Origin of the sequence: Nocardia rhizosphaerae, from assembly GCF_042650365.1 — a bacterium.
Lineage (GTDB): Bacteria > Actinomycetota > Actinomycetes > Mycobacteriales > Mycobacteriaceae > Nocardia > Nocardia rhizosphaerae.
In genome coordinates, this window is the sequence record NZ_JBHSBA010000014.1 from 55,415 (window position 1) to 113,085 (window position 57,671).

49 protein-coding genes, 1 tRNA gene and 2 pseudogenes (2 of these 52 running past the window's edge) are annotated in these 57,671 nt (G+C 69.2%); 15 read left to right on the top strand and 37 right to left on the bottom strand.

Annotated features, from left to right (window positions below):
* Positions 1–809 carry the 3' portion of a bifunctional 2-methylcitrate synthase/citrate synthase gene (locus ACFOW8_RS20435; RefSeq protein ID WP_378552606.1) on the top strand. 358 nt of this gene lie to the left of the window's left edge, so 809 of the gene's 1,167 nt are visible here — the last part of the coding sequence; the start codon falls outside the window, past its left edge; it ends in the stop codon at positions 807–809.
* Positions 810–824: 15 nt separating this feature from the next.
* Here the strand turns inward: ACFOW8_RS20435 and ACFOW8_RS20440 are convergent, their stop codons facing one another.
* The 8 genes from ACFOW8_RS20440 to ACFOW8_RS20475 all read right to left on the bottom strand — a co-directional run bounded on the left by ACFOW8_RS20440 (position 825) and on the right by ACFOW8_RS20475 (position 7,878).
* Entirely contained in the window at positions 825–1,793 is a 969-nt protein-coding gene (locus ACFOW8_RS20440; RefSeq protein WP_378552608.1) for an Rpn family recombination-promoting nuclease/putative transposase, read from the bottom strand.
* Positions 1,794–1,904: 111 nt separating this feature from the next.
* Positions 1,905–2,774 carry an alpha/beta fold hydrolase gene (locus tag ACFOW8_RS20445; RefSeq protein WP_378553167.1) on the bottom strand — a complete coding sequence of 290 codons (870 nt, stop codon included), beginning with the start codon at positions 2,772–2,774 and terminating at the stop codon, positions 1,905–1,907.
* A 76-nt stretch (positions 2,775–2,850) separates the two neighbouring features.
* Positions 2,851–3,243 carry a type II toxin-antitoxin system HicB family antitoxin gene (locus ACFOW8_RS20450; protein WP_378552611.1) on the bottom strand — a complete coding sequence of 131 codons (393 nt, stop codon included), beginning with the start codon at positions 3,241–3,243 and terminating at the stop codon, positions 2,851–2,853.
* The gene (locus tag ACFOW8_RS20455; RefSeq protein ID WP_378553170.1) at positions 3,227–3,916 is read right to left on the bottom strand and encodes an HAD family hydrolase; all 690 of its coding nucleotides are present in this window, start codon (positions 3,914–3,916) and stop codon (positions 3,227–3,229) included. Before ACFOW8_RS20455 ends, ACFOW8_RS20450 begins: the two co-directional genes overlap by 17 nt.
* Positions 3,913–4,956, bottom strand: coding sequence for an ABC transporter ATP-binding protein (locus ACFOW8_RS20460; RefSeq protein WP_378552612.1), 1,044 nt, complete (start codon positions 4,954–4,956; stop codon positions 3,913–3,915). The genes ACFOW8_RS20455 and ACFOW8_RS20460 overlap by 4 nt, the downstream gene beginning before the upstream one ends.
* Positions 4,953–5,852, bottom strand: coding sequence for an ABC transporter permease (locus ACFOW8_RS20465; RefSeq protein ID WP_378552614.1), 900 nt, complete (start codon positions 5,850–5,852; stop codon positions 4,953–4,955). Before ACFOW8_RS20465 ends, ACFOW8_RS20460 begins: the two co-directional genes overlap by 4 nt.
* Positions 5,840–6,733 carry an ABC transporter permease gene (locus ACFOW8_RS20470; protein WP_378552616.1) on the bottom strand — a complete coding sequence of 298 codons (894 nt, stop codon included), beginning with the start codon at positions 6,731–6,733 and terminating at the stop codon, positions 5,840–5,842. The genes ACFOW8_RS20465 and ACFOW8_RS20470 overlap by 13 nt, the downstream gene beginning before the upstream one ends.
* Entirely contained in the window at positions 6,733–7,878 is a 1,146-nt protein-coding gene (locus tag ACFOW8_RS20475) for an ABC transporter substrate-binding protein (protein ID WP_378552618.1), read from the bottom strand. The genes ACFOW8_RS20470 and ACFOW8_RS20475 overlap by 1 nt, the downstream gene beginning before the upstream one ends.
* A gap of 213 nt (positions 7,879–8,091) precedes the next feature.
* Here ACFOW8_RS20475 and ACFOW8_RS20480 point away from each other — a divergent pair, with 213 nt between their 5' ends.
* Positions 8,092–8,832 (top strand): GntR family transcriptional regulator, encoded by a 741-nt coding sequence (locus ACFOW8_RS20480; protein WP_378552619.1) that lies wholly within the window; start codon positions 8,092–8,094, stop codon positions 8,830–8,832.
* 64 nt (positions 8,833–8,896) lie between these two features.
* Here ACFOW8_RS20480 and ACFOW8_RS20485 read toward each other — a convergent pair whose 3' ends face one another.
* From ACFOW8_RS20485 to ACFOW8_RS20505, 5 genes are all read right to left on the bottom strand, one after another.
* A complete protein-coding gene (locus ACFOW8_RS20485) occupies positions 8,897–13,879 on the bottom strand; it encodes a DNA repair ATPase (RefSeq protein WP_378552621.1) in 4,983 nt (1,660 codons plus the stop codon).
* Positions 13,876–15,729: a flotillin family protein gene (locus tag ACFOW8_RS20490; RefSeq protein WP_378552623.1), complete on the bottom strand. Its 1,854-nt coding sequence runs from the start codon at positions 15,727–15,729 to the stop codon at positions 13,876–13,878. The genes ACFOW8_RS20485 and ACFOW8_RS20490 overlap by 4 nt, the downstream gene beginning before the upstream one ends.
* Positions 15,729–16,352, bottom strand: a complete 624-nt coding sequence (locus tag ACFOW8_RS20495) for a hypothetical protein (protein ID WP_378552624.1) — start codon at positions 16,350–16,352, stop codon at positions 15,729–15,731. The genes ACFOW8_RS20490 and ACFOW8_RS20495 overlap by 1 nt, the downstream gene beginning before the upstream one ends.
* A 193-nt stretch (positions 16,353–16,545) precedes the next feature.
* Entirely contained in the window at positions 16,546–16,752 is a 207-nt protein-coding gene (locus ACFOW8_RS20500; RefSeq protein ID WP_378552625.1) for a flavin reductase family protein, read from the bottom strand.
* A gap of 11 nt (positions 16,753–16,763) precedes the next feature.
* Positions 16,764–17,468 carry a flavodoxin family protein gene (locus ACFOW8_RS20505; protein ID WP_378552627.1) on the bottom strand — a complete coding sequence of 235 codons (705 nt, stop codon included), beginning with the start codon at positions 17,466–17,468 and terminating at the stop codon, positions 16,764–16,766.
* 515 nt (positions 17,469–17,983) lie between these two features.
* Between ACFOW8_RS20505 and ACFOW8_RS20510 the strand changes: the two genes are divergently transcribed.
* The 3 genes and pseudogenes from ACFOW8_RS20510 to ACFOW8_RS20520 all read left to right on the top strand — a co-directional run.
* A complete protein-coding gene (locus ACFOW8_RS20510; protein WP_378552629.1) occupies positions 17,984–18,433 on the top strand; it encodes a Fur family transcriptional regulator in 450 nt (149 codons plus the stop codon).
* A complete protein-coding gene (gene katG, locus ACFOW8_RS20515) occupies positions 18,391–20,616 on the top strand; it encodes a catalase/peroxidase HPI (protein WP_378552631.1) in 2,226 nt (741 codons plus the stop codon). The genes ACFOW8_RS20510 and katG overlap by 43 nt, the downstream gene beginning before the upstream one ends.
* A gap of 107 nt (positions 20,617–20,723) precedes the next feature.
* Positions 20,724–20,981 (top strand): annotated as a pseudogene (locus ACFOW8_RS20520) (dihydrofolate reductase family protein); the annotation flags it as partial.
* A gap of 9 nt (positions 20,982–20,990) precedes the next feature.
* Here the strand turns inward: ACFOW8_RS20520 and ACFOW8_RS20525 are convergent.
* From ACFOW8_RS20525 to ACFOW8_RS20550, 6 genes are all read right to left on the bottom strand, one after another.
* A complete protein-coding gene (locus ACFOW8_RS20525) occupies positions 20,991–21,746 on the bottom strand; it encodes a glutamine amidotransferase (protein ID WP_378552634.1) in 756 nt (251 codons plus the stop codon).
* Between the two features lie 244 nt (positions 21,747–21,990).
* On the bottom strand, positions 21,991–22,644 hold the full coding sequence (locus ACFOW8_RS20530) for a TetR/AcrR family transcriptional regulator (RefSeq protein ID WP_378552635.1): 654 nt from the start codon (positions 22,642–22,644) through the stop codon (positions 21,991–21,993).
* Positions 22,645–22,725: 81 nt separating this feature from the next.
* On the bottom strand, positions 22,726–23,133 hold the full coding sequence (locus ACFOW8_RS20535; protein ID WP_378552638.1) for an arsenate reductase ArsC: 408 nt from the start codon (positions 23,131–23,133) through the stop codon (positions 22,726–22,728).
* Between the two features lie 203 nt (positions 23,134–23,336).
* Entirely contained in the window at positions 23,337–24,092 is a 756-nt protein-coding gene (locus tag ACFOW8_RS20540) for an aquaporin (protein WP_378552640.1), read from the bottom strand.
* Positions 24,089–24,463: an ArsR/SmtB family transcription factor gene (locus tag ACFOW8_RS20545; RefSeq protein WP_378552642.1), complete on the bottom strand. Its 375-nt coding sequence runs from the start codon at positions 24,461–24,463 to the stop codon at positions 24,089–24,091. The genes ACFOW8_RS20540 and ACFOW8_RS20545 overlap by 4 nt, the downstream gene beginning before the upstream one ends.
* Before the next feature lie 63 nt (positions 24,464–24,526).
* A complete protein-coding gene (locus ACFOW8_RS20550) occupies positions 24,527–25,426 on the bottom strand; it encodes a helix-turn-helix domain-containing GNAT family N-acetyltransferase (RefSeq protein WP_378552644.1) in 900 nt (299 codons plus the stop codon).
* 101 nt (positions 25,427–25,527) lie between these two features.
* Between ACFOW8_RS20550 and ACFOW8_RS20555 the strand changes: the two genes are divergently transcribed.
* From ACFOW8_RS20555 to ACFOW8_RS20565, 3 genes are all read left to right on the top strand, one after another.
* Positions 25,528–26,850 (top strand): FAD-dependent oxidoreductase, encoded by a 1,323-nt coding sequence (locus ACFOW8_RS20555; protein WP_378552645.1) that lies wholly within the window; start codon positions 25,528–25,530, stop codon positions 26,848–26,850.
* Positions 26,851–26,857: 7 nt separating this feature from the next.
* The gene (locus tag ACFOW8_RS20560; RefSeq protein ID WP_378552646.1) at positions 26,858–28,102 is read left to right on the top strand and encodes an MFS transporter; all 1,245 of its coding nucleotides are present in this window, start codon (positions 26,858–26,860) and stop codon (positions 28,100–28,102) included.
* A gap of 111 nt (positions 28,103–28,213) precedes the next feature.
* Positions 28,214–29,065 carry a sigma 54 modulation/S30EA ribosomal C-terminal domain-containing protein gene (locus ACFOW8_RS20565; protein ID WP_378552647.1) on the top strand — a complete coding sequence of 284 codons (852 nt, stop codon included), beginning with the start codon at positions 28,214–28,216 and terminating at the stop codon, positions 29,063–29,065.
* Between the two features lie 33 nt (positions 29,066–29,098).
* Here ACFOW8_RS20565 and ACFOW8_RS20570 read toward each other — a convergent pair whose 3' ends face one another.
* Both ACFOW8_RS20570 and ACFOW8_RS20575 read right to left on the bottom strand, forming a co-directional pair.
* Positions 29,099–29,332, bottom strand: coding sequence for a hypothetical protein (locus ACFOW8_RS20570; protein ID WP_378552649.1), 234 nt, complete (start codon positions 29,330–29,332; stop codon positions 29,099–29,101).
* A gap of 128 nt (positions 29,333–29,460) precedes the next feature.
* The gene (locus ACFOW8_RS20575; protein ID WP_378552650.1) at positions 29,461–30,090 is read right to left on the bottom strand and encodes a hypothetical protein; all 630 of its coding nucleotides are present in this window, start codon (positions 30,088–30,090) and stop codon (positions 29,461–29,463) included.
* Positions 30,091–30,391: 301 nt separating this feature from the next.
* Here ACFOW8_RS20575 and ACFOW8_RS20580 point away from each other — a divergent pair, with 301 nt between their 5' ends.
* Positions 30,392–31,030, top strand: a complete 639-nt coding sequence (locus tag ACFOW8_RS20580; protein ID WP_378552652.1) for an LppU/SCO3897 family protein — start codon at positions 30,392–30,394, stop codon at positions 31,028–31,030.
* Between the two features lie 111 nt (positions 31,031–31,141).
* Positions 31,142–33,298 carry an elongation factor G-like protein EF-G2 gene (locus ACFOW8_RS20585; protein ID WP_378552654.1) on the top strand — a complete coding sequence of 719 codons (2,157 nt, stop codon included), beginning with the start codon at positions 31,142–31,144 and terminating at the stop codon, positions 33,296–33,298.
* A 36-nt stretch (positions 33,299–33,334) separates the two neighbouring features.
* On the opposite strand, the pseudogene ACFOW8_RS20590 reads toward ACFOW8_RS20585, so the two are convergent.
* From ACFOW8_RS20590 to ACFOW8_RS20600, 3 genes and pseudogenes are all read right to left on the bottom strand, one after another.
* A pseudogene (locus ACFOW8_RS20590) lies at positions 33,335–34,039 on the bottom strand (PP2C family protein-serine/threonine phosphatase); the annotation flags it as partial.
* A gap of 140 nt (positions 34,040–34,179) precedes the next feature.
* Positions 34,180–35,199, bottom strand: coding sequence for a hemolysin family protein (locus ACFOW8_RS20595; RefSeq protein ID WP_378552656.1), 1,020 nt, complete (start codon positions 35,197–35,199; stop codon positions 34,180–34,182).
* Positions 35,192–36,556 (bottom strand): hemolysin family protein, encoded by a 1,365-nt coding sequence (locus ACFOW8_RS20600; protein WP_378552659.1) that lies wholly within the window; start codon positions 36,554–36,556, stop codon positions 35,192–35,194. Before ACFOW8_RS20600 ends, ACFOW8_RS20595 begins: the two co-directional genes overlap by 8 nt.
* Before the next feature lie 304 nt (positions 36,557–36,860).
* Between ACFOW8_RS20600 and ACFOW8_RS20605 the strand changes: the two genes are divergently transcribed.
* Positions 36,861–37,259, top strand: a complete 399-nt coding sequence (locus ACFOW8_RS20605; protein WP_378552662.1) for a MerR family transcriptional regulator — start codon at positions 36,861–36,863, stop codon at positions 37,257–37,259.
* Between the two features lie 70 nt (positions 37,260–37,329).
* On the opposite strand, the gene ACFOW8_RS20610 is transcribed toward ACFOW8_RS20605, so the two are convergent.
* From ACFOW8_RS20610 to ACFOW8_RS20620, 3 genes are all read right to left on the bottom strand, one after another.
* Positions 37,330–37,905 carry a TerD family protein gene (locus ACFOW8_RS20610; RefSeq protein ID WP_378552664.1) on the bottom strand — a complete coding sequence of 192 codons (576 nt, stop codon included), beginning with the start codon at positions 37,903–37,905 and terminating at the stop codon, positions 37,330–37,332.
* 132 nt (positions 37,906–38,037) lie between these two features.
* Positions 38,038–38,502 carry a hypothetical protein gene (locus ACFOW8_RS20615; RefSeq protein WP_378552666.1) on the bottom strand — a complete coding sequence of 155 codons (465 nt, stop codon included), beginning with the start codon at positions 38,500–38,502 and terminating at the stop codon, positions 38,038–38,040.
* 206 nt (positions 38,503–38,708) lie between these two features.
* Complete coding sequence (locus ACFOW8_RS20620) at positions 38,709–39,005, bottom strand: hypothetical protein (RefSeq protein WP_378552668.1); 297 nt, start codon at positions 39,003–39,005, stop codon at positions 38,709–38,711.
* Positions 39,006–39,139: 134 nt separating this feature from the next.
* Between ACFOW8_RS20620 and ACFOW8_RS20625 the strand changes: the two genes are divergently transcribed.
* Together ACFOW8_RS20625 and ACFOW8_RS20630 are read left to right on the top strand one after the other, a co-directional pair.
* Positions 39,140–39,700: a hypothetical protein gene (locus ACFOW8_RS20625; RefSeq protein ID WP_378552670.1), complete on the top strand. Its 561-nt coding sequence runs from the start codon at positions 39,140–39,142 to the stop codon at positions 39,698–39,700.
* A gap of 108 nt (positions 39,701–39,808) precedes the next feature.
* On the top strand, positions 39,809–40,117 hold the full coding sequence (locus tag ACFOW8_RS20630; protein ID WP_378552671.1) for a hypothetical protein: 309 nt from the start codon (positions 39,809–39,811) through the stop codon (positions 40,115–40,117).
* A gap of 47 nt (positions 40,118–40,164) precedes the next feature.
* On the opposite strand, the gene ACFOW8_RS20635 is transcribed toward ACFOW8_RS20630, so the two are convergent.
* The 9 genes from ACFOW8_RS20635 to ACFOW8_RS20675 all read right to left on the bottom strand — a co-directional run bounded on the left by ACFOW8_RS20635 (position 40,165) and on the right by ACFOW8_RS20675 (position 47,329).
* Positions 40,165–40,578, bottom strand: coding sequence for a type II toxin-antitoxin system VapC family toxin (locus tag ACFOW8_RS20635; protein WP_378552673.1), 414 nt, complete (start codon positions 40,576–40,578; stop codon positions 40,165–40,167).
* Positions 40,575–40,868, bottom strand: coding sequence for a hypothetical protein (locus ACFOW8_RS20640; protein WP_378552674.1), 294 nt, complete (start codon positions 40,866–40,868; stop codon positions 40,575–40,577). The genes ACFOW8_RS20635 and ACFOW8_RS20640 overlap by 4 nt, the downstream gene beginning before the upstream one ends.
* Positions 40,859–41,149, bottom strand: a complete 291-nt coding sequence (locus ACFOW8_RS20645) for a hypothetical protein (protein ID WP_378552676.1) — start codon at positions 41,147–41,149, stop codon at positions 40,859–40,861. The genes ACFOW8_RS20640 and ACFOW8_RS20645 overlap by 10 nt, the downstream gene beginning before the upstream one ends.
* Before the next feature lie 200 nt (positions 41,150–41,349).
* Positions 41,350–42,471, bottom strand: coding sequence for an FUSC family protein (locus ACFOW8_RS20650; RefSeq protein WP_378552677.1), 1,122 nt, complete (start codon positions 42,469–42,471; stop codon positions 41,350–41,352).
* Between the two features lie 84 nt (positions 42,472–42,555).
* Positions 42,556–43,986 carry a glucose-6-phosphate dehydrogenase gene (gene zwf, locus ACFOW8_RS20655; protein WP_378552680.1) on the bottom strand — a complete coding sequence of 477 codons (1,431 nt, stop codon included), beginning with the start codon at positions 43,984–43,986 and terminating at the stop codon, positions 42,556–42,558.
* Between the two features lie 71 nt (positions 43,987–44,057).
* Positions 44,058–45,530, bottom strand: a complete 1,473-nt coding sequence (locus ACFOW8_RS20660) for a sugar porter family MFS transporter (RefSeq protein ID WP_378552682.1) — start codon at positions 45,528–45,530, stop codon at positions 44,058–44,060.
* A gap of 777 nt (positions 45,531–46,307) precedes the next feature.
* Positions 46,308–46,499: a helix-turn-helix domain-containing protein gene (locus tag ACFOW8_RS20665; protein WP_378553172.1), complete on the bottom strand. Its 192-nt coding sequence runs from the start codon at positions 46,497–46,499 to the stop codon at positions 46,308–46,310.
* Positions 46,496–46,936, bottom strand: a complete 441-nt coding sequence (locus ACFOW8_RS20670; RefSeq protein WP_378552683.1) for an AlbA family DNA-binding domain-containing protein — start codon at positions 46,934–46,936, stop codon at positions 46,496–46,498. The genes ACFOW8_RS20665 and ACFOW8_RS20670 overlap by 4 nt, the downstream gene beginning before the upstream one ends.
* Positions 46,937–47,247: 311 nt before the next feature.
* Positions 47,248–47,329, bottom strand: a tRNA-Leu gene (locus ACFOW8_RS20675).
* 372 nt (positions 47,330–47,701) lie between these two features.
* Between ACFOW8_RS20675 and ACFOW8_RS20680 the strand changes: the two genes are divergently transcribed.
* Positions 47,702–57,040 (top strand): fatty acid synthase subunit beta domain-containing protein, encoded by a 9,339-nt coding sequence (locus ACFOW8_RS20680; RefSeq protein WP_378552686.1) that lies wholly within the window; start codon positions 47,702–47,704, stop codon positions 57,038–57,040.
* An 11-nt stretch (positions 57,041–57,051) separates the two neighbouring features.
* Positions 57,052–57,489, top strand: coding sequence for a holo-ACP synthase AcpS (gene acpS, locus ACFOW8_RS20685; RefSeq protein WP_378552687.1), 438 nt, complete (start codon positions 57,052–57,054; stop codon positions 57,487–57,489).
* A 74-nt stretch (positions 57,490–57,563) separates the two neighbouring features.
* Here the strand turns inward: acpS and ACFOW8_RS20690 are convergent, their stop codons facing one another.
* A protein-coding gene (locus tag ACFOW8_RS20690; RefSeq protein ID WP_378553174.1) for a TetR family transcriptional regulator crosses the window boundary here: on the bottom strand, positions 57,564–57,671 show its final stretch. 534 nt of this gene lie beyond the right edge of the window; 108 of the gene's 642 nt are visible here — the last part of the coding sequence; its start codon lies beyond the right edge, outside the window; the stop codon is at positions 57,564–57,566.

Consider the following 57,671-nt stretch of genomic DNA (forward strand, 5'->3'; position numbering starts at 1 on the left):
GCTGGCTCGGCGCCGAGGACCCGGCCGAGGCCGACAACTCGCCGAAGGCCAACCGCGCCAAGGCACTTCGCATGATGGCCGTGCTGCCCACCATCGTGGCCGCCGATCACCGCAAGCGGCACGGGCTCGAACCGGTCGCGCCGCACTCGCACCTCGGCTTCGCCGAGAACTTCCTGAACATGTGCTTCGGGCGGGTGCCTGCGCCGGAACTGGTCAAGGCCTTCGAGGTCTCGCTGATCCTCTACGCCGAGCACAGCTTCAACGCCTCCACCTTCGCCGCCCGCGTGGTCGCCTCCACGCTGTCGGATATCTACAGTGCGGTGACCGCCGCCATCGGCGCCCTCAAGGGCCCGCTGCACGGTGGCGCGAACGAGGCGGTCATGCACGACATGCTCGACATCGGCGACCCCGCACTGGCCGAGCAGTGGCTGCGTACCAAGCTGGCACAGAAGCAAAAGGTCATGGGCTTCGGCCACCGGGTCTACAAGAACGGTGACTCCAGGGTGCCGACCATGAAGCAGGCCTTCCTCGATGTCGCGGCCGTCACCGACGGGGCCCGATGGGTCGAGATGTACGAGATCCTCGAGCGGACCATGAACGAGGCCACCGGGATCGAACCCAATCTGGACTTCCCGACCGGGCCCGCCTACTACCTGCTCGGATTCGATATCGAGGTGTTCACCCCGATCTTCGTGATGAGCCGGATCACCGGCTGGACCGCGCACATCATCGAGCAGGGCGAGTCCAACGCGCTGATCCGGCCCCTCAGCGAGTACGTCGGGGTGCCGCAGCGAAACGTCGTCGCCTGACTCCGTGCTCAGTCGTCACACGATGCCGAGATCGTCGAGTGTCTGCGCCGACAGCAACCGATCGGCCCACACATCGAGCTGATCGCGCCCCGCTCCCCGAACCGCATCGACAACCCGAGCCGGTATCGGTCCGAACTTCTTGGTCATCAACTCCACCAGCAGCTCGACCCGCCCCTCGGCGCGGCCCTTGGCTTGGAGTCGGCTTGCGGTTGTCATGAATGCCTCCCTCGCCTCGGAGCCGATCTCGGCGGCGAATGTCTCGAAGTCCTCATCGGCGGTGTCGCCTACCTCGATAATGTACGCCAAGAAGGCGACCAGGTCATCGTGGTCGACCTGCCGCAGGTCCTGCTCCAGCGGACGCAACTCGATGTGCAATCGGCGATTGCGCGGCGCGACTTTCAGCACCACCTGCAGGACCCTGGACGAGGGAGATCCGGGCCGGGCGAGCAACTCATCGAGCGGAGTAACGGTGAGGTCGTTGAGCAGATAGCCCAAACGAGGAAGAAATGCTTCCAGCTCCACCCGCAGTTCGTCATCGACATCGATGAGGTCGGCGAGTTGCGTCGCTGCCGTCCATGGACGGCCCCGGGGACTGGCATAGGTGACGATCGGAATCACCAACGGCAGTAGATCACCGGAATCGGGATAGACGGTGCGATGGTGTTTCCAGATCGAGACGACATACTCCAGCAACCGGAACGCCATGAGCTTGTCGGGGCTGGACTGATGCTCGTACAGCACGTAGATATAGACCGGTCGGCCGTCGTCCGTGCAACTGCGGTACAGCACATCACTTTCAACGTGCGCCAAGTGTCTCGACACGAACGTGACCGACTCGCGAGTGAACTGGTCCCACTTGATCCGCTTGGCCAGCAGCGGTGCAGCGGCTTCGACGATCGGATGTGCCAGCGCGGCAGCGGTGGCAGGGTTGCCGAGCGTGTGCTTGACAAGACCATCATGTGGATGGTGCAGCGAATCCCCCATAGCCACAAGCTATCTCTGAAGGGTGCTGATTGGCAACCGGGTAATCCTACGTGACTCGGTACCGGAACAGGTACTGAATTCGTCTGCCCGGCAAGATGCCTGACCTGCGTCCTAGTGGTCGATTCCGAGCAGGGTTCGGGCGCCCGCCGCGTAGGCCGCCGGATCCTCCAGTTGGGGATAGTGGCCGAGGCCGGGGAGTTCGACGACCTGTGCTGCGGGGCGCAGGTCCTGCAGCCCTCGCAGGACCGCTGTGGTCGCGACCGGGTCCGCGGTGCCCCAGAGGAAGCCGAGTGGTTTCGGCCAATCGCGTACGGCCCCGTGCCAGCGTGGCGCGTGCACGACCCGCTCGTCGAGATAGGCGGTGAGCAGGTGGGCGATGCGGTGTCCGTCGGCGTGCGACAACAGTGCCCACTGGGCGGCCAGTTCCGTGCGCGAGATCGGGTGCTCCGGCGAGAACAGTGCCGCGAACTCACGGGCGAACAGGGGACGATTGGCCAATCGGGCCGCGGCGAAACCGAAGGGGCCGCGCAGGATTCGCTGGATCGGGCGTAGCGAGGCGCGATCCAGGAGCACGCTGCCGTTGCTCAGTACCGCCCGCTCCACCGTGAACGGCAAGGTGCCGTCCAGGTCGCGGGCGAGCAGTTCGGTGGCGACGGAGGTGCCCATGTCGTGGGCGAGCAGGACCACCGAGTCCACCCCGGCCTCGGCCACGACCTCCGCGACGAGATCGGCCTGCTCGAACAGGCTGTAGCGGTGCGGCCGCGGCTTGTCCGACAGGCCGAACCCGAGAAAGTCCGGCGCGATCCACCCCCGCCCACCGAGCCGGTCCACGATGCCACGGAAATCGAAGGAACTCGACGGATACCCGTGCAGCAGCAGCACCGCCACCCCGTCCCCAGGCTCCGACCGCACGAACACCGACCCGGCCCGGCACGCAACCCGCCGCCCCCGCTCACTCCACGCACTCACTTCAGCAGGCATCACCAGCCCGACCCTACGGCCCCGACCAGCTTTCGGCGGGCCTTCCGAGCCGAGCACCCTGCGGACCGGAATCCGGCTACTGTGCGGACAGTCGCTGGTTGATCAGCTGATTCAGGGACACTTTGAGTTCCTTGGCCTCGCGGACCAAGCGGGCATGCAGCTCGGACGAGGTCCGCACCAGGAACCGGCCACTGTAGCTCTGCTCGGACAGCGGTGCTGGGACCTGCTCGCCATTGACCGCCATGTCCTTGACTGTCTCCGCGACCATTTCTCGCAGGCCCTCGATAGCCTGTTCCTGCGTCGGCGCGAGCCACGACATCGAGGGGAATTCAGCGCACAGCGCGACAAACTCTTCATCGGGCGCAGACCACAGAACGCGGTATGCGTAGTGGGTCGGGTCCGGCAGGTTGCTGAGATCGTTCGTTGGCGACTCCCGCAGCTTCGCGAGAGCTTTAGCGGACTTCGTCACCTTGCGATGGTATCGCATTCGATACTGTCTTTCGAGCAGCGAGTTTCGAAAGGACGGCGAGGTCTACGCCCTCGAGGGTCGGTGTGACCAGGCGGCCGGGGGAGCAGGGGATGGGCAGGACCGAGGGCACAACGAGGACGGGGCAGCCCGCGGCTTCGGCGGCGGCGACGCCGGTCGGTGAATCCTCCACGGCCACACAGGATTCAGCGCGTACACCCAATCGGGCCGCGGCCGTGAGATAAGGGTCGGGGTGGGGTTTGGTGCGGGTGACGTCCTCGGCGGCGACGATGGTGGTGAAGCGGTCGGCGCCGAGGTGGGGCAGGACGTGGTCGACGACCCGGCGGGGGGAGGCGGTGACCAGGGCCAGGGGGATGCCTGCGGCCCGCAGCGAATCGAGCAGGCGCATCGCGCCGGGGCGGGCGGTGACTCCGGCGGCGACGGCGGCGCAGAAGGCGTCGTCGAGGCGGCGGCTCAGTAGCTCGGGCGGCGCGGCGGTCCTCGGGGCGAGGAAACCGGCCGTGTCCTCGACGGACGCCCCGGTCACCGCGGCGATGTCGGTGTCGGTGAGCCGGTAGCCCAGCTCGGCCGACACCGCAGACACCACATCCGACCACAGCGATTCGGTGTCGACGAGGGTGCCGTCCATGTCGAACAGCACCGCGTGCGGTCTCATGCGCACGCGGCCACCAGCACCGGGCGCTCGCGCAGCCGCACCGAGGCACCGGCGCCGGAGACCAGCTCCGCCGCCTCGTGCGTGGCCACATCGGCCTTGACCGGGGTGCCGTCGGCCAGGGTCAGATCGACCCGCGTCACCGCGCCGAGGAACGAGGTGGCCACGACCTTCGCGGTGCCGTCGTTCGACACCAGGATCTCCTCGGGCCGCACCAGGACGTCCACCCGTGATCCAGCCGGCGCCGACCCGCGCACCGGCAGCCGCTGCCCGAGCACCTCCACCTCGTCGCCGTGCAGCTGACCTGGGATCCGGCTCATCGTCCCCACGAACTCGGCGACGAACGCGGTCGCGGGCGAGTGGTACAGCTCGGCCGGGGTGGCGCACTGTTCCACGCGCCCCGCGCGCAGCACCGCCACCCGGTCCGACATCGACAGCGCCTCCTCCTGATCGTGGGTGACGAAGATGGTGGTGATGCCGAGCGAGAGCTGCAGGCGCCGGATCTCCTCGCGCAGCGTGGTGCGGACCTTGGCGTCCAGGGCCGACAGCGGCTCGTCGAGCAGCAGCACGCGCGGACGCAAGGCCAGCGCCCTGGCCAGCGCCACCCGCTGCTGTTGCCCACCCGAGAGCTGATGCGGATACCGGTCACCGAGCTCGGCCAGCCCGACCAGCTCGAGCAGTTCGGCGGCCCGCGCGCGCCGCTGCGCCGCCTTGACCTTGCGGATCCGCAGGCCGAAGGCCACGTTCTCGCGCGCGGTCAGATTGGGGAACAGGCTGTAGGACTGGAACACCATGCCCGCGTCGCGCCGGTTGGCCGGGATCGCGGTGATATCGACGTCGTCGATGAGCACCGCACCCGAATCGGGCCGCTCGAAGCCCGCGACACAGCGCAGCGCGGTCGTCTTTCCGCAGCCGGACGGTCCGAGCAGGGCCATGAGCTCACCGGGCTCGATCTTCAGGTCGAGCCCGTCGAGGGCGACGGTGCCGCCGAAATCCCGGCGCAGGCCGGAGAATTCGACCTGAGCGGAGGTGGTGGTTGTCATCGTGATTCCTTCCGGCGTGCGCCCGCGGTCGACAGCGCGAGCAGCAGCACCCAGGTGAGCGCCAAACTGAAGAGCGAGACGGCCACCGACAGCTGCGGATCCACCCCGGAACTCCAGACGATCCAGACCGGATAGGTCTGATAGTTGAGCAGCGCGGCGACGGTGTACTCGCCGAGCACCAGCGCCAACGTGAGGAAGCAGGCACCGGCCAGCGCCGACCGCAGATTCGGCATCAGCACCCCGAACACCACCTGCGGCCAGCTCGCACCGAGATTACGGGCCGCCTCGACCAGCGTGCGCAGATCCAGCGAGCGCAGACCCGCGTCCAGCGCGCGGTACACGAACGGCAGCGCGAGCACCACGTACGCCAGCACGAGCACGAACGGGAAGGTGGGATTCTGCACCGCGATGAACGTGCTGTACAGCGGGGTCGCCGACAGCGGTTCCTGCCAGGTGAGCGTTCGCTTGATCCCGGCCACGAAGGTGATCGGCGGCACCACCAGCGGCAGCGTGCACAGCACCTCGAGCACCGGCCGCAGCCGTGGCGCGGTGAGCCGGATCGCGATCATGGCGGGCAGCGTGAGCGCCACCACGAGCACGATCGTCGCCGCGGCGAGGCCGAGCGAGAGCGCCAGGCTCGCACCGATTCCGTCGGCATCGAGAATGCGCCCGTAGGCACTGGGGTTCCAGCCGCTCTCGGGCCCGTCGCCGGGTACGAGCACCGTGAACAGGAACGCCGACAGCATCGGCACCCCGAAATACAGAGCGCCGGCGAGCAGGACGAACCAGCCTGCCCGCGGCCGACGGACGATCGCGCTGCGTCGTCGTCCGACCTCGAGCGCTTGCGTGGTGAGGCTTCGCTGCCGCCTCCGGGCTACCGTGGTCAGGCGAGCCATCGGCTGCTCCGGCGTTGCAGGGGCAGATAGATCGCCATCACCACGGCGACGACCACGATCATGTCCAGACTCATCGCGAAGGCCACGTTCTCCTGTCCGACCAGGACGTCTCCGCCGAGCGCGGCGGCGATCTTCAAGGTGATCAGCGGGACAGTGCTGCCGGTCCCGAGCATGGCCGCGGCGGTGGCGTGCGCGGCGAACGAGGCGCCGAACAGCAGCACACCGCCACCGAGCAGCGAGGGCGTGAGCACCGGGATGCCGACGTGCCGCCAGAACTGCCAGGTGGAGGCGCCGTTGTTCTGGGCGGCCTCGCGCCACTGCGGGCGCAGCCCGTCCAGCGCCGGGGTGATCGTCAGCACCATCAGCGGGATCGCGAAATACAGGTAGGCGGCGGTCAATCCGGTGAAACTGTAGAGACTCCAGCCGTATTCGGTGAGGTCGAACAGGTCGGTGAGCATGCCTGCGTTACCGAGCGTGGCGACCCAGGCGAAAGCCAGTGGCACACCGCCGAAGTTGGCGAGCACACCTGAGGCCGTGAGCACCGGCTCACGTAGCCAAGCCCAGCCGGAGGAGACAACGGCCTGGGCGAGCAGGGTTCCGCAGATCACGCCGAGCACCGCGACCGTCGCCGAGATCTCGACGCTGGATCGCAGCGCGTTCAGGTAGGCGTCCTGCAGAGACGCGGAGATGTTGCCGGTGCCGAACGAGACATCTTTGGTGGCAGGGTCTCTCACCTGGAACGCGGCGTAGGTGATCGCCGCGAGCGGCAGCCCGAAGGCGAAGGCGAGGAAGGCGAACAGGGGGACGATGGCGAGCCGACCCCGCCCGCGCCGCGCAGCGGTCGCGAGCGGGGTCGGGCGCCGGGGGACTACCGCGGTCATCAGGAGACGGCTTTGTCCCAGCCCTTGGTCAGCGCGTCCTTGGCCGCGGTGACCTGTGCGGGCGTCGGGAAGCTGGGGTCACCCTCCACTGCCGGGAGCTTGGCGGCCAGCGCCTTGTCGACGGTGCCGTCGGCGGTCATGGCGGGCAGCAGCACCGGGCGTGCGTACCCCTTCAGCCACAGGTTCTGGCCCTCGGCGCTGAAGAGGAACTCCTGCCACAGGCGCGCGGCGGCCGGATGCGGCGCGTCCTTGTTGATCGCCTGCGCGTAGTAGTTGGCGAACTTGCCGTCGGACGGGATGGCGACCTTGAAATCGACGCCCTTGTCCTTGAACTGCTCGGCGTAGCCGGCGTTGAGGTAGTCCCAGTCGATGGAGATCGGCGTCTCGCCCTTCTGGACGGTGGCCGGGGTGGACTCGACCGGGTTGTAGTTGCCCACCTCCTTCAGCTTGGCGAAGAAATCCATGCCGGGCGCGATGTTGTCGAACGAACCGCCGTTGGCCAGCGCGGCGGCGAACACGCCGGAGTACGCCGAACCCGACTTGGTCGGGTTGCCGTTGAGCGCGACCTTGCCCTTGTACTCGGGCTTCAGCAGATCGGCGAACGAGGTGGGGCACACCGCGATCCGCGCGGCATCGCAACCGATGGAGACGTAGCCGCCGTAGTCGTTGAACCAGTTGCCGTCGGGGTCCTTCATGGTCGCCGGGATGTCGTCCCAATTCTGCACCTTGTAGGGCGCGAACAGGCCTTCCTCGGTGCCGGAGAGGGCGTACTGCACACCGATGTCGAGCACGTCGGGCGCGCGATCCTGGCCCTTGCGGGTCTTGATGGCGTCGATCTCCTCCGAGGACGAGGCGTCGGGGTTCTCGCTCTCGATCTCGATGCCGTACTTGGCCTGGAACGTCGACAGCAGTTCGGCGTAGTTGGCCCAGTCCGGCGGCAACGCGATGACGTGGAGCTTGCCCTCCGCCTTCGCGGCCGCGATCAGCCCGTCCATGCCGCCGAAGTCGGCGACGGAGGTGGCGGCGGCGGCGTCGACACCGGAGGCGGTGCGGGCCTCGTCTTCGTTCTTCGCGCCACAGCCGGCGAGGGCCGCCGTGGCGATGATGAGGCCGGCGGTGAGACCGGCAATTCGCGTTGCGTTCACGCTGTCTCCCAGGTGGGGGTTCGGGTCGATCTGACACAACTTGTACAGACAAGCAGGGCGGAGCCTGACAGGCGTTCGGGACGTTTCGGTGAACTGGGCATGGCGGATTTTTGAACTCTGCGCGGCTCAATCCGGTGTTCTCGCACACCGTATGATGGCGGCCGGATTCGGCGCTGCTATTGAACTGCGCACAACTCACATCGAAGGAGAGCCATGCCGGTGCGGTACGAGCAGATCGCGGCCGCGATTCGCGACGGCATCGTCAGCGGTGCGTACCCGGTGGGTTCCCAGCTGCCGTCCGAGGCCCAACTGATGGCGACCTTCGAGGCCGCGCGCGGTACCGTCCGCAGGGCGGTGGAGCTGCTGGCCGCCGAGGGCCTGATCGGCTCGCGGCAGGGCGCGCGGCGGCTGGTGTTGCGCTGCGAACGGCACCAATCCTTCACCGAGCTGCACAGTTTCGCGCAGTGGGCGCAGCGGCACGGCTACGAGATCGCCAGCCGGGTGCAGTCCCAGCGTCGGCGACCGGCCACCGACGTCGACCGCCGGCTGCTGCACCTCGACGACGACGCCGAGGTGCTGCACGTGGTGCGCCTGCGCTATCTCGACGACGAACCGGTGCTGCTGGAACGGACCGTGTACGCGCCGTTCCTGGTCGCGGCGATCGAGCGGCTGCCCGCCGACTGTGTGTCGGTGACCGAGAGCCTGCGCGGCGAGTTCGGGACGGTGTTCGCCTACGGCAGGCACCAGATCGATGCCGTCGGAGCGGGTTCGGCGGATGCCCGCCTGCTCGGGGTCCGCCGGGGCTGCCCACTGCTCCGGCTGCGCCGGGTCACCACGACCGCCGACGGTACCCCCGCCGAATACTCGGAGGACCGCTACCGCTCCGACCGCATCACCTTCAGCATCAGCAATTCCGCCACGGCCAACCCGCTGCTGCGGCTGCCGCAGGCGTGATCGGCGCCCCCGCCCGGCGGACCGCTTCCTCCCCTCCGTGAAAGCGGTCCGCCGGACAGCTCATTCAGGACTTTCCGGCCGCGTGCTGGCCGGTGGGCCCGCCGGAATCGATGCCACGGATGGCCGCCTCCACCGCGCCGAGCCGGTCGGCGAGCAGGCCGAGGCCGCCGACCGCGCGGTCGAGGGGATCGTCCCCGCTGCCGAGTGCCTGTTCCCGGACGAAGGCGGCCTTGATCTCCGCCCAGCGGGCCAGCTCGGCCGGGGTGGCGCGACCGCGCAGCACGGCCAGCCTGAGCAGGTTGGCCTCGGCGCCCGCGGCGAGGGTCTGCGCCTCACCGCGATAGTGGTCGTCGATCAGCGCCTCCAGCTCGTTGTCGTCGAGGACCGCAACGATCCGGGCGGCCATCGCGTTCGTATTGCGATAGGACCCTTGCAGCTGGAACGGCGGTTCGGTGCGCGCGGAGTCGGCGGTGGCGGCCGAGGCGATATAGGCCTGGTTGACCGTGGTCACCACCCGCTGCACGTGCAGGAGTTTGCGCAGGACCGCGACGATATCGGCGAGTTCGGCCTCGGTGTAGGGGTGATCGAGCTGGTCGGTGCGCGCGGTGTCGTCGCCGCGGGCGAGCCGGACGAGGATGTCCAGGTCGGTACTCGCGCGCGCGGACAGCGGTGCCAGCACCGGATTGGTGATCAGCGCGTTCTCCAGGTAGCTCAGCGCGAACGCCTCGTCGCGACCGGACAGCACATCGCCGAGGTTCCACACGTCGGCGCGGTTGGCGAGCATGTCCGGCAGCCGGAACCGCTTGCCCTGCTCGGTGTACGGGTTGCCCGCCATGGCGACGGCGAAGCGTTTCCCGCGCAGCTCGTAGGTGCGGGTCTCGCCGTCGCGCACCCCTTCCATCCGCCGCTGGCCGTCGCAGAGCGCGATGAACTTCTGCAGCAGTTCGGGCGAGGTGTGCTGGATGTCGTCGAGATACAGCAGCACATTGTTGCCGAGTTCGAGCGCGAAGTTGATCCGCTCCACCTCCCTGCGCGCGGCCGCGTCCGGCGCCTCGGCCGGATCCAGCGAGTGCACGCGGTGCCCGAGTGAGGGGCCGTCGACCTTGACGAAGACCAGCCCGAGCCGGGCGGCGACGTACTCCATGAGTGTGGTCTTGCCGTAGCCGGGCGGCGAGATGAGCAGCAGCAGACCGGACTGATCGGTGCGCTTGCCCGCGCCGGTGGTGCCGAGCTGCTTGGCGAGATTGTCGCCGATCAGCGGCAGGTACACGGTGTCGAGCAGCTGATTGCGGACGAAACCGCTCATCACCTTCGGCTGGTACTCGTGCATCCGCAGGCGGGTGCGTTCGGCGGCGAGCAATTCGGTGCGCCTGCGCAGATGCGCGCGGAAGGCGGGCACCCGGTCGGCCCGGAAGCTGTGGGCACGGGCGGTGAGCTCGTCGAGCCGCACCGGGAGGCTGCCCGCGGCGATCCGCGGATGGGTGCCGAGCAGACCGGTGGCCGTCGTGGCGAATTCGGCGTCGGCTGGGTAGCGCGGAAAATCGCTGCCACACAACGTGATCGCCACCGCCTCGGCGAGATGCTGGTGATCGGCCGGTTCGCCACGCGCGGTGAGGTAGCCGGTGAGCCAGGCGGTGACCAGCTGCGTGCGCAGGGGGAGATCGTCGGCGAGGGCGGCCAGGTCGCGGTCGTAGTCGGCGCGCGCGGTGTGCAGCTGATGGCCGAAGGACTCGACCAGCCGCGCCGCGGCCCGCGCGGTGACGAAACCCGCCGGTTCGGCCGCGATCTCGTCGAACAGGTAGGCGGCGGCGAGCTCGGGCAGCAGCCCGTCGAAGCCGAGCGTCGGCGCGAATTCCGCGATGGCAGTGGCTAATTCGTGCCGCAACTGGTGGTGAGCCTGCTGCTCGGCGAACATCGCGGCCAGCCGGGCCAACGCACCGATGCGCGCCGACCAGCGGGTGCGGGCGTCCTCGGCCATTCCGAACCGCCACCACAGCTGGGCGGCGGCACGGTCGACGGGGCGATAGCGCAGCAGGCCGGCCGCCGCCCTCGCCCGCAGCAGTTCGGTGAGGATGACGGTGGCGTCGTGATCGTGCACGCCCGGCTGGTAGCCCTCGTCGTAGCGCCGCTCGGTCGCCGCCCGCACCACGGCGCCGAGCGACCCCGACTCCGCCGCCGCGTGCAGCTCGTCGAGCCCGCCGCAACGCTCGGCCTCGGCGAGCAGCGCCGTGGCGAGATACTCGCCGCGATAGAGCAGCGGTGACTCCGACACCACCTGCTGCGCCCACAGTTCCGCGTCCTCGCCGCTGAACGCGGACACCGGCGCCCGGTAGTCGGTTCCGGTGATCCGGAAGCAGGCGGCGCCGTCCTCGGGGACGAGAACCAGTTCGGGGACGGTGGTGTTCACCGCGAACCGGTGCCTGCCGAGCCGGATCGTCGCGCCGCCGTCGACATAGAGGTCGGTGCGATCGCGCAGGACCCGGCCCGCCTCTTGCCTGGCCGCGGCGATCCGGCCGTCGAGCTCCTCGGCCCGCACCGTCTCCCCGATCGCACGGAGCTCGGCGATGGTGGCTCGCAGGCGGGTCACCATGGCGTCGGCGGCGAAATACGTGTCGACCTCGGCCTGGGTGCGCAGCGCGGCGCTGCGGCGTTCGACGCCTGCGAGCACCCGCCGGGCCGCGGCGGCGAGCCGGTCCGCCCGCTGCGCGCGCTCGTCGAGCAGCGCCTGCCGCCGGGCCGCGAACGCCTCGTAGATGTCCTCGCGCCGGGCGGTGAGCTGGTCGGCGTGCTCGGCGAGATCGCCGAACCGGGTCTCCATCTCGTCGACGGTGCCGAGCAGCCGGGTGAGCTGGTCCTCGCAGGTCTCGGGCGAATCGGCCATGGTGAGCGCGCTGGTCACCGCCTGCCCGAGCAGGGCGTATTCGGCGGTGAACGCGGCGGCGCTCTCGGCGGCGGCCAGCTCGGCGCGGCGGCCGTCGAGCACCGCGATGGTGGCGTTGGCGGCCGCGAGCACGCTGCCGATGTGCTCGAGCACCCTGGTGCGCACCGTCGGATCGGTGGTGTCGAGTTCGGTGACCACCTCGGTCACCGCGTGCAGCCCGGTGATCCGCTCGGTCAGCCAGTCCCGGATCGGGGTGGCCTCGGCGACGGTGGCGATGCCGCGCGCCCGGTGCGCCGCGTCGTCGAGATCGCCGACGTAGTCATCGAAAGCGGTGGGGCTGTCGAGGAATTCGAGACAGCGTCGTCCGGTGTCGGCCAGCGCCGCGGTCACCTCGTCGGCCAGCTCCGCGACGCGGTCGGTGTCGATGTAGCGCAGTGCGCGCAGCTGCTCGAGCCGTCCGGCCGCGGCCCGCAGCGCGGCGAGGTCGTCGACCCAGCCGTGCGCGCTGCGATGAGTGGCGCTGCGGCCGAGCCGGATCAGCCCGGTGATGTCGGCGCCCGCAGCGTCGAGGTCGGCGGCCGCCGCCGCGGTGCGTTCGGCGACCTTCGCGAACTCGTCGAGCGCCTGCTCCGCGGTGGCGCGCACCGCGGCGATCGGCTCGCCGAGCTCGCCGAGCTCGGGGTCGGCGAGCCAGTGGTGATGGTCGGCGGTGCGCACACACGCGGCGATCAAGGCCTCGAACACCGCCGTCGTCGGGGTCATGTCCTCGACCATCCGCGCCACCGCCAGGCAGTCCGAGAGCCCGCGCACCAGTTCGGCGTTACCCACCCTGGCCAGCGCGCCGGAGCCGGCCGGCTGCCCGGCGGCATGGGTGTCGGCGACGAACGGGGTCTGCCACACCTGCATGGTGTGCACCCGGGTCGGCTCGTCCGACAGCGCGCGGAAGACCACCATGGTGCCGTCGTCGAACAGCGAGTACCCGTGGCAGGTGATCGGCGTGGCGACCCGCTCGCGGATCAGGTTGTAGGGCAGCAGCAGGGTGCGGCCCTCGGCCCGCGCGTGGAAGACGTACAGCACGTCCTCGCCGTTGGCGGCCCGCACGGTGCGCTCGTACTCGAGATCGTCGACCGCGCCGTCGAAGGTCTTGTGCACGCCGGTCTCGAGGTAGTACCCGCCGGGGAAGATGATGCCCTGATCCTCGGGCAGCAACCGGCACGCCTGCCCGATTCCGTCGAGCCGCACCACCGACTTGGTCCTGGTGTTGAAAACCAGGTGCCGCCAGCCGGATTCGTTGTACGGCCGGATCCGCAGCAGGATCAGCGCGCCCACCTCGGCGTAGTGCACGTCGGCATCGGCCAGGCTCTGCAGCGGTTCGGCCACCGGCTCGCTGTAGATCCCGGTTCCGGTCTCGGTGTTGTTCTCCACCTTCACCGTGAGGGTGCCGCCGATGGTCTCGACGAACACCCTGCCCAGAATCGACAGATGCGGATGGCGGCCGAGCACCTGGTCGGCGCGGGTGGTCTCGGTCCAGGCGAATTCGTGCGACGGCGGGAAGACGTGCTCGCGCTCGCCCCGGTTGTCCAGGTAGCGCACGCTGCCGTCCGAATCGACCTGCCAGCGCAGCACCTTGATGTCGTCGGTGCGCTGTCCGGTCTGGAACACCGCGAGTATCCGGCCGTCCAGCCGCCGCAACTGCAGCAGGTGGGTCTGGCTGTAGTACCGGTACAGCTCGGTGAAGTCCCGGCGCAAGCGCGGATCGTCGAGCAGGCCTGCCTGTTCGGCCGCCGCGAAACCGAAGTCGGTGCCGGTGCGGTCGAACCGGTGCGCGGCGAACACATCACCGATCTCGGTCTGCGGCTTCAAACCGAGGAAGACGTTGTACCCGAACAGCATCCGGCCGTCCGCGAGCCCCACGATGTCGCGGGGCACGCAGTTGTGCTCGGTCCGGATGTGTTCGGTTCCCAGCAGTGCGAGCTCGATACCGCCGAACCCCTCAACTCGGCGGTCGTTGAGCTCCTCACAGCGCTGGGCCAACTCGCCCGCCTGCTCGTGCAGCCGGGCGCGCAGCACCTCGTAGGTGCTGCCGTCCATGGCCGCCCCCGCCGCGGTGGCCTGCATTTCGGCCACCGCGCCGTTCTGATCGGGGAGCGACGTCGCGGTGCTCACTTCTCCAGCGACAGGCCGGATTCGGCCCCGCTGTCGCCGTTGCGGGTGAGCAGGGTGCCAAGCGCTGCGGTCGCGGCGGCGCCGGTGTCGGAGTGCAGCAGCCGGTCCAGGCCCTTCCCGAGCCCGATCGAGCCGACCAGCCGGTCGAGGAACATCGACTCACCGCCGACGATGTCGATCTTGGCGTTGGTCAGGCCCGCGGCCAGCACCTCGGCCTGCGACTGCGCGATGTCGCGCTGCGCCGACACCATCGCCAGCTCCACGTCCTTCTGCAGCTCGAGCTTCAGCCGGAATTCCTCGTGCTCGCGGGTCGCGGCGTCGAGGGTGGCCATCGCGGCGGCCTTCTCGTGCAGGCCCTCGGCCTCGCCCTTGAGCTTCTCGCGCACCCCCTCAGCGTCGGCCAGGTTCTTCTCCCGCAGCACCGCGGCCTCGGCGCGGCCCGCCTTCTCCATCGCCTCGGCCTCGCGTTCGAGCACCTGTGCCTGCCCGAGCCCGGCGGCCGCGGACTCGGCCTGGGTGGCCTCGGCGAGCCGGATCTTGGCCTTGGCCTGCAGGTCGGCGGCGGCGACCTCGGCCTCGGCCAGGGTCAGCGACTCCTTGGCGCGGAACTTCGCCGCGGCCTCGGCGGCCTCGGCGGCCTTGATGTCCTTGACCAGGTGCTCCTGGGCATCGGCCTCGGCCCTGATGATGATCGCCTGCCGTTCGCGCTCGGCGGCCTCGACCGCGCGCAGCCGGTTGATCTGTTCCTCCTGCTCGGCCACGGTCTTGTCGACCGCGACGCGCTCGCGCACCACCTCGGCCATCGTGCGGCGCTCGGTCTCGAGCTCGCGCTCATTGGCGATCCGGGCCATCGACACCGCCCGGTCCCGGTCGGTGACCTCGAGCTGACGGTCCTTCTCGATCCGCTCGGACTCGATGGCGATCACCCGCTCGCGGTTCTTCTCCGCGACCGCGATCTCCCTGTCCTTGTTCTGCGCCTGGATGCTGAGCGCTTCCTCGGTACGCATCGCCGCGGTCTGCGCCTTGAGCCGCTCCTCGGCCTGCACCCGCAGGATCTCGGCCTCTTCCCTGGCACGCAGCGTCTCCACCTCGCGGCGCTGGCGGTTCTCCGCGTCGGACTGCTGGCGTTCCAGTTCCAGCACCGCCTCGCGGGCCTCGACGTTCTGCCTGGTGATCTCCTTCTCCTCCTGGCGGCGGAACTCGTTGGTGCGCACATGCTCGATGGCGGTGAGCTCGGTGATCTTGCGGATGCCCTGGGCGTCGAGGATGTTCTGGCTGTCGAGCTGGATCAGCGGCGTCTGCTCGAGGTAGTCGATGGCGGCGTCCTCGAGGCTGTAGCCGTTGAGGTCGGTGCCGATCACCGCGATGATCCGGTCGCGGAACTCGTCGCGATGGGTGTAGAGGTCGGTGAAGTCCAGGTGCTTGCCGACGGTCTTGAGCGCCTCGGAGAACTTGGCGCTGAACAGTTCCTGCAGCGTGCCCTGGTCGCTGGCCCGGTCGGTGCCGATGGCCTGGGCCACCTTGATCACGTCCTCGACCGTCTTGTTCACCCGCACGAAGAAGGTGATGCGGATGTCGGCGCGGATATTGTCGCGGCAGATCAGCCCGTCGCGGCCGAGCCGGGCGATCTCGATCGTCTTCACCGAGATATCCATGATCTCGGCCTTGTGCAGCACCGGAAGCACGACCGCGCCGGTGAAGGTCACATCGACCTTGCGCATCTTGGAGATGATCAGCGCGCGCCCCTGGCTGACCTTCTTGAACAGCCTGCTGACCAGCAGCAACACGGCGAGCGTGACGAGCAGCAACAGCGCGATGAGCACGCCGAATCCGATGGCGATGGTAGACATCAGTAATTCCCCTCCAGTGCGGCCACCCAGTAGAGGTCGGCGGCCGGGTCGTAGTCGTAGACGACTGCTGAATCCCCCTGTCGCAGGGGGTCGGTCGCGGCATGCTGTGCGCTCTGCCTGACCTGGATCACGGCCGCGGAACCATCGGCCGAGGTGAGTTCGGCCTGACCGAACCCGGTGTCGACGCGGCCGGTGCGCACGACGCACACCCGGCCGACGAAATCGTGCTTGGACGGGGCCGGACCGTCGCGGAAGAACCGGCGCAACGGGAGAACGGCGAAACGCGTCAGCCACACCGCACCCGCGGCTGCAGCCACCAGAATCACGCCGCCGAGCAGCGCGGCGGCCACACCGCCGAGCCCGACCGCGCCGATGGCGACCGTGCCGATCAGGCTGAGGAACCACGACACCGACACCAGTCCGGTCACCGCCACGGTGGTGGGGACACCGCCGAGCCCGATGACATCGAATACTGGTGCGGCCACACCTGATTCGTCGTCGTCGAGCACATCGATGCCCGCGCCGCCGAGGGCGACGAGCAGCCAGTACCCGAGCACGACGAGCAGCGCGAAGCTGAACAGTGCGGTCGGAAAACTCAGTGTCGCGGCAAAGAACTCACTCACGCCGCGGTGGAATAGGCGCCGTCATCGGAAATCTCCCCTCGTCGACCGGACGCCGGACCACGAGGGTCCAACGTTGCCGACCAGACTTCCCGGCTCACCTACCCGTAAGGATGCCGTAAAGATCGCCCCGCCGCAACTGGAAAGGCCCTGCCCGCCACCGGATCCCGGTGTGGGCGCGGCCGGTCCCGGCGTGTCACAGTCGCGCGTCGATGAACTTGCGGTCGAAGTAGATCGCGGGCCGCGGGTCCACCGACCGCGACACCTCGTCGACCGCGCCGACCATGATGATGTGGTCACCCGCTTCGATGCGCGACCACATCGAACACTCGAGCCGCACCGGACTGTCCCCGTTCTGCATCGTGTGCGTGCCGCCCTGGTCGACCGTGCCGCACGCTGACACCTGCGAAAAGACTAACGGTATTCGGGGTTCTCGAAGTCGAAGCGGCAGCCGGCGTCCCATTCGGAACGCTGGTTGCCGTGCGCGGGGATGCCGCCGTTGTCCCTGAGCAGGCGGGCCAGGTGCATCAGGTTCCAGGTCATGAAGGTGGTGTTGCGGTTGGTGAAATCGTTGTCCGGCCCGCCGGAACCCGGGTCGAGATAGGACGGGCCGGGGCCCGCTTCGCCGATCCAGCCCGCGTCGGCCTGCGGCGGGACGGTGTAACCGAGGTGCTGGAGGCTGTAGAGGACGTTCATCGCGCAGTGCTTCACGCCGTCCTCGTTGCCGGTGATCAGGCACCCGCCGACCCGCCCGTAGTAGGCGTACTGGCCGTGCTTGTTGAGGATCGAGGAGTTCCCGTAGAGCCGTTCGATCACCCGTTTGGTCACCGAACTGTTGTCGCCGAGCCAGATCGGACCCGCGAGCACCAGGATGTCGGCCGCCATCACCTGCTCCTGCAGCGCGGGCCACTCGTCGGTCGCCCACCCGTGCTCGGTCATGTCCGGCCACACGCCCGTGGCGATGTCGTGGTCGACGGCGCGCAGGTGCGACACCCGCACCCCGTTCTTCGCCATGATCCCGGCACTCACCTCGATGAGCCCCTGGGTATTGCTCGGCTCGGGTGAGCGCTTGAGCGTGCAGTTGATGAACAGTGCTCGCAGATCGTCGAAGGAAGTCATGTTCCCCAGTGTCCGCCGGTCGGTGATCCATTACAGGCCACGACGCGGACGGTTCTCACCTGGAGCGAGTGGATGTCCCCCGAACAGAACAGTCCCCGGTAGTCTCCATCGAATCCGTGAGTCTCAGTCGTCGCTGACGGCTACGGTCTCCGACTGGCTTGCCGGGGGCTTAGCCGGATCCTGGGAAAACATCACTGCGATCAACGGACGTCTCCATCGGCCACATGGTCTCTTCCCGGTGCTCCGGTATCCCTCCAGTCTGCTCCGGTTTCCGCCGATGTCAATACCCATTTCGGCGTCGGATTCGGTGCCGGGGACAGCGAGCGGTGACGGCGGTGTCGCCGTGTCGACGGGTCGAGATCATCGGCGCTGGACGATGGCTCGCGGCGATGAAACGGGAGCCCCCGTATCACGTATCAGTCCTGGTGACAGCTGGTTTGTATCGATCAGGCGCAAACTCGCTCGGTACGCATCAAATGCTTGACTGACTCCAGAAAACGGAGAACACTGCGAGCGTGCCCACGGACACGGAATTCCAGCAGCTGCTGCGGGGAGTTTCCCTGCGCGTGACAGCGCCGCGGCTGGCCGTACTTCGCGCGGTGCACGAGCATCCGCACGCCGACACCGATTCGATCATCCGTGCCGTGCGCGCGCGCCTTTCGGTGGTCTCGCACCAGGCGGTCTACGACTCCCTGCGCGCGCTCACCACCGCCGGTCTGCTCCGGTGCATCCAGCCCAAGGGCCATGTGGCCCGCTACGAGTCCAGGGTCGGCGACAACCACCATCACGTCATCTGCCGGACGTGCGGATTGATCGCCGATGTCGACTGTCATTCCGGCGAGGCACCATGCCTGGCCGCTTCCGACGACCGTGGCTTCGTGATCGATGAAGCCGAGGTCATCTACTGGGGCCTGTGCCCCGCGTGTTCGCAGCCCGAACATCCCCTCCAGGAAGGAATATCGTGACCTCCGAGAGCGAGAACCCGGCGATCGATTCGCCCACCGCGGACCCGAGCAGGCGCCCGCGCGTGAACCAGGACTGGTGGCCCGAGCAGATCGACCTGTCGGTGTTGCACGCGCACTCGTCCAAGTCCAACCCGCTCGGCGCGGACTTCGACTACAAGACGGAATTCGCGAAGCTCGACGTCGAGGCACTGAAGGCCGACGTGGCCGCGGTCCTGACCGATTCGCAGGACTGGTGGCCCGCCGACTACGGCAACTACGGCGGCCTGTTCATCCGCATGAGCTGGCATGCCGCAGGCACCTACCGCATCGCCGACGGGCGAGGTGGCGGTGGCCAGGGGGCGCAGCGATTCGCCCCGCTCAACAGCTGGCCCGACAATGCCAACCTCGACAAGGCCCGCCGCCTGCTGTGGCCGGTGAAGCAGAAGTACGGCAACGCGATCTCCTGGGCCGACCTGCTGGTCTTCGCGGGCAACGTGGCCCTGGACTCGATGGGTTTCCAGACCTTCGGCTTCGGCTTCGGCAGGCCCGACATCTGGGAAGCCGAGGAGGTCTACTGGGGTCCGGAGGACACCTGGCTCGGCGACGAACGCTACAGCGGCGACCGCGAACTGCACGGCCCGCTCGGCGCGGTCCAGATGGGCCTGATCTACGTCAATCCGGAGGGCCCGAACGGTCAGCCCGACCCGGTCGCCGCGGCCCGCGATATCCGGGAGACGTTCGGCCGCATGGCGATGAACGACGAGGAGACCGCCGCGCTGATCGTCGGCGGTCACAGCTTCGGCAAGACCCACGGCGCGGGCAACGCCGACGCGGTCGGCCCCGAGCCCGAGGCGGCGCCGATCCAGCAGCAGGGCCTCGGCTGGCAGAGCACCTTCGGCGAGGGCAAGGGCAAGGACGCCATCACCAGCGGTCTGGAAGTGGTGTGGACCGCGACGCCGACCCAGTGGGGCAACGGGTTCCTGCAGAACCTGTACGGCTACGAGTGGGAGCTCACCAAGAGCCCCGCCGGCGCGTGGCAGTGGAAGCCGAAGGACGGTGCGGGCGAAGGGGTGATCCCCGATCCGTTCGGTGGACCCGGCCGGACCCCGACCATGCTCACCACCGACCTGTCGCTGCGCGAGGACCCGATCTACCGCGAGATCACCCGCCGCTGGCTCGACCATCCCGAGGAGCTGGCCGAGGCGTTCGCCAAGGCCTGGTACAAGCTCCTGCACCGCGACATGGGTCCGGTGAGCCGCTACCTCGGCCCGTGGGTGCCCGAGCCACAGCTGTGGCAGGATCCGGTGCCCGCCGTCGACCACCCGCTGATCGACGACGCCGACATCGCCGCGCTGAAGGCGACCGTGCTCGATTCCGGGCTCACCGTCGCGCAGCTGGTGAAGACCGCGTGGGCGTCGGCGGCGAGTTTCCGCAGCACCGACAAGCGCGGTGGCGCCAACGGCGCGCGGATCCGGCTGGAGCCGCAGCGCAACTGGGAGATCAACGAACCGGCCGAACTGGCGCAGGTGCTGCCCGTGCTGGAGCGGATCCAGCAGGACTTCGACGCCACGGCCGCGGGCGGCAAGCGGGTTTCGCTGGCCGACCTGATCGTCCTCGCCGGCGCCGCGGCCATCGAGAAGGCGGCGAAGGACGCCGGGTACGACGTCACCGTGCCGTTCTCGCCGGGCCGCACCGACGCCACCCAGGAGAACACCGACGTGGAGTCGTTCGCCGTGCTCGAACCGCGCGCCGACGGTTTCCGCAACTACGCCCGCCCAGGCGAGAAGGCCCCGCTGGAGCGGCTGCTGCTCGACCGCGCCTACATGCTCGACGTGACAGCGCCGCAGCTGACGGTGCTGGTCGGCGGCTTGCGCGCGCTCGGCGCCAACTACGGCGGCACCGAGCACGGCGTGTTCACCGACCGGCCCGGCGTGCTGAGCAACGACTTCTTCGTCAATCTGCTCGACCAGAACACCGAATGGACGGTGTCGGAGACGGCGGAGAACATCTTCGAAGGTGTCGACCGGCGCTCCGGCAAGAAGCGGTGGACGGCGACCGCCAACGACCTCGTCTTCGGCTCGCACTCGGTGCTGCGCGCCCTCGCCGAGGTGTACGCCCAGCAGGACGCGGGACGCAAGTTCGTCGACGACTTCGTCGCCGCGTGGGCGCAGGTGGTCGACAACGATCGGTTCGATCTGCGCTGATCGCGCACGGGTGGCCCGGCCGGTACTCCGGCCGGGCCTTCGCGTTCTCCGGGCCGGGGCACGCGGCACCGATGAGTTTCGGCGGCTCGCGTCGTCTACCCGGCACGCTGATCAGCGAGAACGCGGTAGAGGAGGTCCGCAGGCTCAAAGCGGGCGGCGACGGGATCATGGAGGTCGGTGGCGCCGAGCTGGCCGCCGCGTTGATGCCGCACGGGCTCATCGACGAATACCACCTGTACATCTCGCCGATCGTGCTCGGCGGTGGCACCCCGATGTTCCCGCCGCTGGACCGGCGCATCCCGCTCCGGCCGGCCGAGACGAGGCATTTCGAGACCGTGGTGTTGCAGCGCTATCTCGCGGTGTGAGGTCGCGGTTCAGTCCTCGTACAGCTGGACGAACCGGCGCACCAGCGCGCCGGGATGCACCACATTGCCCGACCTGGCGACCTGCTTGAGCGTCTCGGCTTCGCCCGGCTCGAAATAGCCGTGGTGCTTGTAGGCCTCGATGCGGATGCTCATCCCCTGCGCGTCCAGCTCGGGATGGAACTGGGTGGCGTACACGTTGGCGCCGACCCGGAACGCCTGTACCGGGCAGGTCTGCGAGGTGGCCAGCCGTTCGACGTCCGCGGGGAGTTCGGTGACCGACTCCTTGTGCCCGACGAACGCGTCGAACTCCGGCGGCAGCACACACAGCAGCGGATCGATCCGGCCCGCGTCGGTGAGGGTGACGGTGGTCGGGCCGACCGGTTCGGCGTGGGTGCTGTCGATCACCGCTCCGATGAGCGAACCGACCACGCCGATGCCGTAGCAGGCGCCGAGGAACGGGAAGTCCTGCCGCACCGCGGCGGCCACCAGGTCGTGCAGTTCGGCCTCCACCCGCTGCTGTACCGCCGTCTTCGAGCTCGGTGGATCGGAGACGGTGAACGGGCTGCCGCCGAGGATGATGCCCGCGTAGTCGTCGAGCTCGAGCTCGCCCAGCGGTGTCCGCTCCATGCGGTGCCGGTGCAGGCGGTGCGGGGTGAGCCCGCCGTAGCGCAGGAACGCGGCGTACTCCTGATCGGCGGCCTCGTCCTCGGCCCTGGTCGCCAGCAGCAGAAACGGCCTGCCCCCGCGCTCGCTACGCTCGCTCATGCCAGCCACGGTAGCGGCGCGGACCGCCGGCCGAACTCGAACGGCACGGCGCGTCACCCGTGGTGTTCGCGTGCCGCGCTCACGAATTCGCGTCGTCGCCGGGTGCGGGCTCGATGCGCGCGGGCATGTGCTTGTGCCACGGCGTCCCGGCGAAGCGATCGCGCGCTGCGGTCGGTGAGCTGGTTTGCGGGTCGACCCGGGCAACCTCGCCACAGTCTCTATGTCATACGCCGAAATGACGACGTCAAGGGTTGCGCGACCCTGATCTGCTTCCGGTCGACCGGACCGGCGAGGTTCGCGCGCCGGTGGTCAGCGGTCGGGGTAGCAGGCTTTTGAGTTCGGCGACGGTGTCGTCGAGCGGAACGAGGGTGCGCTGAGCCCGGCACAGGGCGATCGCGCCTTCGACGGCACTGATGGTGAGGGCGGCGAGGCGGTCGGCGCGGTCGGTGGGTACGCCGTCGCGGCGAAACAGCTCGACCAGTGCGGTGTGCCAGCGGGCGAACACCGCGGCGGCGGCCGTCGCGAATTCCGGTGCGTCGTCGTTCGTCTCCACCGCGACCGCGAAGATCGGGCATCCTGCGCGGAAGTCGCTGTCCCGCAGCGTCTTGCGCCACATGTCGGCGAACCGGTCGAGGGCTTGGGCCGGATCGCTCGTCCGGGTGATGTGCTCGATATAGCTCGACATCACCTCGCCCGCGGTACCGACGGCATCGGTGATGAGCTGGCCACGCCCGCCGGGGAAGTGGTGATAGACCGAACCGCGCGGCGCGCCGGTATCGGCGAGGACGCGGTCGACGGTGGTCGCGCTGGCGCCGTGCACGCGCAGCGACTCGATCGCGCCCGCGATCATGCGTTCGCGCGTGCTCGGGGTGCTGGTGGTATTTCGGGTCGCGGCCACCCGTCCATTCTATGGGGTAGACCATAGTGTCTGGTGTCCGTGGTGCGGCTCGGCCACCGCGGTGGGTGGCCGAGCCGCGGCCTAGCGTGCCGGGACGAGCTCGGCGATGAGGTCCTCGATGCGGGCCCTGATCTCGTCGCGGATCGGCCGGACCGCCGCGACACCCTTGCCCGCCGGATCGTCGAGCTGCCAGTCGCGGTAGTCGACACCGGGGAAGTAGGGGCAGGCGTCGCCGCAGCCCATGGTGATGACCACGGTGGAGGTCTCCACCGCGTCCGGGGTGAGGATCTTGGGCGACTGGTCGGTGATATCGATGCCGACCTCGGCCATGGCCTCGACGGCGGCCGGATTGAGCGCGTCGCCGGGCGCGCTCCCCGCCGACCGCACCTCGATGGCGTCGCCGGCGAGGTGGGTCAGGAAGCCTTGTGCCATCTGGGATCGTCCGGCGTTGTGCACGCAGACGAACAGCACGCTGGGCTTGGTCGACACGATGGGTCCTTTCAGGAAGTGGGGATGTCGAGCGAGGCGAGCAGATCGCGCACGCGGTCACCGATCTCGTCGCGGATGCCGCGCACGACCTCGATGGTTTCGCGGCCGTAGGTGTCGGCGGAGGTCTCGTGCAGCCGGGTCGCTGCGGTGGCGCTCGGCGTGGGTGCCGGGGCTGTCGGGCATGGATGCTCCCGGAAGTGGGCTCAGTGGGTTGTGGGATCGGAGGTGTTCGGTGCCGCGGGTTCGGTGGGATGCGGGACGACGGCGTTGCCCGCGGCTGCCGCCGTCGACCGCGGGTACAGCACCACGATCAACGTCAGCCCCAGCGCGCCGCCGAGCAGCTGGGCGACGAGGAATCCCGGTGCGGAGGCCGGGGCGATCCCGGCGAAGGTGTCGGAGAAGACGCGGCCGATGGTGACGGCCGGATTGGCGAAGCTGGTGGAGCTGGTGAACCAGTACGCGGCGCCGATATAGGACGCCACCGCGGCCGCCGACAGCGCCGCGCGGCCGCTGCGAGCCAGTGCGAAGATCACCGCGATCAGCCCCGCGGTCGCGACGATCTCACCGATCAGGTGTCCGGTGGTGATGCGGTCCCGATCGGAGATCTGCCAGGCGTCGAGATCGAACATCAGATTGGCCAGCACCGCGCCGCAGACGCCGCCCGCGATCTGCGCGATCGGGTAGGAGCAGACCTCGACCAGGTCGAGCCCGGTGCGGTGGCGCCGCCCGAGCAGCCAATCCGCCAGTGACACCACGGGATTGAAGTGCGCGCCGGAGACCGGGCCGAACACCAGGATCAGCACGCCGAGCCCGAAGACGGTCGTGGTGGAGTTGGCGAGCAACTGCAGGGCGACATCGTCGGTGAGCTGTTGAGCGGCGATCCCCGACCCGACGACGACCGTGACGAGTGCGGCGGTGCCGACGAATTCGGCGAGGAGCCTGCGCTGGAGGTCGGTCATCGCGCGCCCGCCTCGACGGCCTGGACGTCGAGTAGCTGCGCCAGCGGCGCCAGGGCGCGCGGCTCGATCCGGTAATACACCCAGGATCCGCGGCGTTGGCTCGACAGCAGTCCGGCTTCGCGCAGCACCTTGAGGTGATGGGAGATCGTCGGCTGGCTCAGGTCGAATCCCGCCGAGATATCGCAGACGCACGCTTCGCCGCCGCGGCGGCTGGCGACCAGGCTCAGCAGGCGCAGTCTGGCGGGATCCGCGAGTGCCTTGAAGGTGGCGGCCAGTTCGGCGGCGGATTCGGCGGACAGCGGTTCCCGCGTGAGCGGGGTGACCTCACACGAGGTCGCGTCCGGCGGCGGACAGGATGACTGATTCGACACGCATCGATATTGACGGTCGTCGAATCATGGAGCAAGCAAACAGTGGGTGAACACCGTTGGTGGCTATCGGCAGGCGCCGGGATCGCAGCTGCCGACCGCGTCGGCGGCGGCCCGCCGCTCGAGCAGTACGGTGTCGCGCCAGACGCCGTCGAGTTCGGCGATGCGCTCCCGGACGCCGACCGTGCGGAATCCGGCGGAGTGGTGCAGGGCGATGCTCGCCCGGTTCTCCGGGAAGATCGAGGTCTGCAGCATCCACAGGCCGTCGGCGTCGGCGGCGATGACCTGGCGGTGCAGCAGGGACTTGCCGACGCCACGGCCACGGGCGGTCGCCGCCACGTAGACCGAGTTCTCCGCGACCCCGGCGTAGCACTTGCGACCCGACGCCGGCGTCAGTGCGGCCCAGCCCACCACCTCGCCCGCGATCTCGGCGACCCAGCGATGGTCCCGCAGCCAGGTGTCGTCGAGCTCCCGCCGGGTCGGTACCTCGGTGGCGAACGTGGCGTCGCGGGTGGCGATGCCCTCGCCGTAGATGCGGCGTACCGCGTCCCAATCGGTGTCGGTCAGCGCGCGCACGGTGACGTCGGCGGGTAGGTCGGTGGGGCAGCAGGGACGCGGGGTGAGCACGCCCATGACGGCGTCGGCGGCGTGCGGAAGCCCGGTGCAGCATGCCGGATTCACGGTGACGACGGTGGAGGTGCCGTTCTTGTCGGCGTGCACGAATCCGACATCGGCGAGCTTGCGCACATGGTGGGACACCGTCGGCTGACCGATGCCGAGCGATTCGGCGAGCTCGCCGACGGTGATCCCGCCGGATCTGGTCGCGACCAGGTGCAGCAGCCGCACTCTGGTGGGTTCGGCCAGGCAGGAGAACCAGGCGGCATAGGTGGTCGCGTCGTCGACCGACAGGGCGTCGACGCGCGGCGTGGCGGTGTCGCGCACGACGGGTAGGTCAAGGGACGTCATGCCGCCGATTATATCGACGCCAATCGATGGTTGCTTTGATCGATGTTGGTCGATAGAGTTCGTGGCATTAGATCGATGTGTGTCGATGAATGGAGTCTGTGATGACCGATCTTCCTGTTGTCGTCGTCGGGGCCGGCCCGATCGGCCTGGCCGCGGCCGCCGAGCTTCGCGAACGTGGTCTGCCGGTGGTCGTATTCGAGCGGGGGTCGCGAGCCGGTGCCGCGGTCGCGGAGTGGAACCATGTGCGGCTGTTCTCCCGCTGGGCCGAACTCATCGCCCCGGCGGGCCGCCGTCTGCTGGCGGGTACCGGATGGGTAGCCCCGGCGGACGCGGACTACCCGACCGGTCAGGACTGGGTTCGCGACTACCTCGAACCCCTGGCTGCCGCCCTCGGCGATACGGTGCGATTCGGCACCGAGGTCGTCGGCGTCGCCCGTCGCGGCCGGGACCGCGTGGTCGACGCGGGTCGTGACACCGAACCCCTGTCGGTGCACCTGCGCCGGGCCGACGGGTCGGCGGACCGGATCACCGCGCGCGCGGTGATCGACGCCTCCGGTACCTGGACCGCGCCGAATCCGCTCGGCGGCGACGGCCTGCCCGCCCTCGGCGAGCGTGACCGGGCGGCCATCACCTACCGGGTGCCCGATGTGGAAGCCGACCTGGCCCGCTACCGTGGCGCGCACACCGTGGTCGCGGGCAGCGGGCATTCGGCGCTGACCGCGATCGTCGCGCTGTCGCAGCTGGCAGGCGAGCCGGGCACCCGCCTTACCTGGGTGCTGCGCCGCGGCGGTGCCGACGCCGCGTTCGGTGGCGGCGAGGCCGACGAGCTGCCCGCGCGTGGCGCGCTCGGCCTGCGGGCGAAGCAGGCCGTCGAGGACGGGCTGCTCACCGTGGTGACCGGCTTCCGCACGGCCGCGGCGGAGACCGGCGACGACGGGCGGACCGTCCTGATCGCCGACGACGGTCGCCGCATCGACGGCGTCGACACGGTGATCGCGCTGACCGGATTCCGGCCCGACCTGTCCTGGCTTTCCGAGGTCCGCCTCGAGCTGGACCCGGTCCTGCAGGCCCCGGTCCGGTTGGCTCCGCTGATCGATCCGAACGTGCACTCCTGCGGCACCGTCTACCCGCACGGTGCGGCCGAACTGTCCCATCCCGAGCCGGGCGTCTACCTGGTCGGGATGAAGAGCTACGGCCGTGCCCCCACCTTCCTGGCGATGACCGGCTACGAGCAGGTCCGGTCCGTTGTCGCCGAACTGGCCGGTGACCACGAGTCGGCGGCCAGGGTGGAACTGACCCTGCCCGAGACCGGCGTCTGTGGCGGCGGCGGTGTGTTCGACGACGCCGACAGCGCGAACGCCGGTGGCTGCTGCGCCCCCGCCCCCGCGGTGCTGACCCTGACCGCCCCCTCGAGCCAGCGCTGACCCACCCGTGTCGGCCCTCGCGACGGCCGCGCAGACCGGATCGGCCGCCGCCGGTCCGGCACTGCGGCGGCGGGTCCTGATCACCCTGTGCCTCACCGAGATCACCAGCTGGGGGATCCTCTACTACGCCTTCCCCGTGCTGTCGCTGTCGATCTCGGCCGACACCGGATGGTCGCTGCCCACGATCACCGCGGCGTTCTCCCTCGGTCAGCTCGCGGCCGCCCTCACCGGTATCCCGGTGGGACGCGTCCTCGACCGGATCGGGCCGCGCACGGTGATGACCGCCGGCTCGGTGCTCGCGGTGCCCGCCCTCGGAACGGTCGCCCTCGCGCCGAACCCGGCCGTCTTCTTCGCGGGCTGGCTGGTGGCCGGGGTCGCCATGGGGGCGGTGCTGTATCCGCCCGCCTTCGCGGCGCTGACCAGGTGGTTCGGTGCCGATCATGTCCGGGCCCTGATGATCCTGACGTTGGCTGGCGGCCTGGCCAGCACGGTGTTCGCGCCGTTGACCGCCGAACTCGTGCGGCACACGGAGTGGCGGGCCACCTATCTCGTTCTCGCCGCGGTGCTCGCCGTCGTCACCGTGCCGGGGCACCTGTTCGGCCTGGCCGGACCGTGGCCCGCCGCGCCCGAACCCGCGACACCGCTCGACGACGATCACCGTGGCATCGCGCGAAGTCCGGCCTTTCTCGCCCTGGTGGTGGCGTTGAGCGTTGGCGCGTTCTCGGCCTTCGCCGCCGTGTTCAACCTGGTTCCGCTGGCGATCGAGCGCGGCTTCTCGCCGTCGTTCGCGGCGGTGGTGCTCGGTCTGGGCGGGGTGGGGCAGGTCCTCGGCCGGATCGGCTACCCGGCGCTGGTCGCGCGTACCGGTGCGCGTACCCGCATCGTCGCCACCTTCGTGGCGACCGCGCTGATGACCGCGCTGCTCGGCGGGGTGACAACGGCGTTCGCGCTGATCGCGGTGTCGATCGGGGCCGGGCTGGTCCGCGGAATCATGACCCTGGTGAAGGCGACCGCCGTCACCGATCGCTGGGGCGCCACCCATTACGGCAGGCTCACCGGGCTGATGTGGGCCCCGATCGTGGTCGTGACGGCGCTCGCGCCCTGGGCCGGAACCGCGCTGGCGACCTGGACCGGCAGCTATGCCCGCGCGTACTTCGTCCTCGGCGCGCTCGGTGTGCTGGCCGCGCTCGCGGCCGTCGCCACGGTGCCGCGCCCTCCGAAACCTTCTGAAACGTCAACGTCGAGCAGGTGAGGGACCAAGTCCTCCCGGCGTAGGACCTTCGGCCCTGGTCGCCTCGTTGGCCGAAGCGAGACAGTTGCCAACGGCGCGATGCGCGCGGAGACGAACAGGTGGGAGGCGGTCATGTCGGGATCGGTGCGAACGTGGGCCTCTGCGGTGTTCCCCGGCGTGGTGGTGTATCCGTCGGGGGAGATCCCCGAGTTGGAGATCCGGCGGATCGCGGAGGCGGTCGGGCGGCTGCTGCAGCGCCACGGTGCGGAACCGGCCGCGCGACTACGGATCGCCGGGCCTCCGTGTATGGCGGGTCCGGTGTTGATTCAAGCCAATCTGATGCTGAACGGGCACGCGGTCCGGGTCCAGGCAGTGACCAGCGGGCCGGGTGACGCGTTGCCACTGGTGGTGCGGCTCGAGCAGCGCATCGTGGCCTTGCGGCGGCCGTGGACACCGCGGCCGTGGCCGGAAACCGGTGGGACGCAGGTGCTCGCGCAGATCCATCCTGGTGCGCTGACCCGCCGGAAAGACGTTCCCCTTGTCCGCAGTTCACCCACGGCGGCAGCCGCGGTCCTGGACCGGATGGACTACGAGGCCCACCTGTTCGTCGACGCCGAGACAGGCGAGGACGCCGTTGTCCATCGGGCCGGGCCGACGGGTGTGCGGATCGCGCGGCAGCTCAGCGTCCGCCCTCCGGTCGACACCGCGCACGGGCTGTTCACCGTCTGTCCGCGGGTGGCTCCCACCCTGAGCGAGGTCGACGCGGTGCGCAGGCTGTGTGAACACGGTCTGCCGCACCTGTTCCATATCGACCCGGATTCCGGTCGCGGCAGATTGCTGTACCGGCGCTACGACGGCGATCTGGGCTCGGTCGTGCCGGTATCGCAGACCCCGTACTCGTCGCGGCACCGCGTGCGACCGGCGTCAGATGCCACCGCGGCGCCGCTCCTGTTCGGTACGTGCCGGGGCGGATCAGGGTGGTGACTGCGGGGCCGGTGCCACACCCCCCCCGCCGGATCAGGCGCTGTCGACCAGTGTTCGATGACCGGCAAGCCGGGCGCAGTGGGCGCAGCAGTACACCGCCCCGCCCGTTTCCACGCCGTGGCCGAGTACCCGGCAGTCGCAGTGGGCGCAGCTCGGCGCGATCTTCGACGCGGCGCATTCGATGCTGTCGAAGGTCCAGCTGTCACCGTTTCTGTTCACGGTGAACGCGCGGGCGTAGTCGTTGCCGCAGGTATCGCAGACAGCCATGGGTGATCCTCCTCGACCGGTCGGTGCATGGGACACCACGCGCGTACCCGGCGTGACGGGGACGAATCGCCGCGCCGGGCCTCGGCTGGTCAGGGGTGCGGCGAGGGCGCGCGCCGGGCGGATCCGGCTCAGGGCTGACCGCTGACCGCGGCGGTGACCGCGTCGAGGAACGGCTGGCCGCCCATCGCGTAGCCACCTGCGATGGCGCCGAGGACCAGGCCGATCGGGCCGGTGATGATGCTGAGGAAGCCGAAGCCGAGGACCGTGCCGATGAGGCCGCCGAGCACGCCGCCCACCACGACACCGACCACATTGCGGTTGATCTCGTTGGTCAGCTGCGACATGGGGCTGATGGTCTGCAGTTCGCCGATCTCCGAGGCGATCTCGTCGATCTCGGCGGTGCTCGCCTCCGGGGTGAGGACCAGGTGGTGGCCGTCGTCGGAGATGGTCTGCGTGACCCGAAGGGTGGTGCCGGAGATCTCGTAGGCGAGCGGGATGCGGGTGACGACGGCACCGGAATCGGAGGTCAGCGTCACCTCGGTGTTGTCCGCGGTGGTGGTGAACGTGCCGCCGGTGACGGTGGTGGTCAGGACCCGGGAGAACTCGCCGAGGGTGGCCTCATAGCGCACGGACTGGTCGATTCCCGTCGCGGTGGTCTCCGGAGCCGGGGTGGTCGGCTCCGCGGCGGCGGTACCTGCGGTGATCCAGACGGTGGCGCCGACGAGAAGTGCGGCGGCAGGGAAGTGACCGAGCTTCATCAGGGAATTCCTTTACGCATCACGAAAACTGTCGGGTCGAAATGGTGCGCCGATATCGGGCACGAACCATGTTGTCCGCCAGTGAGATCGGCCAGACCCTAGCACCCCTTTCTCGGCGGTGGGGAATCGTGCCCAGCTGGGCGGCGGACCAGTTTCGCCGATGTTAAACCGGACCGAATTTCGTTTTAAAGAGTGCGCGTTCACAATTCGACATTCTCGTATCCGGCCGTGTAAGAACGGTCACGCGAGTGGGACGTCGGTCGGGGACGTCCACCGGAAGAGCAGGGTAGGAACAACACTGATGGCGCGGCGACAGAACTTGGCCTTGGCTGGCGTGTCGATGGGGGCGGTGTTCGCCCTCGCGGGGGTGTTCTACCTGGCCTTATCCGTTATCGTCGGATTCGCGCCGGACGAGCCGGACACGCCCGAGAACACCTCTGCCGCAGAAAATTTGCCCACCGAGGTTTCATCGACCCAGCCACTGGGAACCACTACCGACGTTTACGGTGGCGTCGCGTCGACATTGAGCAAAACCGCGACGGAGATTCCCTGGGTCGAACTGAGCGTCGGTGATTGCGTGGATTCGAGTGCGGGCCCAGCTGCTATTCAGCAAGCCGCATGCGGCAGCATCAATTCCCACTACAAGGTGGCGGAATTGGCGTCGGCGGGCGGTCACTGCCCCGGCGATGTCGACCACCAGCATCCCCGCACGCTCCCCGGCGGTGTGCACGAAACTCTCTGCCTCGACATCGACTGGACCGTCGGCGACTGCATCGACCTGTCCGGCGGCAGGCATGTCGACTGCGCCGCCGACGTGCCCGGCCGCGTCCGCGTGCTCGAGATCCGGCACCACACCACCGACGTCAACGCCTGCACGGCGGGCGACCGCGGCGTCGTCTACGACCAGCGCCGCTACCTCGTCTGCGTCAGCACGCGCTGACCCGGCGCACCGGTGGCGTTGTCACATCGATCGGTGAGAAACCGTGGACGTGCCCCTACCTGCGGTGGGAAGCTCGAAGGAGCCGGACCCTGACCAGAGGGAGCGTGCGACATGGTGGACCGGACGAACGGTGCGCAGCGGCCGGAGAGTATCCGGAACGTGGCGCTGGTCGGCAGCAGCGGGGCGGGGAAGACGACGCTGGTCGAGGCGCTGGCCCTGGTGACCGGGACGGTGAACCGTGCCGGTCGGGTCGAGGACGGGACCTCGCTGTCGGACTACGACGAGGTCGAACGGCGTCAGCACAGGTCGGTACAGGTGTCGGTGGTCCCGGTGCTGTGGGGCGGGGTCAAGATCAATCTGATCGATACGCCGGGATGCCCCGATTTCGTCGGCGAGCTGCGGGCCGGGTTGCGCGCGGCGGACGCGGCGCTGTTCGTGATATCGGCGGCCGACGGAGTGGCGGGCGTGGCGGGGGCGACACGGGACCTGTGGGCCGAATGCGCGCGGGTCGGTATGCCCCGCGCGATCGTGCTGACCCATCTCGACACCGCGCGAGCGGAGTACGCCGACCTGGTGCAGACCTGCCAGGCGCTGCTGACCGGGGCCGCGAGCGACACCGTGCTGCCGCTGCACCTTCCGGTCTACGGCTCCAAGAGCCCCGACGGGCACCGGCCCGCGATCGGACTGCTCGAACTGCTCGAGCGCCGGGTCGCCGACTACCGCAGCGGGAAACGGGAACGCGTCGAACCGTCCGCGGACCAGCTCACCGAGATCGACCCGGCCCGCGACCGGTTGATCGAGGCGATCATCGCCGAGTCCGAGGACGAAATGCTGATGGACCGCTACCTCGACGGTGACCCCGTCGAACTCGCCACCCTGGTCGACGACCTGGAACGCGCCGTAGCCCGCGGCAGCTTCCATCCGGTGCTGTTCGCCGCTCCGGCGGCCGGGGACGCGGAGCAGGGTCTCGGCACGCTGGAACTGCTGGAACTGGTGACGGCCGGGTTCCCGACACCGGTCGAGCACCCGCTGTCGGCGGTGCCGCTCGGCGACAGCGCGACGCCAACCGCGCTGCGCTGCGATCCGGCGGCGGACCTGGCCGCGGAGGTCATCCGGACCTCGTCGGATCCGTATGTGGGACGGGTGTCGCTGGTGCGGGTGTTCTCCGGCACCTTGCACAGCGAGGACACCGTGCACGTCCACGGACCCGAACACGATGCCGACGACCGGGTCGGCGGGATCAGCGCGCCGCTCGGAAAACAGCAGCGGACACTGACCGAAGCCGTCGCGGGCGATCTCGCGTTCGTGAGCAAACTCGGCCACGCGGAGACCGGCGACACCCTGTCCGGCACCGGCAACCCCCTGCTCATCGAGCCGTGGCAGCTGCCGGAACCCCTGCTGCCCGTAGCGATCCGGGCGCAGGGCAAGGCCGACGAGGACAAGCTCTCGCAGAGTCTGACCAGGCTCGTCGCCGAGGACCCGACCCTGCGGCTGGAGAACAACGAACACACCCACCAACTGGTGCTGTGGTGTCTGGGGGAGGCCCACCGGGATGTCGCGCTGGAACGGTTACGCGGGCGGTTCGGGGTGCGGGTGGACGAGCAACCGTATCGGGTGGCGTTGCGGGAGACACTCGCCGCGGCGGCCGAGGGGCGCGGCAGGCAGGTGAAGCAGTCCGGCGGGCACGGTCAGTACGCGGTGTGCCAGATCCAGGTGGAACCGCTGCCGGAGGGGGCGGGCGTCGAGTTCGTCGACCGGGTGGTCGGCGGTGCGGTGCCGCGGCAGTTCATCGGATCGGTCGAGAAGGGCGCGCTGGCGCAGGCCGGGCGTGGAGTGACGCCCGGATATCCGCTGGTGGACGTGCGGGTGACGCTGGTGGACGGGAAGGCGCATTCGGTGGACTCCTCCGATGCCGCTTTCCAGACCGCGGGCGCGCTCGCCCTCCGTGACGCGGCCGGATCGGCGGGCACCCGGCTGCTCGAACCGGTTGCCGCAGTGCTGGTCACGGTCCCCGACGACCAGCTGGGCGCGGTCCTCGGCGACCTGTCCACCCGGCGCGGCCGCATCCTCGGCACCGAACCGGCCGACACCGGCCGCACGCACATCCGGGCCGAGGTCCCCGAACTCGAACTGAGCCGGTATGTCATCGACCTGCGATCGCTCACCCACGGGTCGGGATCGTTCACCCGAACCTATCTGCGGCACGAACCGATGCCCGCTGCCGTCGCCGACCGGGCCCGCAGGGAAACCGCCGAGGCGCCCACCTGATCCCGCCCGCGCCGCGTGCGTTACCGCCGATCAGCGGATATCGGCAACGATGACCGTGACGTTGTCGGGTCCGCCGCCGAGCAGGGCCGATTCGATGAGCTGGTCGGCGCACTCCTCGACCGAGGCTGCGCCGCGCAGGAATTCCGCGATCCGCTCTTCGGTGACGACGTCGGAGAGCCCGTCGGAGCACAGCAGGAACCGGTCGCCGGGTTCGGCGTCGCCGGTGATCAAGGTCGGCTTCACCGGCTGACCGGTGAGCGCCTGCATGATCAGCGACCGCCGCGGGTGGGTTCGTGCCTGCTCGGCGGTGATGTGCCCGGCGTCGACGAGTGCCTGGACGAAAGTGTCGTCGCGGGTGATCTGGACCAGCTCGCCGCCGCGCAGGCGATACGCCCTCGAGTCCCCGACGTGGGCGAGACCGTAGCGGGGGCCGTCGAACAGCATCGCGGTCAAGGTGGTGCCCATGCCCTCGCGCTCGGCCGACTCCGCGGCCTTGCGCGCGATCGCGTCGTTGCCGGTGAGCAGTGCCTTCCCCAGGCGGCCGAGCAGGTCGCCGTCGGGCTCGTCGTCGAGTGGTGCGAGCGCGGCGATCATCACGGCGGAGGCCACTTCTCCGGCCGCGTGACCGCCCATGCCGTCGGCCAGCGCCAGCAATCGCGGACCGGCGTGCACGCTGTCCTCGTTGCCGTCGCGGACCAGACCGCGGTGCGTGCGGGTAGCGCAAATCAACTGAGTACTCACACCGGCACCTTCTCTCCAGCCGAATGGATCGCCAGGATCCCCGTACCCGGATTTCGATGTGCGCTCACTCGCCGCCCACCGCGCTCACTGTTCGCCGCCGAGATCGCGCGGCCCTCCCCAGCCGATGTCATGGCCCAAGCCTACGTGCCCGAGGTCGTGGTCGACGGCAGCAGCCGTTCGAGCAGATCGGTGATGGTCAGCAGACCGAGCAGTTCGCGGCTGTCCGGCGCGGTGACAAGGGCGAGATGGTTGCGGGTTTCGCGCATGGTGCGCAGCGCCTCGTAGACCGGCACCGTGGTCGTCAGCTCCAGGACCGGCCGCATCAATTCGCGCGCGGCGGTGCCGGGGGCCGCGGCCAGACTGTCGCGGACGTGGACGACACCGCGGATGTCGTCGTCGCGCACCAGCAGCCGTAGATGTCCGGTCGCCCGCGAGGTCGTCTGGATCGCCTCGGTCGTCGCCTCCGGTGGCACCGCGCTCGGGGTGGCGTCGCGGTGGACGATGTCGCCGACGGTCAGCTGTTCCAGTTCCAGTGCGCTGGTCAGGTTGCCGCGGTACCGCTCGTCGAGGGTGCCGACGGTGGCGGAGTGTTCGACCAGGTGGCGCAGCGCGGCGGGGTTCTGGCCGGCGTCGACTTCGTCGACCGGATCGACTCCGACCTTGCGCAGGCACCAGTTCGCCGCGTTGTTGAGCGCGGTCAGGATCGGCCGGGTGAGGGTCATGAACAATTGCATCGGCAGCGCCAGCAGGATCGCCGACCGCTCCGGATGCGCGATCGCCCACGACTTGGGCGCCATCTCACCGACCACCAGGTGCAGGAACGTGACGATGATCAGCGCCAGCACGAAACCCGCCACGTCGGCGATCCACAGCGGTGCGCCGAGATGCTCGATGATCGGGGTGAGCCAATGGTGGACAGCGGGTTTGGTGACCGCGCCCAGCGCCAGCGTGCACACCGTGATACCGAGCTGGGAGCCGGCGAGCAGTACCGGCAGCTCGGCCGCGCTGCGCAGGGCGGCGCGGGCCGACCTGCTGTGCGGTGCGGCGTCCTCGAGCCGGTGTTTGCGGGCCGCGATCAGGGCGAACTCGACCGCGACGAAGAACGCGCTCGCCGCGATCAGCAGGATCGTCACGGCGACGACAACCCAGGGATTACTCATCGGTGTCACCACCTCGCTCGGATCCGACGGTCAACAGGACCGAAGACGGCACGTGCTTACCGATCGCTCGCACTTCGGCGACCACCGCGCGGGGCGCGGGTTCTCGATCGGTGGCGAAGTCCGCGCCGTGCGGCGGCACCGCGATCTCGACGCGGTCCCCGACCTTCGGCAAGCCGCCGGCGAGGTTGATGATCAGGCCGGCGATGGTCTCGTAGTCGCCGCGGGGTAGGTCGAGCTCCAGCAGCCGTTCGGCCTCGTCCAGATGCAGATCGCCCGCGACCAGCCAGCCTTCCCCCTCGGTGATCGCCTCGAAGCCCGATTCGGTGTCGTGCTCGTCGGCGATCTCCCCGACCAGTTCCTCGGCGATGTCCTCGACGGTGACGATGCCGGCGAAACCACCGTATTCGTCGACCACCAGCGCCATCTCCTCCTTCGCCGCCGCGAGCCGGGTGACCACCTCTGGCAACGGCAGCGACTCCGGCACGAGTACCGCGGGGCGCATCCACTGTTGCGCGGTGCCGGTCGGCTCGACGCCGAGCAGGTCGTGCAGATGGATGACGCCGCGCAGATCGTCGCTGCTCGAGCCGGTCACCGGGTACCTGGTGTGGCCGGTCGCCATGCGCGCGAGCACCTGGGTGACGGGCTCGTCGATGCCGACGGTGTCCGCCTGGGCGCGCGGGATCATCGCGTGCTCGGCGGTTTCGGACGGAAAGTCGAGGATGCGATCGAGCAGGGTCGACAGCTCGCGCGGCAGCTCGCCGGTGTCGCGGGAGGCCGCGACGATGTGCTCGAGATCGCGCGGGGTCGCCGAGTGTTCCACGTCGTGCACCGGCTCGATCCGCAGCGCCCGCAGCAGCACGTTCGCGGACTGGTCGAACAGCCAGATCAGCCAGCCGAATACGCGCAGATACACGGTCGTCGACCTGGCCAGCCACCGGGCCACCGGCTCGGGCCTGGCGATGGCCAGGTTCTTCGGGAACAGCTCGCCGAACAACATCTGGACCACGGTCGAGAACGCGATCGCGCCGATGGTGCCGATGGCGACGCCGACCGCGGTGGGGATACCGACGCCGCCGAGCAGCTCGCCGAGGCCGCGTCCGATCAGTGGCTCGGCGACATAGCCGACGAGAAGTCCGGTGACGGTGATGCCGAGCTGCGCTCCGGACAACATGAAGGAGGTCCGTCGGGTGACGGTCAGCGCTCGTGCGGACGCGGCGTCACCGGATTCGGCACGCGCTTTGAGGCGCGACCGGTCCACGGCCATGTACGCGAATTCCTGGGCGACGAAGTATCCCGTCAACGCGGTGATCAGCAGCACGACCGCGACGCCCGCGAGGATACTCAGTACGGTCAGCACCGGGTGCTCTCGCCTCCGACGTCGGTGTTCGGTCTATCGATCGGTCGTTTCGCACGGGCCGAGCGAGAGCTCTCCTCGTCTGGTGCACCATCCGGCATGCGCGCCAGACTAGCACGTGGCACTGTAGGGTTCTGTGCTCGCCGACTCTGTCTACGGCCCAGACGAACTCATCCGCGGAGCTGGGCGTCGGTGGTCGCGCGTGCCATGGTCGGTGGTGGACGCGCGGTCCGTCGCCGCGCCGGTCAACCGTTAGGCTGACGTGTCCCGAACAGGTGTCGCGCGGGGAGAGAAGGAGGGCGCCGACATGACCGAAGCGCCGATCCGGATCGGTGAGCTGGCCGTGCGCGCCGAGGTCTCCACGCGAACCGTCGACTACTACACCAGCCTCGGTCTCCTCACCCCGGCCGATCGCACCACGGGCAACTTCCGGCTGTACGACCCGGCCGACGCCGCCCGCATCCAGCTCGTCAAGAGCCTGGAGGCGCAAGGGATCCCGCTGGAGGAGATCGCGCGCGGCCTCGCCGGTCACGGCGGTGAAGTCGGGCCGATCCTGGAGCGGATCGACGACGACATGAAAAGCCTGCACACCGCCGCCGAAGCGGCCCCCGAAGCCATGCAGGGGCTGCTCGCGGTCGTCGCGACCCGCGTACACACCCTCATCTCCATCGCCTTGCAGATCCCGCCCGACATTCCCGTGCTGTGATCGGGCGGGTGGGCCACCGCGCCGCGGCGGGTCCTGTCCGCGCCGCGGGCAGCGCGGACAGGACAGTCGATCAGAGGTTCACGCCGAAATCGCGTGCGATACCTTCCAAGCCGGTGGCGTAGCCCTGCCCGATGGCACGGAACTTCCACTCCGCGCCGTTGCGGTACAGCTCGCCGAAGACCATCGCGGTCTCGGTGGACGCGTCCTCGGAGAGGTCGTAGCGCGCCAGTTCCTCGCCGTTGCTGCGGTCCACCACGCGGATGTAGGCGTTGCGGACCTGGCCGAAGGACTGGCTGCGGCTCACCGCGTCGTAGATCGACACCGGGAACACGATGGAGTCGATGGTTTCCGGGGTCGCGGCGAGGTCGACATTGATCGCCTCGTCGTCACCCTCGCCCTCGCCGGTCCGGTTGTCACCGGCGTGCTCGATCGCGCCCTCGGGCGACTTCAGGTTGTTGAAGAACACGAAGTGTCCGCTCGACACCACCTTCTTGTCCGCGCCGAGCGCGATCGCGCTGGCGTCGAGATCGAAGTCCGTCCCCGTGGTGGTCCGCAGGTCCCAGCCGAGTCCGACCGCGACGGCGGTCAGATTCGGCGCCGCCTTGGTCAGGGAAACGTTGCCGCCTTTGGACAAACTGACACCCATACCGATAACTCCCATCTGTCTGTGCGGCACGCAAACCGTGCCGACGGCCCGCACACTAGCACGTAGCACTGTAGGGATCGGCGCGTCGCTTCGTTGAAAGTGTTTGAAGCAGAGAGTTTTTCGTCCCGTCTGTCACGGCGTGCGTCGGGCCTCGATTCCGCGCAGCACACTCGGGCCGACGGCGGCGAAGACCGCGGCACCACCGGCCATCGCCACCCCGATGCGCGCCGCGCGGCGCGGCAGGCCCTGCCTGGCGGCCAAGACCACGACCCCCGCGTCGAACAGATCCATCGCGATCCCCGCCTTCCTGGTCGCGCGCCGCACCGCGTCGTCGGAATGCAGCGCGGCCGCACCGAGCACGACGTCGCGCACCCCGAAGGCCTTGACCCACATACCACCGTCGGGGCCTGGGTATCCGATACCGCCGAGGCGATGTACCGGCGCCGAGCCCAACGCGGTGATGGTGCCCCAGCCGATCCGGACGACCCCCAGCGCCGCGATGACCCGCCGCCCAGCGGAATCGAGCCCGGAACCGGTGGCGTGCAGCTCGTCGGCGGAGATCTGACCCTGTCGAAGGTGCTGTTCGGTGTTGCGCATGCCTCCATGATTCTGGCCGGATCGGTCATTGACTACTCGCGTTCTGAGCCGGTACCGACACCGCGAAAATACCCTGTCAGCTGCGCTGTAGTGCACCGTCGACGCGATACCCGACGCGGCTGCTCGACTTCCTCCGGCGGTTTTCGTCCACGCGCACGGCGCCATTCGGCCGAACCGCAGCTGCTCTTACGGGCGCTGTACCGGGACTACGGTGCTTGGCGGTCACTCCACATCTCCTGGCCGCGCGGCTCGGAGGAAGGGCCGGACCCGTCGATGCGTTCGTCCTGGTCGGCCCTGAAACGATCGAGATCCATCGGTGGTAGGTCACCGAACGTGGTGAACAGCTCGTCGACCGGCACTGCGCGCCGCCGACCGGGTTCCGCCGGCTGGTTGACGTAGTTCGGAAATGAGTATTCGAATGCGATCGAATACATACCGCGAAACTGGTTCTCGGTCGGCACGATACCGCCGGCGGAATAGTCATCAACTCTTTGCGAAGACATCACTCGGATTGGTCTCAAACTGTCAATGTGAAATAGATCACAAAAGTTGCCTCGATATCGAGAAGTCATTACTAATATCCCCGTCGACATTCGATTGGTCCGGGTTGGGGGGCAAATAGTCGAGAGGGAACTCAATGTTCATGCGTTCAGCTCGCAATATGCTTCTCGGTGCGCTGCCGGTAATTGTGGCGGTCACCTTCGCTGGTAGTGGTCTCGCGTCGGCGGATTCCTCTGTCGATCGGCAGGCGCCGCCGGCCACCGTGTCGGCCGTCCAGGGCGAGGGCTACGGAACCGCCATCGCCGAGTTTTCGTTCGGAGCCCCCACGTCGGCGGCGGCGACGATTTCGCACGACTCCGAGGTTTCGGTTTCGCCGGTCGCCGAGATTTCGAACGAAGGCGCTGTCTCGGAGCCTGCCGCTCCCGTGGTCTCGAATGTGATCGAGAACCAGCTGCACGAGGTCGCGACCGATCCGAAAGCGGAGAACTCCGACCCCGTTGTCAACGGTGCTCTCGCAGGCGCTGGCATCGGCGCCCTTGCCACCCTGGTCAACTGCCTGCCCTCCGTGATCGTGCTCGGCATCGGCTACCCGATCTGCCTCCTCCTCGGTGTACTTCCCCACGCGGCCGTCGGCGCCGTCATCGGCGGCATCGTCGGCCACGCGAATCCAGAGGTCATTCCGCAAGTCCTGCCCTGAGCGGGCGGGTCGGCAGGCAACTGCCCAGCTCGGGACTCCCGGTGCGACTTCGACGAAAATCGCAGTCGCGCTGGGAGTCTTGCTATCAGGTTGGCAGATCGTCATCAGGTGCGTCGTCGGCTGGCGACCATCCTCGACGCGGTTATCACTCAACTCGACCTCGAGATACAGGACGAGGATCCGATGTATCCCGGAGGCTGGCTCGGACCGGGCGAGCTACGCCGAGACCTCCGCAAGCTCGGGGCAGGCAACGACATCATCATGGAGGCGCTGCGTTTGCCGGCATCGCCGTTCGTTGGTGCGGTCGAGGAAAGCAAAGGACGTTACCGGCTCGCCGGCAGCCGCGTGCTCGCTGTCGAACGTATGCGAGCGCTCGCGATGCAACTCGAGGTGCCGGTCGCTGGGCTGGAAGGATGATCTGAGCTGCTGCGAGCGTGCTCACCGAGCGGCGGTAGCGCGATCCCTCAGGGCCGTTGTATCGGTACTACGGTGACGACACCTTCGGTGCCCTTGAAATCATCGGGATTGGTCGTGAACAACGGAAGCCGTCGGGCCGCGGCCACTGCCGCGATCATCAGGTCTGCTTCGCGTCGTTGAGGTTTGCGACCGAAAGCAACGACACCCGCGGCGATCAGGCCGTACTGACGCGCCGCCTCCGCGTCGAACGGCAAGGGGTCGAATACGGCCTCGGTCCGCTGCAGGCGAGCGATCCGCCGCGCCCGTTCCACCGCATCGTCGGTCTGGTGCACACCAGCGGACAGCTCGGCCAAGGTGACGGTACTGGTCAGTAGCTCGCCGGGAAGTTCGTTCTTGGGTAGCCGCTCCAGATGGATCAGAATGTTGGTATCGGCGAGACCACGCAGATGCTTGGCGGTCACTCCGTTTCTCCGGGCTGTGCGGCTCGGAGGTAGGCATCGAAGTGGGCGGACCCATCGATGTGCTCGTCCTGGTCTGCTCTGAATCGATCGAGATCCATCGGTGGCAGCTCGCTGAACATTGCGAACAACTCGTCGACCGGCACAGCGCGCCGTCGGCTCGGCTCCGCGGGCTGGTTGATGTAGTTGTCGATGGCGGCCAGGGCGATCTGCTGCATCGACGTGTGCTCGGCCTCTGCGCGGCGCCGCAGGGCGTCTGTTTGCTCTTCGGACAACCGCAGTGTCATGGCCATGGATCCATGATACCGCCAGGTATCACACCTGTCGATGGAATATCGTGGCCGAACGCTTGTGGACGGAGGCACTGCCGGTGGTTGTGGCGGTCACCTTCGCTGGTGGCGGTGTCGCGTCGGCGGATGCCGCCGGCCGGCAGCTTCAGCCGGCCGCCACGGTGGCTGTCCAGACCGACACCTACGGCGCCGCCATCGCCGAGTTTTGTTCGGATCCACCCGTGGTCTACCCGATCTGCCTTGTCCTCGGCGTACTTCCCCATGCGGCCGTCGGTGCCTGTCATCGGTGGCATCGTCGGCCACGTGAACCCCGAAGTCATTCCGCAGGTCCTGCCCCTGAGCGGGCGGGTCCGCGGATAGCTGCCTCCTCGGGACTCCCGATGCTGCTGTGCGGAAAACACGGTCGCGCCGATAGTCTCGCTATGCCGGGAGGACCCGAGTGCCTGGGGGGGGGTGATCGGTGCCTGCATTCAGGAGTTTCCGCCTATCGACTAGGCGAGCCGTTCTTCTTGCGGTTCGGTGGAAAGATGCCGGGGATTCGCGGCACCGGCGCGACCCGCACCGCAGTGGTTTCCTTCCGCAGGATCGCTTCCGCGTCTTCGCTGCTGACTCCGGCGAAGACGAGGATGTCGAAGAGCACCATGGCTATCGCCGACCAGCCGGCACCGGTATCAGCGCGTCGGGCGAGGCCGATCGCTGTGTCGGCGACTCGCTGGCGGGCTCGGTTGCTGCCGGGTGCGGCGGCGAGTGTGCCCAGGAGTATTGCCAGCCTGCGGACTTCGGGTGCGAGCTGGCGTTGCTCGGTGGGTGTGAGGAAGGCGGTGGTCCGGGTGAGTGACAGGCAACTGTTGCCGAGCACGTCGAGATGACGCGCGGCAAGGCCTTCTCGTTCCACCGCCCGCCGTCCGCTCCACCACCACGGCGTGCGGGTGACGGCCGCCGCGACGCTGTCACGCGCGTCGCCCAGCCGTGCGAGTTCGGTATACACCGCGCGCAGCGCCCCGTCGTTCGAGGCGAGCGGCTCGCTGCGCGGGGCGGACATGGACTGCGCGGTCAGTTGCAGGGCGTGGGCCAGTTCGGCGAGAATCGCCGCCTCCGAGCGACGCAGCAGTGCCAATGGGTGTGCGGGGAACAGCAATTGGCTGACGACGAGCGCGACGGCGGCGCCGAGCAAGGCGTCCTGGACTCGGTTGACGCCCGCGACGTTGCCGCTCGAGGCCACGATGATCGCGCTGACCCCGGCCTGCGCCATCGTGAGCCGATCGCCGTTGATCGCCAGCACGGCGAGCAGCGCGAGCAGCACCGCCGAGCCCATCGCCGCGTATCCGCGCCCGAATATCGCGACCATCAGGTCGGCCACCAGCAGCCCGAGCAGGACGCCGACGATGAATCGCACCGCGTTGCTACCCCGTCCGCCGCGGTCGGTGTTCAGCGCGATCAGCGTCGTGATCGGCGCGAATATCGGATCGTGATGGTGAATGACGCCGACGGCCAGCTGCCAGGACACCGTCGCGGCGACCGCCTGCTGCGTCACCGGCCACAGTCCGTCGGCCACCCGCCTGCCTGCGTTCGAAACCGCTGTGACGGCGCGTTCGGCCGCGGTCATCCGGGCGACCCTATTCCGCGGCCCGCGGCGATCTGCGGGCCGTCGCGGTCGGTGGTCGGGGCGCGGCGCCGCGGCAGGAGAGCCTCATTCCGTCCTGTCGAACAGGTACGGTCCGGGCTGGTGCCAGCCCTGTGCGCCGGGCAGCTGCGCGGCCGGGTCGGGGCCCCAGCTGCCTCGCTGGTAGACGAGTGGCGGCTCGGACGGCGCGAGGACGGGGGCCACGATGCGCCAGCACTCCAGGATGGCGGGGTAGAAGGCGAAGGCGGAGGCGTCACCGGCGACGGCCGCGTGCAGGATGTTCTCGTAGGGCAGTGCCACCCGCCCGACCACCTTCTCGTAGTCGACGCCGACCGGCACCGTGACCGGTGGGTCACCGGCCTCATCGCCGCCACGAACCAACAGGTCGACGCGGAAGCCGACGTCGCCGTCGACGCGGAAACGGACGATGTTGGGTGGGTGCTTCGCATAGGTGCCACCGAACAGTTCCACCGGCGGCTTACGGAGTTCGACGATGACCTCGGTCGCCGAGACGGCGAGCGCCTTACCGCTGCGCAGGTAGAAGGGGATACCGGCCCACCGCCAGTTGTCGACGTGGAGACGGGTGGCGAAGTAGGTCTCCGTGGTGGAGTTCGGTGCCACGCCGTCGACGTCCAGATAACCGTCGTACTGGCCACGGACCGTGTCGGCCGGGTCCATCGTGCGCACGGCGTGGAGTACCCGCCACTTCTCCAGGCCCTGGGCGAGTGCGCTGTTCGAGCTCGGCGGATCCATGGCCAGGTAGGCGAGGACCTGCAGCATGTGGTTCTGGACGACGTCGCGTAGGCAGCCCACGGCATCGTAGAAGGATCCGCGGTCGGCGACGTCGAAGTCCTCGGCGAGGGTGATCTGCACATTGTCGACGTGGTCACGGTGCCACAGGGGCGCGAGGAGCGTGTTGGCGAACCGGGCGACCATCAGGCTCTCCACCGCCGAGTTGCCGAGGAAGTGGTCGACGCGGAAGAGGTGGTTCGTGTCGAAGTCCTTGCTGAGGGCGTCCTGGAGCGCCTGGGCGGAGTCGAGGTCGTGGCCGAAGGGTTTCTCGACGACGAGCCGGGAGTTCTGGTTGAGCCCGGCCTTCGCGAGCGCGTCGGCCACGGTCGTGAACAGCGACGGTGGGATGGCCAGGTAGTGCGTGACGAACCCGAACTTCGCCACCGCGTCGCGGAGCCGGACGAACAGGCCGTCGTCGGTGAAGTCGCCGCCGACAATGCTCAGACCGGCGGCGAAGCGCGCGAAGACCTCCTCATCGATATCCGTTCCGGCGGCCACCAGGGACTCGCGAGCGTGCTTCCGCAGCGCGGTGTCGTCCCAGTCGGTCGCGGCGACGCCGATGACGGGGACGCCGAGCTTGCCCGCCTCGGTGAGCCGGTAGAGGGCGGGCAGCAGCATCTTCTTGGCGAGGTCGCCGGAGATGCCGAACAGGACGAGTGCGTCGGAGCGTTCGAGTTCGGATGGGGGGATGGGGATCTCGCTCACGGTGACCGCCTACCTTCGAGTTCGTCGCTCTGGCCTGGTGGATTGGCTGTGCGTGGAGAACCTCGCCGAGATCAGTGCTTCGCCGTACCGCTGCCGGTGTCCTCATCGTGCTGCGGTTCTGACGCATGCCCGAAACGGGCTTGCAGGGATTCCTGGATCTGCTCGGCGTCCCTGCCCTGTGTTTCCGGTACGTAGCGACCGACGAAGAAGAACGCGAACACGCAGATCACGGCGAAGATCCAGAAGGTCTCGCCCTGGCCGAGCAAGCTGGCCAGCGGAAGGAACGCGAGGCTGACGATGAAGTTGGAGACCCAGTTGACGGCGGTCGAGGCACTCGATCCCTCCGCTCGCACAGCGGGCGGGAAGATCTCGCCGATGAGTGTCCAGAACACCGGACCGAGGCCACCGGCGAACGCGGCGATGTAGACGACCATGAACAGCAGCGTCAGTTCGGAGTTCATGCCCACCACGAACGCCAGGCCGAGCAGGAAGACCGAGACCGCCATCGTGCCCAGCGAGACCAAGAGCATCGGGCGGCGGCCGACCCGGTCGACCACCTTGATCGCCACCAGGGTCATGACCAGGTTGATGACGCCGATCGCGACCGAGTAGAAGATGGAGTTGGAGGCGCTGAGCCCGGTCTGCTCGATGATCGTCGGGGCGTAGTAGATGATCGTGTTGATGCCACCGAACTGCTGCACCGCGGCCAGCGTGAGCCCGACGATCAGGGCGGGCCGCACATCGGGGGCCAGCAGCCGTTTGCCGGGTTTCTGCCGATCCGCCGCCGCCCGTTGCTGTTTGGCGCGGTTCTCGGCGATGCGCTGTTCGGCGCGTTGGACCAGGGTGTCGGCTGTCGTCGCGTCGGTGACACCGGCGATCTCCTCGCGGGCCTTGTCCTGGTGTCCGTGGGTGATCAGCCACATCGGCGACTCGGGAAGCAGCCAGAGGGCAGCTACCACGAGAAGCGCGCCGGGGATCGCGCCGACGGCGAACATCGACCGCCAGCTCCCACTACTGGCGAACAGGAGGTTGACCAGGTAGGCGACGAGAATACCGGTCGTGATCATCAGCTGATTGAGGGTGAGCAGCCGTCCGCGGATCGACGTCGGTGAGATCTCGGACAGATATACCGGCACCAGTGCCGACGCGGCGCCGACCGCGAGCCCGAGCACGATGCGGCCCGCCAGGAGAACGGGGTAGCCGTTCGAGATGGTCACGATCAACGTGCCGACGAGGAACACCACGCCGATCAGGCCGAGGGTGGGCCGCCGTCCGATGCGTTCGGAGATATCGCCCGAGGACATCGCGCCGACCACGGCACCCACGAGCAGGACGCTGACCACGCTGCCCTGCTCGAAGGAACTGAGGTTGAAATCCTGTCTGATGTAGAGCAGCGCGCCGGAGACGACCCCGGTATCGAAGCCGAACAGGAATCCGCCCATCGCGATGGCACCGGCCCAGAGCCAGATCTTGCGCAGGCCGGCGGGTGATACCTCGGCGACAGGGCCGTGAGTTCCTGGTTCTCTGGAAAAGCCCTGGACCATCGCGTTTCCTTCGCTGTGAGTCGGCTGTCGGTCCGATGCTTACCGGCCACCCGCCATACCTGTCGAAGGTCGATGCGGCCAGGATCAGTCTGGCCGACCCGTCCGCTGATACCAACGATCCTCAGCACGTGTCGCGCCCGGTCGCGCCACGATCCGGCGCACTCGCCGGATCGTCACGGCCGGATCTCGCAGGCGCCGTCCGTGCAGATGGCGGCACCGTCCAGCGGGCTCTGCGCCGCGTCGTCGGCATGCTCGCGCAGGGTCTGTCCAGCCGCTATCGCCGAGGTGCTGCCGTGCGTCGATGTGCCCGGTCTGCGGAACGCCGACGCTGCCCTCGAGCGGTTGCAGCGGGAACGCGACCGGCTCTCGGAGCACATCGCCTAACTCACGCGGATCCGGGACATGCTCGACGCGCTGATGGTCGAATCGCGGGACCACCGAGGGCAAATCCGGTCCGCCGACGAGGACACCGACGCCAGCGATTCCTGCCGCGGCTGTTCAGCTCGAGAAGTCGGCGAGCAGCCGATGGTGGCCGCCGGGTCACCTCCCGCCACGAGTATCCCCAGAGCGCACCACCAGCGACCAGCACCACCGGCGACCCGGCCCCGCTGACGGTGTAGTGGAACCGAGCGAGATCGGTATCGGCATACCGTGATTCGACCCGTTCGAGATACTGCGAGCGATACTCCGACTTGGCATCGGCGTAGTGCCACAGCGACTGTCGGGCGTTTGCGTGCCTGGTGCGGTTTGGTGCCCACCCGGGGCACCGGCTGGCGATCAGGATGCATGGCGGCGATAGGTCGTTGGTTTGCCGCGGCCGCCCTCCTGCTCGGCGAGGCCGGCAGCGCGCAGGCTGCGGAGTGCCTTGCGGATGTTCGGGCCGGACAGTCCGAGCTCGATTTCGAGTTCTTTCACGCTGAGTGGCCGGGCGGCTAGCGCATCGTAGATCCGCTGCTCGGTCTCGTTCAGTGCTGCGGATACAGTCCCATCGCCAGTATCCCGGCTACCGTCGGGACGCCCTCCGAATCCACGACACCGGCACGCAGGAGTAGTTCATCGTCCTCGGTGAACCGTCCAAGCCCGTGCGGATCGCGGTCGCGTACCGAGCGGAGGAACTCGCGGACGAGATCGCCGTCCAGATCTGCCCGGGTTGCGCCGACAACCGATGCGCGGTCGAACAACGGCGGTCGCCTCGATGCCAGGAAGGCTTGTTCTTCGAGCTCTGACATGGCGAAGTCGCCGTCATAGTCGCGCAGGTATGCGGTTCCACTTGCGGATACCCGGCATGGTTTGGCCGACCGGTCGTACTCGTGGACCCGCACGACAATGACTGGACTCTCGTCGACGGTCGCGTCCTCGATGGTGATTCGGACCGGTGGTGTGATACGCCGATGCGCGAACGGCATGAGCGACAGGCGACACCGGGCCCGGTGAGCGACCGGCAACACCCGGTCGCCCCGAGCGGACGCGGCGTCGCCAGCGTAACGGGACGCGGAAGAACCCGCGGTCTGGTGCGGGGGATGATCGGCTCGATCACCCGTGATCACCCGCCGCCGACGGACGCGGTGAAGTGCCCTCAGTAGGGCTGAAAGTGGCGAACCAGCCACTCTCGAAGCATGTAGTGCGCAGGTCAGAGACGTGTGCGGCGTAACTCCTTCGTGTACGAGTGCACTCGAACACGAAGGAACCCTGAGATGACGCTGCCGCCAGGAATCTGTGCGCGAGGGGGGACTTGAACCCCCACGTCCGTGGACACCAGAACCTAAATCTGGCGCGTCTGCCAATTTCGCCACTCGCGCTGGATGTGTACGACCGTCCAAACTCTACCGGGCAAATCCGGCTACGCGAAGCGTGGGGGCGGCGTGGCGTACTCGTGGGTAACACGACCTGGGATTATAACGATTGGGTAACCCTCAATATGAGGGCCACTCATGTTTGCGAAGCGAAGTAACAGGCCTCACCTGCGGGTTCAAACATGAGGGAGGGTCATGTTTCAGAAAGATTTGGTACGGGCGTGCAGAAATACTCGGGGGTAGCTGGTGAGCGGCAGGTAAACGTGAGGCTTTCCTCATGATTTTGTGCGATCGTGGCTGCCAACAGGCCCGAGGGGCTGCCGGATACGTGTGCGGTCCGTCGGTGGGCGGAGCGCCAGGAGAAGGAAGTCGAGCGTCTTGACGATCAACGAGAGCACCGAGATGGGCCGTGGGGCGACCGCGAAAGCTGATGGTCGGGGCCGGACGACGGGTGTCCGCGCGTCGCTGCTCGAGCAGCTGCGCGACGGGGTGGGTTACGCGTTGGCGTTCGGTGGGCAGGGTGCGCAGTGGTTGGCCGAGCTGGAGGAGATCGGGCGTGACAGCGCGCTCGAGTCCGAGCTCACCGCCCTGGTGCACGAGGCCGCGGCGCTGATCGAACCGGTTGCGGCGCAGTTGCTGGTGGTGCGTCCCGGTGGCTTCGACCCGATGGGCTGGATGCTGGAAAGTGAGCTGGACGAGCCGGAGGAGCCGTCTTCGGTGCCCGCCGACGCGGTGCTGCGCTCGGCCGCGGTGTCGATGCCCGGCGTGCTGCTGGCGCAGCTGGCGGCCACCAGGGCGCTTCGGTTGCAAGGGCTCGACACGGCCGAGCAGCCGCCGGTCGCGATCGTCGGCCACTCGCAGGGCCTGTTCGCCGCCGCCGCGGTCGAGGCCGGTGGCGCCCGCGACGCCGAGCTGCTCGCCATCGCCCAGTTGGTCGGCGCGGCGGCCGGGCTGGTCGCGCGCAGGCGCGGGCTGATGCCGGTGGGCGATCGCTCGCCGATGGTGGCCGTATCCAATGTCGATCCCGACCAACTGCGCGCGATCGTGGCCGAGGTCGCCGATGGTGTCGATCCCGCGACCGCCGCGGTGGTGTCGATTCGCAACGGCCGCAGGCGGGTCGTGCTGTCGGGCACGCCCGCGCAGATCGACCGCGTCCGGGCCAGGTGCGCCCAGCTGCACGACGAACAGACCAAGCAGCGCGAGAACAAGGTGCGCGGCGGTGCGGTATTCGCGCCGGTGTTCGAGGACATCGCCGTCGACGTCGCCTTCCACCACCCCGCGCTGGCCGAGACCGTCGACCTGGTCACCGGCTGGGCCCGCCAGTGCGAGCTGGACGCCGAGTTCGCCGCCACGCTGACCCAGCGGGTGCTGGTCGATCCGATCGACTGGGTCGGCACCGTCGACGAGGTCGTCGAGGCGGGCGCCGAGTGGATCCTCGATCTCGGCCCCGGCGACCTGCTCTCCCGCATCACCGGCGGTTCGCTCAAGGGCACCGGCGTCGGCGTGATCGCCGCGGCCACCCGTCCCGGCCAGCGCAGCCTGCTCACCCCGGGCGCGGCGCCGGAGCCGTCGACCCCGTGGTCGGCCTTCGCGCCGAAGCCGGTGCGCCTGCCCAACGGCCGGATCGTGGTCGAAACCGCGTTCACCAAGCTCACCGGGCGTTCGCCGATCCTGCTGGCGGGCATGACTCCCACCACCGTCGACGCCAAGATCGTCGCCGCGGCGGCCAACGCGGGCCATTGGGCCGAGCTGGCCGGTGGCGGGCAGGTCACCGAGCAGATCTTCGCCGACCGGATGACCGAGCTGCGCACGCTGCTGCAGCCGGGCCGCGCGGTGCAGTTCAACTCGCTGTTCCTCGATCCGTACCTGTGGAAGCTGCAGCTGGGCGGTAAGCGTCTGGTGCAGAAGGCCAGGGCGGCGGGCGCGCCGCTGGACGGCGTGATCGTCACCGCGGGCATCCCCGAGCTGGACGAGGCCGTCGCGCTGATCGAGGAGCTCACCGAGGCCGGGATCAGCCACGTCGCGTTCAAGCCGGGCACCGTCGCCCAGATCCGGTCCGTACTGCGGATCGCCGACGCGGTGCCGGACTACCCGGTGATCATGCACATCGAGGGCGGCAAGGCGGGCGGGCACCACTCCTGGGAAGACCTCGACGACCTGCTGCTGGCCACCTACGCCGAACTGCGCGGCCGCGCCAACGTGGTCGTCTGCGTCGGCGGCGGCATCGGCACACCGGAGCGCGCCACCGACTACCTGACCGGCACCTGGTCCACCGCGCACGGCTACCCGGTGATGCCGCTGGACGGCGTGCTCGTCGGCACCGCCGCGATGGCGACACTGGAGGCCACCACCGCGCCCGAGGTGAAACAGCTGCTCGTCGACACACCGGGCACCCCCGACTGGGTCGGTGCGGGCACCGCGAGCGGCGGTATGGCCTCGGGCCGCAGCCAGCTCGGTGCCGACATCCACGAGATCGACAACGCCGCCTCGCGCACCGGCCGCCTGCTCGACGAGGTCGCGGGCGACGCCGAGGCCGTCGCCGCCCGGCGCGCCGAGATCATCGCGGCGCTGGATGCCACCGCCAAGCCCTACTTCGGCGATGTCGCCACCATGACCTACCAGCAGTGGCTGGAACGCTATGTGTCGCTGGCCGTGTCGAGCGAGGTCCCGATCTCCTTCGATTGCGGCAGCGATATCGGTGACGCGATCATCGACGCCACCCGCTCGCTGTGGCTCGACATCACCTGGCGCGACCGGTTCGCGGAGATGATGCGGCGCACCGAGGCCAGGCTGCATCCCGCCGACAGCGGTGAGATCGAGACGCTGTTCGCCGACGACGAGGCCTTCGAGCAGCCGGTGCAGGCGCTGTGCGCGCTGAAGAAGCAGTACCCGGCCGTCGCCGAGACCGTGCTGCACCCGGCCGACGTGCCGTTCTTCGTGTCGCTGTGCAAGACGCCGGGCAAGCCGGTGAACTTCGTTCCGGTGGTCGACGCCGACGTGCGCCGCTGGTGGCGTTCGGATTCGCTGTGGCAGGCCCACGATCCGCGCTACTCGGCCGATCAGGTGTGCGTCATCCCCGGCACCGTCGCCGTCGCCGGGATCACCAGGGTCGACGAGCCGGTCGGCGAACTGCTCGACCGCTTCGAGCAGGACACCGCCTACAGCCTGGTCCGGGCCGGTGTCGTGCCGGCCCCGGTCGACGCGCGCCGGGTGGCCGGTGTGGTGACCGGACCGATCGACACCGTGCTCGCCGCCCCCGACGTGCAGTGGGCGGGCCGCACCACCGTCAACCCGGTGCACCGGCTCGGTGCCGCGAACGAGTGGATCGTCGAGCAGGGGAGCGCGGTGCATCAGGGCACCGGGGCCACGCTCACCGAGACCACCGGTCCCGAAGCCGATTTCAGCTATGTCGAACTGAGCGTGCCGCTGCTCGGCCGGGACGCGGTGAAGATCCGCATCACGGTTCCGGTGAGCGTGTACTCCGGTGGCGCGCCGGTGATCACCGAGGCCGACGCCGAGACCGCCATGTCGGCACTGCTCGGGGTGGCCGCGGGCCAGGCGCTTCCCGAGGTGAAGGCCGGTGCCGCCCATCTCAACCTGGCCTGGACCCCGGACCTGGTCGCCGACCACGCCGGTGTCACCGGGTCGGGGCTGCCCGCCACGCTCAGCACCCTCGGCCGCACCGCGCCCGACGTGCTCGTCGGCGCCTGCTGGCCCGCGGTGTTCGCGGTGCTCGGCGCGGCCCGCACCGGCAACGGCGGCTCGGTCATCGAGGGCATGCTCGACCTGGTCCACCTGGACCACCAGATCGAACTGCTGAACGAACTGCCCACCGAGACCAGCATTCTCGTCGTCCGCGCCGAGAGCGGCGCGGTGCTCGACACCGACATGGGCCGGGTCGTCGAGGTCGGCGTCACCGTGGGGCTGATCCTCGATCAGGGGCTCGAGCCGGCCCCGCTGGCGCGCCTGGTCGAGCGCTTCGCCATCCGTGGCCGCAACGGCGCGGGCGAACTCACCGATCCGCCGCGCGCCGCCGGTGCCGTCTCCGCCGCCGCCACCGACACCCCGCGCCGCCGTCGCCGCGACGTGCGCATGGCCGCCCCGCGCGCCATGCACGCCTTCGCCGCGGTCTCCGGCGACCACAACCCGATCCACACCTGTGACGCCGCCGCCAAGCTGGCCGGGCTCGGGAGCCCGATCGTGCACGGCATGTGGCTCTCGGCCGCAGCCCAGCACGCGGTCGTCGCCGTGGATCCCGAAAGTTCCGTTCCCGCACGCACTCTCACCGCATGGACCACCAGGTTCCTCGGGATGGTGCGCCCCGGCGCGACCGTGGACGTGCGGGTGGAGCGGATCGCGGTGGACGCGGGCAGCGAGATCGTCGAGGTCTCCTGCCGCGTCGATGGTGACCTCGTCATGACCGCGACCGGGCGCACCGCCGCCCCGAAGACCGTCTACGCCTTCCCTGGCCAGGGCATCCAGCGCAAGGGGATGGGTCTGGACGCGCTGACCCGCTCGAAGGCGGCCAAGAAGGTCTGGGAGCGTGCCGACGCGCACACCCGCGAGGCCCTCGGGTTCTCGATCCTGGCGGTGGTGCGCGACAACCCGACCTACCTCAAGGCCCGCGGTGTCGAACACCGGCACCCGGACGGTGTGCTGCACCTGACCCAGTTCACCCAGGTCGCGATGGCGACCCTCGGTGTGGCCCAGGTCGCCGAGCTGCGCGAGGCAGGCGCCTTCGTCGAGGGCGCGATGCTGGCGGGCCATTCGGTCGGTGAGTACAACGCGCTCGCCGCGGTCGCCGGGGTGCTGCCGCTGGAGGCCGTGCTCGAGGTGGTGTTCCAGCGTGGTTCGGCCATGCACGAGCTGGTTCCGCGAGATGCGCAGGGCCGCAGCGACTACCGGATGGCCGCCATCCGCCCGTCGCAGATCGGCCTGCCCGATGCCGAGGTCATCGACTTCGTCAACGGCATCGGCGCCGAGACCGGCGAATTCCTCGAGGTGGTGAACCTGAACCTGCGCGGCTCGCAGTACGCGATCGCGGGCACGGTCGCCGGACTGGAGGCGCTGGAGACCGAGATCGACCGTCGCCGTGCCGAATTCGGCGGCAAGCGGGCGTTCATCCTGGTGCCCGGCATCGACGTGCCGTTCCACTCCACCGTGCTGCGCGACGGTGTCCCGGAGTTCCGGCACAAGCTCGAGCAACTGCTGCCCGCCGAGGTGCACCCGGAGGTGCTGGCAGGCCGCTACATCCCGAACCTGGTGCCGCGCCCGTTCTCGCTGGAGCGTGAGTTCCTCACCGAGATCGCCGAACTGGTGCCGTCGGAGCCGCTGGCCGCGGTGCTCGCCGACTTCGACAGCTGGGCGCAGCGCGAGGCCGAACTGTGCCGGGTGGTGCTGATCGAGCTGCTGGCCTGGCAGTTCGCCAGCCCGGTGCGCTGGATCGAGACCCAGGACCTGCTGTTCACCGACCCCGCGCACGGTGGTCTCGGGGTGGAGCGGTTCGTCGAGATCGGCCTCGGCGCCACCCCGACGGTGGCCAACCTGGCCTCACAGACGCTCAAGCTGCCCGCGTTCGGCGGGGCCACGGTCGAGGTCGTCAACGTCGAGCGCGACGCCGCGGTCGTCTACGCGACCGACACCGATCCCGCGCCGGTCGAGGACGACATCGCCGAGACCCCGGCCGAGGCGCCCGCCGCCGCTGCCGCGCCCGCCGCGCCGGTCGCCGCGGCCCCGGTCGCCACCGGCGGTCCGCGCCCCGACGACATCTCCTTCACCGCCGCCGACGCCACCCGCGTGCTCATCGCGCTGTGGACCAAGCTGCGGCTGGACCAGATCGGCGCGGTCGACACCATCGAGGGCCTCTGCGACGGTGTGTCCTCGCGCCGCAACCAGTTGCTCGTCGACCTCGGTGCCGAGCTCTCGCTCGGCGCCATCGACGGCGCCGCCGACGCCGACATGGGCGCGCTGTCGGCAACGGTCGAGCGGCTGGCCCGCACCTACAAGCCGTTCGGCACCGTGCTCACCGACGCCATCGGCGACCACCTGCGCAAGGTCTTCGGCCCCTCCGGCAAGCGGCCCGCCGCCATCGCCGACCGGGTCAAGAAGACCTGGGAGCTGGGCGAGGGCTGGGTCAGCCATGTCACCGCCGAGGTCTCCCTCGGCACCCGCGAGGGCGCCAGCGTGCGCGGTGGTGACCTCGGCGGCCTCGTCGGCGGTGCGCTGTCGGATGCCGCCTCGGTCGACGCCGCCATCGACGCGGCCGTGCAGGCGGTCGCCGCGCGTCGCGGCGTCGCGGTCTCGCTGCCCGCGGCGGGTGGCGCGTCCGGCGGCACCGTCGACGCGGCCGCACTCGGCGAGTTCACCGAGCAGATCACCGGCCGCGACGGCGTGCTCGCCACCGCGGCGCGGGTGATCCTCGATCAGCTCGGCCTCAGCGAGGAGGTCTCCGCGCCGGAGGCCACCCCGGACACCCTGGTCGACCTGGTCTCGGCCGAACTCGGTAGCGACTGGCCGCGACTGGTCGCCCCCGCGTTCGACGCCCGCAAGGCGGTCCTGATCGATGACCGCTGGGCCACCGCCCGCGAGGATCTGGCCACCATGTGGCTCGGCGACGACGCCGCCACCGCCGAGCAGTCGATCGCCGGCTACGTCGGCGCGGGTGAAGCCGTTGCCGCGCAGGCGAACTGGTGGCGGCAACGGGCCATGAGCGAGGCGCGCTCGGTGCTGGCGGGGGTCTACGCGAAGATCGCGGAGGCCGCCCTCGACACCACCGGCCCCGGCCTGTGGTCCGACGACGTCGCCGTGATCACCGGCGCCAGCAAGGGCTCCATCGCGGCCGCGGTCACCGGCAAGCTGCTCTCGGGCGGTGCCACGGTGGTGGTCACCACCTCCGGGCTCGACGACGAGCGGCTGAAGTTCTACCGCACGCTCTACCGCGACAACGCCCGCCACGGCGCGGCGCTGTGGGTGGTCCCGGCGAATATGGCCTCCTATCAGGACCTGGACGCGCTCATCGACTGGGTCGGGACCGAACAGGTCGACAACGCGGGCGGCGCCAAGATCAAGACCAAGGACGCCATGACCCCGACGCTGCTGCTGCCGTTCGCGGCGCCGCGCGTCGCCGGTGATCTCGCCGACGCGGGTGCCCGCGCCGAAATGGAGATGCGGGTGCTGCTGTGGTCGGTGGAACGCCTGATCGGCGGCCTGTCCGCGCTCGGCGCCGACCACGATGTGGACGCGAAACTGCATGTGGTGCTGCCGGGTTCGCCCAACCGCGGCCTGTTCGGTGGTGACGGCGCCTACGGCGAGTCCAAGGCAGCGCTGGACGCGATCGTCGCCAAGTGGAAGGCCGAGAAGTCCTGGGCCGCACGGGTGACGCTGGTGCACGCGCTGATCGGCTGGGTGCGCGGCACCGGGCTGATGGGCCACAACGACCCGATGGTCGAGGCCGTGGAAGCGGCGGGCGTGCACACCTGGTCGACCGCCGAGATGGCCGACGAGCTGCTCAAGTGGTGCACCTCGCGGGCCCGGCAGGTGACCGTCACCGGTCCGCAGCAGATCGACCTCACCGGTGGTCTCGCCCGCGCCAAGCTGGACCTGCCCGCGCTGGCCAAGCAGGCGGCCGAGGCCGCGGCCGCCGCGGAGGACGAGGCGGTCACCGCCGCGACCATCGCCGCACTGCCCGCGCCGCCCACCCTGAGCTCGGCACTGCCGGTGCCGGAATGGGGCACCGTCACCGCCGATCTCAGCGACATGGTCGTGATCGTCGGCGCGGCCGAGCTCGGCCCGTACGGGTCCTCGCGGACCCGCTTCGAGATGGAGGTCGAGGACAAGCTGTCGGCCGCCGGTGTGCTCGAGCTGGCCTGGACCACCGGGCTGATCCGCTGGGAGAACGACCCGAAGCCGGGCTGGTACGAGGTCGAATCCGGTGACTTCGTGCCGGAGTCCGAGATCGCCGAGCGCTACCACGACACCGTCGTCGAGCGCTGCGGTGTCCGCCGTTACGAGGACGACGCGGCCATGATCGACAACGCCGCTCCGCTGCTCACCTCCGTCTTCCTCGATCAGGACCTGAGCTTCACCGTCGCGAACGAGGCGGAGGCGCGGGCCTTCCACACCGCCGATCCCGAGCACACGGTGATCACCCCGGTCGCGGATTCCGGCGATTGGACGGTGACCCGCAAGGCGGGCACCGAGATCCGGGTGCCGCGCAAGGCGAAGCTCTCACGGGTGGTCGGTGGCCAGATCCCGACCGGCTGGGACCCCACCATCTGGGGTGTCTCGGCCGATATGGCCGCCTCGATCGACCGGGTCGCGCTGTGGAATATCGTCTGCACCGTCGACGCGTTCGTCGGCGCTGGCTTCAGCCCCGACGAGCTGATGAACTGGGTACACCCGAGCCTGGTGGCCAACACCCAGGGCACGGGCATGGGCGGCATGTCCTCGATGCGCTCCCTCTACGTCGACAACCTGCTCGGCGAGCCGCGCCCGAACGACATCCTGCAGGAGGCACTGCCCAACGTCGCGCTGGCGCACGTGGTGCAGTCCTACGTGGGCAGCTACGGCGCCATGGTGCACCCGGTCGCGGCGTGTGCCACGGCGGCGGTGTCGGTGGAGGAAGCGGTCGACAAGATCCGGCTCGGCAAGGCCGAGGTCGTGGTGGCCGGTGGCTACGACGATCTCGGGATCGAGGGCATCGTCGGCTTCGGTGACATGTCGGCCACCGCGGACTCGGCGGCCATGCGCGCCAAGGGCATCAGCGACCGGTACTTCTCCCGTGCCAACGACCGCCGTCGTGGCGGGTTCGTGGAATCGCAGGGTGGCGGCACCGTGCTGCTCGCCCGCGGTGACGTGGCCGCGGAGATGGGCCTGCCGGTGCTCGGCGTGCTCGCCTTCGCCCAGTCCTTCGCCGACGGCGTGCACACCTCCATCCCGGCGCCGGGTCTCGGCGCGCTCGGCGCCGGTCGTGGCGGCAGCGGTTCGCGGCTGGCGGCCGAACTGCGCAAGCTGGGCGTGACCGCCGACGACATCGCGGTGATCTCCAAGCACGACACCTCCACCGCGGCCAACGATCCCAACGAATCGGAGCTGCACGAGCGTCTCGCCGGCGCGCTCGGCCGCACCGACGGCGCCCCGCTGTTCGTGGTTTCGCAGAAGAGCCTCACCGGCCACGCCAAGGGCGGCGCGGCGGCCTTCCAGCTCATCGGCCTGTGCCAGGTGCTGGAAAACGGTGTGGTGCCGCCGAACCGGAGTCTGGACTGTGTCGACGAGAAGATGCGGGCCTACCCGCACCTGGTGTGGGCGCGCGAACCGCTGCGCTTCGGCGAGAAGTTCGCGCTCAAGGCAGGTCTGGTGACCTCGCTCGGCTTCGGGCACGTGTCCGGGCTGCTCGCGGTGGTGCATCCGCAGGCGTTCCTGGCTGCGCTCGAGCCCGCCGCGCGGGCCGACTACCAGGACCGGGCGCAGGCACGTCAGCTGGCGGGCAGGCAGCGGTTCGCCGAGGCCATGTGCGGCGGCACCGCGCTGTACGAGAAGCCGGCCGACCGGCGGCTCGGCGCCGAGGGCACCCCGGCCGGGCAGGTCCGTCAGCTCGAGGCCGACATGCTGCTCTCGCCGGAGGCCCGGCTCGACAGTGACGGTCGGTACCGGGCGAACGGCTGGGGTTGCGGTGCGGGGCAGCCCGGTTCCGCTCCGCAGCCGTCCGAAGCGTCGTAGGCTCGGAGTCTGTGACGATTCTCGGTATCGGCCTGGACTTGGTGACCATCTCCGAGTTCGCCGAACAGCTGCAACGGTCGGGGACGACGATGCTCAGGGAGAGCTTCACCGCCGGTGAACGCCGCTACTGCCAGAGCAAGCAGACCGACCCCGCCCGCAGCTTCGCCGCACGCTGGGCCGCGAAGGAGGCGGTGCTCAAGGCCTGGGCATCGTCTCGCTTCGCGCGCAGCCCGCAGATCGGGGACAACCCGTATCCGCTGATCGAGGTGGTGAACGACGCCTGGGGCAGGCCGAGCATCAAACTGCACGGCCTGGCCGCGGAATTCCTGCCACGTGCGCGCGTGCACCTGTCACTTACTCACGACGGTGACACCGCCGCGGCGATGGTGGTGCTGGAGGACCCCGGCGAACTCGCCGACCTGATCGAGGGGCGTGTCGGCACCAGCTGACGCAACGACAGAACGCGCAATCGGCGACCCGCCGGGAGTCCTCCCGCGGGTTGCCGATTGCGTTGTGCGGGTGGCTAGATGTCGTCGGCCGCGGTCCCGGTGGTCCGGGACTGCCGCGATTCCTTCTCTGCCACAAGCAGATACGCCACCATCAGGCGCTTGAGCTCGGCGACGGCCTCCGC

Coding starts and splice junctions, on each gene's coding strand:
- ACFOW8_RS20440 (WP_378552608.1), bottom strand. CDS start 1,793: ATGGGGGATTCGCTGCACCATCCACATGATGGTCTTGTCAAGCACACG.
- ACFOW8_RS20445 (WP_378553167.1), bottom strand. CDS start 2,774: ATGCCTGCTGAAGTGAGTGCGTGGAGTGAGCGGGGGCGGCGGGTTGCG.
- ACFOW8_RS20455 (WP_378553170.1), bottom strand. CDS start 3,916: ATGAGACCGCACGCGGTGCTGTTCGACATGGACGGCACCCTCGTCGAC.
- ACFOW8_RS20460 (WP_378552612.1), bottom strand. CDS start 4,956: ATGACAACCACCACCTCCGCTCAGGTCGAATTCTCCGGCCTGCGCCGG.
- ACFOW8_RS20465 (WP_378552614.1), bottom strand. CDS start 5,852: ATGGCTCGCCTGACCACGGTAGCCCGGAGGCGGCAGCGAAGCCTCACC.
- ACFOW8_RS20470 (WP_378552616.1), bottom strand. CDS start 6,733: ATGACCGCGGTAGTCCCCCGGCGCCCGACCCCGCTCGCGACCGCTGCG.
- ACFOW8_RS20480 (WP_378552619.1), top strand. CDS start 8,092: ATGCCGGTGCGGTACGAGCAGATCGCGGCCGCGATTCGCGACGGCATC.
- ACFOW8_RS20490 (WP_378552623.1), bottom strand. CDS start 15,729: ATGTCTACCATCGCCATCGGATTCGGCGTGCTCATCGCGCTGTTGCTG.
- ACFOW8_RS20505 (WP_378552627.1), bottom strand. CDS start 17,468: ATGACTTCCTTCGACGATCTGCGAGCACTGTTCATCAACTGCACGCTC.
- ACFOW8_RS20525 (WP_378552634.1), bottom strand. CDS start 21,746: ATGAGCGAGCGTAGCGAGCGCGGGGGCAGGCCGTTTCTGCTGCTGGCG.
- ACFOW8_RS20540 (WP_378552640.1), bottom strand. CDS start 24,092: ATGACCGACCTCCAGCGCAGGCTCCTCGCCGAATTCGTCGGCACCGCC.
- ACFOW8_RS20550 (WP_378552644.1), bottom strand. CDS start 25,426: ATGACGTCCCTTGACCTACCCGTCGTGCGCGACACCGCCACGCCGCGC.
- ACFOW8_RS20555 (WP_378552645.1), top strand. CDS start 25,528: ATGACCGATCTTCCTGTTGTCGTCGTCGGGGCCGGCCCGATCGGCCTG.
- ACFOW8_RS20565 (WP_378552647.1), top strand. CDS start 28,214: ATGTCGGGATCGGTGCGAACGTGGGCCTCTGCGGTGTTCCCCGGCGTG.
- ACFOW8_RS20570 (WP_378552649.1), bottom strand. CDS start 29,332: ATGGCTGTCTGCGATACCTGCGGCAACGACTACGCCCGCGCGTTCACC.
- ACFOW8_RS20575 (WP_378552650.1), bottom strand. CDS start 30,090: ATGAAGCTCGGTCACTTCCCTGCCGCCGCACTTCTCGTCGGCGCCACC.
- ACFOW8_RS20580 (WP_378552652.1), top strand. CDS start 30,392: ATGGCGCGGCGACAGAACTTGGCCTTGGCTGGCGTGTCGATGGGGGCG.
- ACFOW8_RS20585 (WP_378552654.1), top strand. CDS start 31,142: ATGGTGGACCGGACGAACGGTGCGCAGCGGCCGGAGAGTATCCGGAAC.
- ACFOW8_RS20595 (WP_378552656.1), bottom strand. CDS start 35,199: ATGAGTAATCCCTGGGTTGTCGTCGCCGTGACGATCCTGCTGATCGCG.
- ACFOW8_RS20605 (WP_378552662.1), top strand. CDS start 36,861: ATGACCGAAGCGCCGATCCGGATCGGTGAGCTGGCCGTGCGCGCCGAG.
- ACFOW8_RS20610 (WP_378552664.1), bottom strand. CDS start 37,905: ATGGGTGTCAGTTTGTCCAAAGGCGGCAACGTTTCCCTGACCAAGGCG.
- ACFOW8_RS20615 (WP_378552666.1), bottom strand. CDS start 38,502: ATGCGCAACACCGAACAGCACCTTCGACAGGGTCAGATCTCCGCCGAC.
- ACFOW8_RS20620 (WP_378552668.1), bottom strand. CDS start 39,005: ATGTCTTCGCAAAGAGTTGATGACTATTCCGCCGGCGGTATCGTGCCG.
- ACFOW8_RS20625 (WP_378552670.1), top strand. CDS start 39,140: ATGTTCATGCGTTCAGCTCGCAATATGCTTCTCGGTGCGCTGCCGGTA.
- ACFOW8_RS20640 (WP_378552674.1), bottom strand. CDS start 40,868: ATGGCCATGACACTGCGGTTGTCCGAAGAGCAAACAGACGCCCTGCGG.
- ACFOW8_RS20645 (WP_378552676.1), bottom strand. CDS start 41,149: ATGACAGGCACCGACGGCCGCATGGGGAAGTACGCCGAGGACAAGGCA.
- ACFOW8_RS20650 (WP_378552677.1), bottom strand. CDS start 42,471: ATGACCGCGGCCGAACGCGCCGTCACAGCGGTTTCGAACGCAGGCAGG.
- ACFOW8_RS20660 (WP_378552682.1), bottom strand. CDS start 45,530: ATGGTCCAGGGCTTTTCCAGAGAACCAGGAACTCACGGCCCTGTCGCC.
- ACFOW8_RS20670 (WP_378552683.1), bottom strand. CDS start 46,936: ATGCCGTTCGCGCATCGGCGTATCACACCACCGGTCCGAATCACCATC.